Raw genomic sequence first — 54,009 nt, 5'->3', positions numbered from 1 at the left:
TGTGGTACCTCCTCGCCCACGACCAGGACCGCGACGACTGGCGCATCTACCGCCTCGACCGCATCACCGGCCCGACCCCCACCCGCCACCGCTACACACCCCGGCCCGTGCCCGGCGGAGACCCGGCCGCGTACGTGGCCGGGAAGATCGCCTCCGCCCCGGTTCGCTACCGGGCGATCGCCACCGTCGCGGAACCGGCCGCTGCGCTCCGGCGCCGCACCTTCGCCCTCGCCACCCGCATCCAAGACGCCGGCCCCGACGCCTGCACGGTGGACTGCTCGGGCGACTACCTCCCCGGCATCGCCCAGATCCTCGCCGGCCTCAACGCCGACTACACCCTGGACGCCGATGACGCCGTCCGCGAGCACCTGCGCGCCGCCGCCCGCCGCACCCTGGAAGCCGCTGGATGACATCTTGGGCCGGCCGCACCTTTAGGACGAGCGGTGACCTAAAAAGCCCATAATGTCGTGTTTGTGGCCATCGGGCCTCCTGCCGTCAGGCAGCATTCCCCCGCTCAGGAGCAGCACTGTGAAGATCGCCATTCTCGGTACCGGCGCCGGTGCCCGTCAGCACGCGGCCCGACTGTCCGCCCTCGGCCACCAGGTCATCATCGGCACCCGCAACCCCGAGGCCACCCTGGCCCGTACCGAGCCCGACATGATGGGCACCGAACCATTCGCCGCCTTCCACGCCGCCCACCCCGAACTGACCCTGGCCACCTTCGCCGAAGCCGCCGACGCGGGCGAACTCGTCATCAACGGCATCGACGGCGCCAACGCCGTCGCCGCCCTGACCGCCCTGCCCGCGGATGCGCTCGCGGGCAAGGTCCTGATCGACTACGCCGTCCCGTACGCCTACCAGCAGCCCGGCGACCCCGAGCACTCCTGGCCCACCCCGTGGGGCGAGATGCCGCGCCTGGACCCCGTCGACACCGACAGCCTCGCCGAACGGATCCAGCGCGCCCTGCCCGACACCAAGGTCGTCAAGACCTTCGTCACCCAGGAGCAGGAAACCGTCGTCAACCCGGCCGAGTTCGGCGGCGGCGACCACACCATGTTCCTCGCCGGCGACCACCAGGAAGCCAAGACCGCCGCCCGCGAACTCCTGAACTCCTACGGCTGGAACGACGTCATCGACGCCGGACCCCTCGCGGCAGCCCGAGGCCTGGAGATGTACGCCCACTTCCACACCGCACTCGGCCTCGCCCTGGGCGGCCGCTTCGGAGTCAAGATCGTCCGCTGAAGCGGGCCGCCATGTGAGCCCGGCACGGCTGCGACCTGCCCGAGCCCGGATCGGTCTGCGGCCGGCCGCACCGGTCGCGGATGCTTCGTGCTCCTGCGGGTCCGCCTCGCCGGCTGCTGCCCGATCCCGGCGGCGGACGGGGCGATCCCGCTGTCCTGGCTGATCGCGCATCGGCCCGGGAACGAGGCCGAACCGGTGAAGTCCTGGATGTCGAACCTGCCCGCCACCGCCACGTCACCTCGTCAAAGTTCGGGAGTGTGTCAGTGGTTGCTGAGAGCATCAGTTCATGACTGACCGCACTGCTTTGATCACTGCGTACTGGGATGCCGCTGCAGCGGCCTTCGATGATGAGCCCGACCACGGCCTGCGGGCTGGCCACACACGTGCTGCCTGGGCTCGACTCCTGCGTTCCTGGATGCCGACCGACCCCGTCGACGTGCTCGACATCGGTTGCGGCACCGGATCGATGTCCGTGTTGTTGGCCGAGGAAGGACACCGGGTCACAGGAGTCGATCTGGCCCCACGCATGGTCGAGCAGGCCTGTGCGAAGTTCAGCAGCGCTGGTCTCGAAGGCCGCTTCCTGGTCGGCGACGCGATGATGCCCCCGACGGGGGAACAGCGCTTCGGCGCCGTGCTGTCGCGGCATCTGGTGTGGACGCTGCCCGATCCGGAGGCCGCGATGGGTGAGTGGGTGTCCCGCCTGAGTCCCGGCGGCCGGCTGGTGCTGGTCGAGGGTCGGTGGAGGGAGGCAGGCGACAGTGGTGTGCCGTATGTGACCGGCGTGGAATCGCTGCCGTGGAACGGAGGAATCAGGGCAGACGACCTGGCAGCAGCAGTGCGGCCCCTTGTTTCCGACCTGCGCGTTGAGCCGCTCAGCGATGATCCGGATCTTTGGGGTGGCCCAGTGGACGATGAACGCTATGTCCTGATCGCTGACGTGTGACCTGCTGAGAACGGTCAGCCGCTGCGGCTTCGTGTTCACCGACGCCGGCTCGGGTGGTGGAGAGTCGGTAGGAGTCGGTGCGTGGTGCCCGGGGTGGGGGAGAGGGCAAGCTGGCGCAGTAGGAGTGAGACGCAGGCACGGCGGGTGTATGGCAGAGGTGATGACGAGCCGTGCGGCCCGGCCCCGGGGCACGAGTACTGGACCTGGTGGGCGGTCCGGTCCCTGGAGGGGACGCGGCACGACGCGATGGAGGCCGGGCACATGAGCTCCCGGGGCGGGCCCAGGGTGCTGACACCTGAGGCGAACCGCCCCCCTGCCTGCCTGTGGCGGGGGGCGGTGTTCACGGTGAGCGGCGGTGTCAGCGTCAGGTGTCAGGACCATTTCCGCCCGATCTGCGGGTCGGGCCAGGGCTGCGGTTGGGGTCGGTGCAGTCCGCGTCGGCATGGGTGCGGCTCCGCGACGGGGGTCCGCCGTGCCGTGCGGTACTACACGGCACATCGGCCGCGCGCCGACCAGGCTCCGCCAGGGTTTCCGTCGCGCCCGGTGCCGGGCTGGGGGCTCCGGATTGGCGGCGGGGGAGGACGGGCGGCCATTCGGCCTAACTTCCGTGACCGGGGGGAGGGCCGTGCTGTTGGGAGGGTGTCCGTGCCGCGCTACCCGCGGCGGGTTCAGTTTCCAAGGAGATCTCCATGTCGCGTTTCGTGAAGTCTGTAGCCGTGACCTTCGCCGCTGGTGCCGTGGTGGCCGGGGGCGCCGGGATGGCTGCCGCTGACGCCGTTGCCGAGGGCGCTGCCATTGGCTCTCCCGGCGTGCTGTCCGGCAATGTCGTCCAGGTGCCCATTCACATTCCGATCAACCTCTGCGGCAACACCGTCAACGTCGTCGGTGTTCTCAACCCGGCTTTCGGCAACACCTGCATCAACAACGGCGGCGGCTTCAAGGACAGCCACCACAAGGCCGACCACAACGGCGAGCACTGACGCACCACCGGTGTGACGCCCTGCTCAAAGCAGGGCGCCGGCCGTAGAACCGCTCGCTCACGGCGCGCTGCTGCGGGTCGATGGGCACGTCGGCCTGGCACAGCGAGCGGAGCGTGGTGCCCTCGGCGCGCAGCCTGCACAGCCTGATCACCGAGAACGGGCCGGCACCGATGAGGGTGGGCGAGGAGGCTCTCGTAGGCCGGCCGGTAGCAGCCGGGACTTCCGCGGGGTGGTCGGGCATGAACGCCTGGACGGTCTTGCCCCGGGCACCTCTTCCACGCCGAAGATGTGCGGCTGCCCGGCGGCAAGCGCCGCACTCAGATCGTTCAACCCCTGGCCGCCTGAGGCGCTTTTGAGCCTGGAGCAGGCGGACTATGTCCTGCACCGCCCTGAGCGGGTTCGGCGCCCTGGCCGCCCTCTACCAGGTCCTGGTCTACCGGCGGCCGGTTATCGGACCGTCTCCGGCCGGGCGGCTGGTGCGGCCCTCGGAGGAAGTCCAGCAGCACGGGGCCCGCGACGCGGGCGCCGGGCAGCCCGCAGCCTGACCGGCGCGAACGCGAGGAAGGGGGGAAGCGGCATGCGGCGGGACCCGAGAACGGGGCTCCGGGACCCGGCCTTCGGCCGGTCCAGAGGTGGTCTGACCAGCAAGATTCACCGGCCTGTGACGGCCGGAGCTGCGGCGGGCCCTCAGCGTGCCCGGGCGGGAGAACGGTCCCTCGGCTCGTGTGCGGTGCCGGGCGGCCGGTTCACGTTTCGGTTCGAGTGGTCCTGTGGTTCCGGTTCGGTCGCCCGGTGCTGGCGTACCGCAAGTGGTTCCGGTTCGGGTGCGGTGCACCTGTGGAGGACCGCGCCGCCGGCCGGTCCTGACGGGGTGTGCCACGCCTCGCACGTGGCGGTGCTCACGACGAGCACGGCGAGTGCGACCGTGATCAGCGGCCCGCCCGCGCCGGCCCCGGGGCTGGCGGACATCGAACGGCCGGCGGCCGAGACGGCGGGCGCGGGAGTACGCGTCGCCGCTCAGAGCACGGGCCGCCGGCTGTGGGGAGCGGCCCCGTCGGCTTCAGGCCGGCGGGGCCGCGTCTCAGACGGGTGCAGTGGCACGCCGCTTCAGGGTGCCGATGACCTCGTGCTACGGCGATCGGTGTCCGGGACTACTTGTTGTTGAGGCTGGTGTGGTTCCACCAGCCCTGGCGTCCGGCGGTGAAGGTGACCTCGCGGGTCCCGATCAGGCCCTCGTAGGGCTTGCCCGTGACCAGGGGGCTCGTCTTGACGACGCCCTTCGGGTCTTTGATGGCCGGGATGGTGACGGCGGTGGCGTGCTCGAGGTCGCTCTGCTCGAAGCCGACGGGCTGGGTGGTGGTGATGACCTCGTCCCAGTTCGGCGAGGCGGCGAGCTGGTGGGCGAGGTGGACCTCGGATCCCTCGCCGAAGGCGAGGTAGGTGAGGTGGTCGGGGTAGTCGGTGGCATCGAGGGGCTTGTAGTGGACGACGTCCTGCTTGCGGCAGGTGGCGGTCGTCTCTTCCAGGATCTTGGTGAAGGTGCGAGCGCCGGTGCTGTCGACGGTCACGCGCTCGAGTACCACGGGCAGCGAGTCGCGGCTGCCGTCGACGATCTCCTTGAGCGGCCAGTGGCCCTCGGAGAACAGGGAGTAGTACACGCGCCGGTCCTCGTGGTTCCCGAGGTCGTTGAGGTACTTCTTCCGCAGGCTCCCGTCCAGGCCGAACTTGGTGATCATCTGGAAGGCGTGGACGGCGACGTGGTAGAGCGGGAGGTGGTAGGCGAAGATCGTGTCGGTGCCGATGAGCAGGAACCGGTGGCCGTGGGCGGCGGCGTCGGACGAGGTGGTGGCGTCGGTGGTGGTCATGCGGGCACTCCTCCGGGTGGGATGGGGTGGGGTCGGGTGTTCTGTCGGCCGCCGGCGAAATCCGTCGGGCCGGCGGCGTGGCGGCGGCGCCAGAAGGCGTGCCGGGGCCATCGGTGTTCGAGGCCGTAGAAGGTGCGCCGGTTGCGCAGGTGGGTGGCGGTGATCGTGTCGAGTTCGGCGGCGTAGCGGCTGAGGGCGGTGCGGTCGCCGCCGAGGTGGCCATGGACCGCCTGGCCGGCCCGCATGCCGGTGTACAGGGCGGTGAGGATGCCCTGCGACGACAGCGGGTCGAAGGCGGCGGCGGCGTCGCCCGCGGCGACCCACCCGTCGCCGTGGACGGCGTCCAGGCGGACGGTGTGGGCGGGCGCGCGCCGTACGGCGGCGGCCGGCCACGGGTGCGCGGACACCCGGGCGCCGGTGTGGCGGGTGCGGGCCACGTCGGCGCGCAGGCTGGCGCTGCCCGTCCGGGGGGCCGGCAGGTCCGCGTCGGTGTACCGGGCGAGCAGCATGTGACCGGCGGGCAGCAGCGCCGTGTACCACCAGCCGTCCGGCACGGCCTCCACGAGGGTGGAGGCGTCCGGGGCCGGTGTGGCCGACGGGGGCAGGGTCAGGCAGAGCGCGACGAGCCGGTCGTGGACCACCCGGCGGGCTCCGGCCGCGGTGGCCAGGCCCGCTCGGCGGCCGGTGGCGTCGACCAGCCAGCGGCAGCGCACGGTGCCGCGCTCGCGGGGGCCGCGCAGCTCCACGGTCCAGGTGCCGTCGCCGGAGCGGCTTGCGGGACGGGCCGTGGTGCGTTCGGCCACGTCGGTGCCGAGGAGGCGGGCGCGCTCGCGCAGCTCCCGGTCGAAGCGGCCGCGGTCCAGGTGCCAGCCGTGGCCGTGCGGGTCGAGGATGCTGTCCTGGGCGACGAGGCCGTCCGAGCCCCAGGCCGACAGGTTCGCGTAGCAGGGCAGGTGGTGGCGCACGTCGAGGACGTCCTGCGTGCCGAGATCGCGGAGAAGGACCCGGGCGGCGGCCGGGAGCGCCTCGCCGAGGGGCGGAGGTCCCGTGGCGGCGTCGGCGAGCAGGACGGTGCGGCCGGCGCGGCGCAGTGCCAGGGCGGTGGCGGAGCCGGCCGGGCCGCCGCCGGCGACCACCACGTCGTACGCGGGCGCCGCCGCCCCGCGGTGACCGGTGGGGTCCACCGTCACGAGGAACCCTGATGGATGCCCGAGCCGTTGGCGACGTCCTCCCCGAAGGGGTCGAGCTTGTCGACGTAGCCGACGGTGATGTTCTCGGGGGCGATGCCGAGGTCCTCGGCGAGGTCGGTCCGCGCCGTGTCCTGGGCGGTGTCGTCGGCGGTCTGCGGTACGTGAAGGGTGACCAGGTTCCGCTCGTCCGGTACCCCCTCGAGGTTGAAGCCGGGCACGGACTCGACCTGGAATTGCGGCGGGTACCGGTTGTCGCCGACGGTGTAGCGGCGGGTCTCCACGACGCCGAAGCGGTGCCACTCCGCGGCGGCCTGCTTCAACTGCTCCTTGTAGGTGCCGCGCAGGCCCCGCAGCCAGGAGGCCCGGTTGGCGAACGCCGCCGCGCGCTCGTCCTCCGAGGGTGTGAGGCCGCCCTCCTTGTTGACGATCCGGAAGTCGCGCTCGGTCAGCACGTGGTTGGGCACCCGGGCGGGCCAGAAGGTCGGCAGGTGGGGGTCGTACCGGGCGCCCAGGCCGGCGGTGGACTCGTAGCCCGAGCGGCAGCTGGCGGTGTCCGTCTGCCAGGGGATGGCCATCCACCGGGTCAAGCCGCCCGGGCCCTGGGCGTGCAGGGGGCCGTCGGCGGCCAGAGCCTTCTCGGGAGTGAGCTCCTCGCCGTAGTCGGGCTCCGCCTGTTCCTCGGGGCGGTGCAGGATGCGGAACGGTTCGGCGAACATCGTCGCGTGCCGGATGGGCCAGGTCACCTCGCAGCCGGGGTGGAAGGCGTCGGCGAGGCAGAAGTCGAGGGCGGCACGGTCCAGGAGCCCGGGCTGCTCTGCGAGGGGCGCCTCCTCCAGGTGGCGCGGGAAGCCGGGCCCGGGGGTGTCGACGAAGTCGCCCTTGGACCACCTGAGCAGCATGTCCATCTGGAGGGCCGACAGGGTCATGTACTGCCGTGGTGACTTGGGGCGGCTCGCCATGCCGTCGCCGTAGAACCACGGCCAGGTCATCGGCGCCAGTCCGTCCCGCTCGTAGTCGCGCATGGCGGTGTACACCTGGCGGCGCAGCTCGCGGTAGGTGGTGCCGGGCTGGGAGAGGCGGCGCTGCAGTTCGGTGGTGGTGAAGTCCTGCGGGCCGTCGCAGCCGAAGTGGGTGGCGAAGCCCTTGTTGACTCACTGCAGATGGCTGAAGCGCTCCAGGAGGGGCGCGATGTCACGCTTGAAGGAAACCTGGGCGGGCCGGGGCAGTTGGCCCGTGCTGACGAAGACGTCGAGGAGCAGGTCATAGAGGGTGCGCACGGTCTTGATGTCCGGTGCGTAGTTGGGCGGGCCCACCACGACCCAGGCGGGTCTGACCTCGATGGGGCGGCCGCCCACGGTGACGGTGGCGGTGACCGGGCCGTCCGAGATGTCGTCGTACCAGCCGTCGTTGTTGCCGAACGAATGCAGTGGCTCGTTGTTCTTCGCAGCGGACCGGCCGGAGCCGCCGAGCACCACGAGCCTGCCGCTCTCGTCGGTCTGCATCCGGCCCAGCGGGACGGCGATGCCCTGGAACATGCCGCCGGTGAACTCCACGCTCTGGCCGGTGCCGGCGCGCAGAGTCTTGCGGCCGGGGTCGATGACGAGGCTGCTGCGGTCGATGCCCTTGTTGCGCCTCGGCGTGCTGCGGCCCTGCATGTCAGGGATGTCGAGGGCGAGGCTGAACTCGTACCAGGCGGCCTTCTGGTTCGCGACGTGGACGCCCCACTCGATCGAGGCGTTGTCATTCGTGAGTTCGCGTACGACCCTGCCGCGGCTGTCGTAGCCGTAGATGCGAAAGCGGGCGGCCTGACGCTTGAAGGCGCCGGTTTCGTCCTTGAGGGAACCGGCCGGCATCGGGTCCGGGTCCGGTGTCTCGGGGCCGTAGTACCAGCCGTCGTCGCGGGTGCTGTTGCCCACCCGGGCCACTCCGATCGCGGGGTGGATCTTCGCGTAGGCGATGTCGTCACTCATGGTGGTTGCGGGTTCCTTCCGAGAGAGTGCAGGCCGCAGGGGCGTGGTGCCGCTCCTGCGGGTGGGCGGGTGGTCAGGAAGACGGAGTCGGTCTCCCTGTTCGCGAGGAGCCCGGCAACGAGCTCGTCCGGGCGGTGCTGGGACGGTCGGCCGCGTAGCCGGTGGCTGCCGCCCGTGGCGTTGTCCTGATCGGTCCTGGGCGGCGCCCAGGCGGTCTCGATCGGTGACGGGGTCGGTGGGCATGCCCTTTCCGTGGCCTGCTCGTTGACCATGTAGTAGCGGTCCCCCGCCCGCCCCGGTACCGCCAAGGGCCCTCCTCTGGCCCAGTCGGGTGACCCGTTCACCGGGGAAACGATCAAGCCGCACGGCCATCTGGCCAAGCGCACGACCGGGGCGCACGAGAGCGCCGAACACCCGCCCCGCGGCGCATCTGGGAAGCGAACGGATGGATCACGCGGCGTCGTCACATGGCGGATTCGGCAGCCGGGCAGGGCTGCGGGTGCCGGGGCCTCCCGGCGCCGGTCCAGACCGTGTGCCGGTCGCGGCCACCCCGCAGATCCTGCGGGACTTCTTCGCGCCGTCCGTCACCGACCAGGCAGGAGTCACCGCATGAGCGAGGAAGCCGCCGGGGCCCACCCGGCACCAGGGGTGCCGGAGGAAGACGGCCTGCTCGCAGAGGCCCGGCGACTGCTGCCCGACGTCATCGGCCTGCGCAGGGACCTGCACCGCGATCCGGAACGGGGCCGGCACCTGCCCCGCACCCAGGAACGGGTCCTTGAGTGCCTCGCAGGTCTTCCCCTGCACGTCACCACGGGCACATGCCTCAGCTCGGTGACAGCCGTCCTCGAGGGCACACGTCCGGGCCGCACGGTGCTGCTGCGCGCCGACATGGACGCGCTGCCCCTGCACGAGGACACCGGCCTGGACTTCGCCTCCCGCATCCCCGGCGCCATGCATGCGTGCGGTCACGATCTGCACACCGCAATGCTCGTCGGCGCCGCCCGCCTCCTCACGGCGCGACGGGAGGAGCTCGCGGGACGGGTGGTGTTCATGTTCCAGCCCGCCGAGGAGAGCGGCGGCGGCGCCGCCGACATGATCGAGGAGGGCCTCCTGAACACCCCCGACGGACACAGCGTGGACTCGGCCTTCGCCCTGCACGTCACCACTCGCTTCAAATCCGGCACCCTTCACCTGCGGCCGGGCCCCATGTTCGCGGCCTCCGACCTGATCCACCTCACCGTGCGGGGCCGAGGCGGCCACGCCTCGGCGCCCCATCTGGCACTGGACCCCATCCCGGTGGCCTGCGAGATCGTCCAGGCCCTGCAGAGTTTCGTCACCCGGACGGTGAACGTCTTCGATCCCGCCGTGGTCACCATCGCCCGCATCGAGGCGGGCACCACCACCAACATCATCCCGGCGACGGCCGAACTCCACGGCACCTTCCGCACCCTGACCCCCGACACACGCCGCCGGGTACGCGCGGGCATCGAATGCGTAGCCCGCCACATCTGCGCCGCGTACGGAGCCGAGGCCGCCATCGAGCTGTACGAGGGCTATCCGCCGCTGCACAATGAGCCGGCGTTCACCGCTGCCGTGGGTCAGGCCGTTGCCGCACGGCTGGGACAGGGCATCGTCCACGACCTCGCCGAGCCGGTCATGGGTGCCGAGGACTTCGCCTACGTTCTCGAACGCGTCCCCGGCGCCATGGCCTTCCTCGGCGCCCGCCCGCCCTCGTCACCGAGCCGGGACATCCCGGACATGCACTCCGACCAGGTCGTCTTCGACGAGGATGCCATGATCACCGGCATCGCCACACACGCAGCTGTCGCCCTCCACCACACCAGCCCACCAGGAGGGTGAAGCCACCGGACGCCCGGCGGCACATGCCGTCGGAGAAGCTTCCCCCATCACTCGCATGACCACAGGAGGACGCCTTGATCACCGCGCACCACTGGATCGACGCCCTCGGCCTGGAAGCCCACGTGGAAGGCGGATACTTCCGTCGGACCTTCCAGGCAGACCACCGCCCGCGCATCAAGACTCCGGTTGGTGAGCGCTACACGCTGACCTCCATCCACTACCTGCTCACCCACTGGTCGCCCGTCGGGCACTGGCACCTGAACCGGTCCGACATCCTGCACTTCCACCACCACGGCGAGCCGATCACCTACCACCTGCTCCACCCCGACGGCCGCTACACCAGCGCCGTTCTCGGACAGGACACCGGCCAAGGACAGGTGCTCGCCTTGGCCGTGCCTGGAGGGGTCTGGAAGGCCTCCCACCTCACCTCCGGAGACCACGCCCTGATCAGCGAAGCCGTCGCGCCCGGATTCGACTACGCCGACATGACCCTCGGCCGGTCCGACGAGCTCGTGACGCGATTCCCCGCGCACGCCGACCTCATCCAGCGCTACTGCCGGCCGGCCCACGGCTAGCTTCAGTCTTTTCGAGGGCGGTGAAGTACTGCTTCATCGGGCGGTCGCGCATGCCGTCTGAAGCGGGGGCGAGCATGTCGGGCGATGTAGCCCAGGGTGTCGCCGTAGTGGAAGGCCGGCACAGCGGGCCGTGCGTGCACCGTACGGGTGACCGTCGGTGCGCCGGGGTGTCCGCCCGCGGGCCGACCGCGCTGCCCGCCCCCGCAGGTCGTCCCCCGCGCAGCGCCACGGCCCCTCGGGCCGGCTCAACGCCCGGGATCAGATGTCGGAGCTCCAGACTTCGGGACCTCCGCCTTCCCAGCGGATGGGCCCGTCCTCGGAGAGGTCCACGTCCTCCAAGCCGGCACGGCGCAGGAACTCCGACACATCACCGGGTGTGTACGCGCGACCGAGGTCGGCGTCCACGCCCAGCGCGTGCACGGTCACTTTGCGCCCGCCCTTCGGCGACACGGGGTGGATGACGATTTCCGTCTGGTCGGGCATGTGTCCAGCCTGCGCCTGGATCCTTCGCGGGGCACCTTGAGGCTCGGCCGCCTCCGGCGGCGGGGCATCGCCCGCGCCCTTTCCTAGCGGACCGGCCGGGCCCGGAACCGGGGCCACCGCCGATCCGGACGCCAGTGCCGACGAGGAGGTGCAGCATCCGCAGCGTGCGCATGGCGTTGGTGGTGCGCGCGGCCGTGATGGGAGGGCGCCGCGCCAGCCGGCGGAACAAAGTCCGTCTCGATCGCGTCCAGCCAGCCGACGGCCTCGTCCTCGGAGAGTTCCGGCCGCACGGGTGATGCCCTGGGCGAGCCGGCCGTCGTCCTGTTGGGCGAAGAGCTCGTCGGTCGGAGCCACGAGCCGCGCCGTCGCCGGCGCGAGCGCCTCCATCGCGTCGACCTCCGGGTGGAGCCGAGCCCGAAGGTTCCCAGCAGGTCGCCGCCGTGCGGGACGGCGTGGAGCCAGCCGGGCTCCGGGTCGTACCCGTGCAGGTCCGTCTCGACCGTGCCGTGTGTCCCTTCACCGCTTGCCGCCGCGCATGAAGGTCCTCAGGGGCAGGTGGCGTGGTGACCGGACGCATGACGTGCGCACCCTTGAGGGGTGAATGGTCAGCGTGTGGACCGGTTGCTTGCGGGCGGCCGGTCCACGGATGCTCCTGGCTTTGCCGGTCAGAGCTTGCTGCGGGTCCAGGTCGCTTTGTAGCACTTGCAGTCTTCGTAGTACTCCCACTGGGAGTCCTGGTTCTTGCTGCCTGTCAGGAATGCCTTGGACGGCTTGATCTTGCGCTCATCGTGCAGCTGAGCGCTTTCGTTGTAGACCTTGACGGTGTAGGGGGTTCCCTGGCCCTCGCTGGAGAACCAGAGTTCCTTCGGTGCTCGTGCCGGATTCGTGGGTGAGACGTCCTCCGTCATCTCCCCATCGATCTCGATCTTTTGGTTCTCGATACGCTCCCAGTCGCAGCCCTCGTGCTTCTGCATGACTTCGTCGATGGTCAGGGCCATCTTGTAGGTGCCGCCTACGTTCCATACGACGGCGTAGTCGTGGGTCTCGCGAGTTCGACGGCGTCGCCCTCCAACGTCCTGAGGGTGTAGCCGATGATCGAGTACCCGTCGTGATTGCCCATGCACAAAGGGTCCGCACGCGCCCAGCACTCTCGCGGGCCGGCACTCCCTCAGCTGGGCCATCCTGTTCACCGCGGAAACGATCACCCAGACGCTCATCTGGGCAGGCTCACGAGAGGGGCGCATTCTCTCGCGCCCGACGGAGCCGTACCGCTCAGCCGACCACGACCGGTGGATCAGCCCCGCCCAAACCAGGTGCTTGCGGCCATCTAGGTGACGGGGATTCGTTCCTGCGTTCGGGCCGGGCGATGTCTGCGCTGACCGCACCCTGTCTGTCGCTAACGTCACCCCGACCCCGCCCCTCTCGCCGGCAGGCATCATCTCCCGGTGGTGCGTGCGCTCCTTGCTGCTCGGAGCCCCGCTGGCCGGGCAGATCCGATCGCGATGGCCGTCCGACGTTCGCCCCGGACACCGGACGTCAGGGCGGTGCTGCGGGACGAGGGCGTAAACGTGAACCGCGAAGGAGTGCCATGGCCCCGACGACAATCGACCACACTGTCCGCAAGCACAGCCCGCAACTCGCTTACACGATGGTGCAGGCCGCCGCTCTCGCCTACAAGGACGAGCCAACGATCGAGAAGACGGCCAGGGAGTGGGGTTTCGATCGGCTCCGTCACCACCAGACCCGGTTCACGCCGCCGTTCCCGCTGCAGGACACCCAGGCGTACACGATCGCCAGCGACAAGATGATCATTACCGGGTTCAGGGGGACCGAACCGGCGCAGATCAAGGACTGGCTCTCCGACGCCACCACCCCGCCCCACCCGGGCCCCGGCAAGACCGGCTACGTCCACTACGGCTTCGGGCAGGCCCTGGACTCCATCTACCCCACGGTCAAGGAAGCCCTCGCCGACTTCCGGGACAATGACCAGAGCATCTGGTTCACCGGACACAGCCTTGGCGGCGCCCTGGCAATGCTGGCCGGCTGCCGCATGTATCTGGAAGCCCCGCACCTGCAGGCCGACGGCATCTACACCTACGGCCAGCCCCGAACCTGCGACCGCCTCCTGGCCGCAGCTTGCAACAAGGGCTTCAAGGACCGCCTGCACCGCTACGTCAACAACAACGACATCATCCCTCAGCTCCCTCCAGAGCCGGCGTACACCCATGTGGACACACTGCACTACATCGACTCCAGCGGCCGTGTCCGCTCCAGCATGCCGCTGATGAGCGCGCTCACCGACCGGGTCAAGGGCGCGACCGCCGACCTCCTCGCCCCGGCCAGCGACGCTTTGCGCGACCACCCGATCAAGCACTACGTGGCCGCCATGGAGAAGAACCTCACCTGATCCTCCCAACGCACGTGTACGCCGGCTTACGGCTCGGTCCGCGATTGATGCTGGGTGTCGCTCCGTCTCGGGAGCAGCTGATCTGGGGTGTTGCGACGAGCGTTGACCAGCCCGGGGTGTTGTGATGTGCGGTGCTCGGTCGGGATATTCGCTGGTCGCCGCTTGTTGATGGTGGTCATACTGCAGCGATGGATCCAGTGACTCTCGAGACCGACCGTCTGCTGTTGCGGGCATTCACACCTGTCGACGTGGATGCGGTGTACGAAGCCTGCCAGGACGAAGACATCCAGTTCTACACCCCGGTGCCGGTGCCGTACCGGCGTGCGGACGCGGAGGAGCTCGTCGGCGAGAAGCTGCCTGCTCAGTGGGCCGAGGACAGGGACTACACTCTCGGCGCGTTCCGCAAGGACACCGGCGCCCTGGTCGGCTCGTACTGCCTGACCCTGATCAGTCGCGGCGTCTGGGAGCTCGGTTACTGGGCGGTCAAGGAACAGCGCGGACGCGGGTACTCGGTGGAGGCCGCTCGGGCCCTGTGCGACTGGGGCTGGGCCACCCTCGACGTCCACCGCATCGAGTGGTGGGCCATGGCCGGGAACACCGGCTCGCGTGCCGTCGCCGAGAAACTCGGCTTCACCGTCGAAGGGACACTGCGCAATCGCAGCATCGCCAACGATGGCAAGCCGCACGACTGGTGGGTGGGCGGACTGTTGAGGCCCTGATGCTCGGGCTTGCCTGGACGCCTGGCCGACCAGCCTCTCCGGAGAGCCCGGTCACTGACGAAGACACAGGTCAGGGGCGTTGCCCCTGCCGGAGGAGCGACTGAAGCGACTCACCCTCCGGTATGCGAGGACGTTCCTGAGCCCAGGCGTGACACAGACGCCGAACAACAGCCGGCCCCGAGCTGACCTGGGCGCACGAGGCTGCGTGACCACCCTCAGTGCTCACGGATCCTTGACCACCACCGGCCGCCCACCGTGAAGGCGTTCACCGGCCCTGGATTCGGCAGAGTGCGACGCTCGCACTCATCGTCGATACGAGCAACCAGCCGGCCGAGATCGCGCCGGGCACCGCGAGGGAGGTGAAGCATGACCTCTTCCAGATCATCGCGGGCATACTCCACCTCCAGTCCGGGCTGCCAGACCTGGGGTGCCTTCAAGTAACGGCCGGGCTGCCTGAACGCCCAATCGAAACGAGCAAGCGCGTCAGCAACTGCACCAGGCCACATCTGCTCATCCTCAACACGGCGGACAGCTGCACGAGTCTTCGCGGAAACGCCCCGGATCCGCCGAACTGCAACGTGTCTGCCAGGCCGCCACAGCTCAGCACGGACGGCCTTCGGGCGCCTACACGGCATCGCCCCTTCTGGTCAACATGCCGGCATCCTGCCACGAACGAGGCTGACCCCGCATGCACGATCGAGCCCCCCGCCACTCGGGGTGCTCATGATTTTTTTACGGGACTCGACGTCGCTCCGAAGGGACTCGTCACCACTTTCGGTGCACGGTTGCCTTGCTGCCGGTCACCAAGCTTGCCGGCGGAACGTCATCGGCCACGACCGCGCCGGCGGCAACCACGGCGTCACGGCCGATGCTCACGCCGGGCAGGATGGTGGCACCGGCACCGATCCACACGTTCTCCGCCACGTCGATGGATGCGCCGGTGAGGTACAGACGCCGCTCCTCGGGATCAACCGGGTGACCGCTGGTGATGAATGTGACCCTCGGTCCGACCATCACGCGCTCGCCGAGACGGATCCCGGCGTAATCCAGGAACGTGCAGTTCTGGTTGATGAAGACGCGTTCGGCGAGGTCGAGGTTCAGGCCGTGGTCCGTGAAGAAGGGCGGATAGATCGTGACTTTCGGCGGCAGTGGCTTGCCGAGGATCTGTTCGAACAGTTCCGCTTTGCCTGCTTCGTCTTCGAAAGGCAGGACGTTCAGGCGGGAGGTGAGCTCGGTGACCCGCAGGACTCTTTCGGCCATGGCTTGGAACTCGGCGCTGTGGATGCGCATGAGACGGTCGCTGGACATGCCACGGTCCTTTCTGTGTACCAGTGACTGGACAAGAATTTTTTGTGACGCCAGCCTGGACACCCTCGCGACGGCACTTTATGGGAAGACCGACGACCTGCTGAAGGCGTCCCCGCATCTGGCGCCATGGCGGTCCGGCCGTGGGATCGCCCCGCAGCTCACCGACGCCGAACTCCTCACGCCTGCGATGATGCAGGCCATGCTCGGCTTCACTTCCGGGCCGCCCCTCCCGGTCAGGGCCGGACCCGGCAGGGGTCGACGTCGTGGGGTTCTTGACCGCCGCGCACGGCCGGGGCGTCGGCGTCGACCGGTCCGTCGCCGTCCTCCTGGCCCAGCAGGGCGCCGCCGCGCCGACGGCCGGATCGGCGGCCACGGCCGGGTTCCCAACGCCCGGCCCCCCCGCCCCCGCCCCCAACCCGCCCGCCAGCAGGGTGCTGGGTACACAACCAGGTCGACGGGGGCTGATGCGATATCCGATTATGCGTTCATGCCCCTGAGAGAGACCCTTGCTCGAGTCGATGCAGACCTGGCCGCCGGCCGGGTTCCCGTCGCGCGCCAGCGTTTGCGTGGCCTCGTCTCGTCCTTCCCGCACGACCTGACGCTCCGTCGGCGCCTGGCCGAGGTGTACCGGCTGTACGGCGATGCCGCCGAGGCCGGGCGCTGGATGTACCTCGAAGTGGACCGCGATGCCGACGAGACCGCCGCCTTCGAGGCGCGGTACCGGTGTTCCGCCTGGCGGATGAAGGCTCTCGCCTGGCGCGGCCCTGAGGCGATGGCTGCCACCCCCTTCGCGGAGAAGCAGCTGGTCGCAGTGCGGACGGCCTGCGCCGGACAGGTGGGGCACCCCGTCGACTGGGACGATCCCGACTCCTACCGGGACGGCCTGGAGGGCGAGGACGAGGAGGTACCGCCCACTCCGTGGACGGTCCGCGACGTGCTGTCCGGCCTCGGCTGCCTGGTGGGAGCCCTCGTGGTCCTCGCGATCTGGGTGAACGGCCTCGTTGTCCTCTTCGACTGACCCAGGTCACCCAGGGGTCAGGGGGAGCGCCGCTCAAGGAGGTCAACACCAGCGGGGCAACGCTTGACCTCAACCATGGTTGAGGGGCGAGCCTCGTGGCATGAGCACTCACGAGACGATGGCTCTTCTCTTCCGGAACACCATGCGCATCACCGACGGCCACATGGAGGGTTTCCGCAGCGCCATCGCCAGGGCCGTGGCGTTCGCGGAGCGGCACGGGCCACAGCTGATGGTGCAGACCTTCGTGGACGAGGAGCGGATGCTCGCGCACAGCTTCCAGCTCTACCGGGACTCCGACGCGGTCCGCACCCACTGGAAGCTGGCAGACCCGTACATCCAGGAGGTGATGGAACACTGCCAGGTGGAGTACTTCGAGGTGTTCGGCGAACCGGACGCCGATGTGGTGGCAGGCATGAAGTCGGCACTCGGCGACCAGTGTGCGCTTACGTTCAGCCCGCGCATCGCCGGGTTCGTCCGTTTTGCCACCGCACCCAGCACGTAGCCCCGGCCTCTTCTGACCTCGAAACAGGGCTCACCATGCTGCAGCTGCGGTCCAACGTGATGGAATCGTGGGCGAGCACGGCGAGGACCAGGAGCGCGGCGCCGAACCGGCACGGCCGCCGCTCACCGCGGCCCACGCCCGGGTGCACCCCGGCGTCAAAGGAGCGGGTCGACTTCAAGGCCGCCGCGCACGCCAGCGCGCTCGGCAAGAGCCCGCTCGTGCCAGTCCTGTCCGTAAGCCTCGTCGGGCGTGACCCACGTGGTGGGGCAGGCCGACTGGCTCCATTGCAGCGAGCCTGTGGTCGCGCCCGTTGCCGATCACGCCGCACCGGCAGGGCTCACCACGCTCGGCGAGCGACCTCACGGGAGAAGGGCGCCATTGTCCCCGGCCCCCGGCGGGGGACAGACCGGGGACGTGTCCGCCTGGTCTTCGCTCGGGCTTGAGATGCTGACGCTCGGACGTAGAGACGGTACTTGCCGCCGACTCACCTGAGTCGGTGGTAGCCGGCAGCCATTCACATGGCCCACCGCCCTCACATCCCAAGACGTCGAAAGGGAGGCGAGTTCCCGGACGGGAGATGAACACCGCCGGTTCACGGCTCCAGCCCTTCGCCTCCGTGGCTCGGATCGGCCGAAACACGCTCGCCGGCGAGATCGCCAACCTCCTGTGGTACCTCCTCGCCCTCGGAGGCTGGCTCGTCCCCACCTACCAGAACCACGTCTACGGCCGCACCCTGCGCCTGCACCTGCCCCCGGCCGCCACCCCGAGCGCGGAACACACCGAACTCTCCACCCGCCACCGCCGCCTCGAACTGCACTACACCTGGCCGACCGGCCCCGGCCGCCGCACAGCCCTTACCCGGCTCCTCGACCGTCACGACACCGACCTCGGGGACGCGGCCGCCCTGCCTCCGGGCCACCGTCTCGAAGCACTCCACCCGTTCCTGACCGCACGGATCCTCGGCGTCGTTCGGCCCGAGCCACTCACCACCGACGACCTGCTCCTGGTCCTGGCCAAACTCGCCGAAGCCCAGCACCTCCCCTACAGCGCCCCGTTCACCCGCACCGAGGCCCTGCGGGCCCTCACCTACCCGTTCACCACGTGGGAGCAGACCGATGAGACCGCCTGGGCGCCCACGCCCGCGACCCCAAGCTGACCATCCACTACCGCACCAGTCGCGTCGTCACCCCCTCGATGGTCCAGCGCCGGTGGGGCCGTATGATCAACGTCTCCAGCGTCAACGCCCGCACCGGGCGCCCCGGCCCGAGGACCAGATCGCCCGCCAGTGCGTCCCGCGCCGAGGCCAGTCCGAAGACGTGGCGGCCGCCATCGCCTTCCTCGCCGGCCCCAGCGCATCGTTCATCACCGGACAGTCGTTGCACATCGACGGCGGCTTGTGCCTCCACTGAACCCGCCGCCACCACTCACCGAGGAGAAGGACCTTATGAAGGAGCGCGTTCGTGCCGTCTTCGTCACTCCGAACGGCACCACGCTTGTGATCAAGCGCGTCCGCCCCGGCATCACCCCCTACTGGGTCATCGTCGGCGGCGGGGTGGAGGAGAGCGACGCCTCCCGCGAGGAAGCACTCCTGCGCGAGGTCCGCGAAGAGATCGCCGGCGACGCCGAGATCGTCCGCCTCCTCCACGAGATGGAGAACGCCCAGGGTGAGAAGGAGTTCTTCTACCTGGCCCGCATCAACACGTGGGACTTCGAGAACCGCACCGGACCGGAGTTCGCCCGCAGTGACCGAGGAGAGTACATCCTCGAGGAAGTCCCGCTTACCACCAAGGCCATCGCGGACCTGAATCTGCTGCCGGGGGAGATTTCCACGGTGCTGTGCCAGGCCCTCAACAGTGGAGACCTGCTCGCCATGTAGGACCTGCCAGGGGCAAGGTGGGCTGCGGCGGCAGTCATCCACAGCTCGAGGCTGCCTGCCGGATCGCCGCTACGCGGCCGAGTGCGTGAGACCTGCCGTACAGAGGTCTCTCGAACACCCGGTCTTGCCGAATTCGGCCAAGACGGCACATTGCCGCCAATCCCCGGTGAACTGGTCACAACGCCGCTGACCTCCAGCTACACAAGACCACGGGGGCAATCGTCCGCTCCCCCATGACGGGCCGGACGGGGGACGGGACACTGTGCTCACGATCAACGTGGCGGTACTCCTGGCGGTCGTCGTCATCCTGCGGCTACGCCGCCGCACCGAAGCCCGAAGTCGGTTCGACGAGAAGTTGACCGTGGTCATCGTCCTGGCGCTGGGCGTCATCCTCGCCCCCACCGACGTCGGCCAAGGCATTGCCGGCTTCACCGGCCAGCTGGTCAGCGGCGTCTCCCAGGCCGGCCAGTGACCGGCGAACCGCATTCCCCGAAGCAGGCGGCCCGCAGCCGTCCTACCGCTGCTTTCCCCGGGCGGGGCAGGTGAGCGGCCGCCGTCCGATCCGGCGCTCCCGCCGCCGGCCCAGCATGACGCGGCGGCGGAAGAACCAGCGCATGGAGCAGGTCGTCCTCGCCGCGCTCCGGCCGGGCTCAGCCTGGCGGTCACCGCGCTGCGGTGGCTGGCCGCACACCCCTGGATCGTGGCCGCCGCACTGTTCGTGGCCGCCGCGGGAGCCGGAGCCTGGGCGTGGCGGCGCAGGGAGGCCGCCCGGTGGGAGCACGTACGGGCGAGCGGCATGCGCTACCCCCTCGGACAGCTCGACTCTCTCCATCACCGGGCGTTCGAGTTCGCGGTGCGGGACCTGATGCGCCGCGACGGCTGCACGGACGCGCGGCAGGTCGGCGGCCGCGGCGACAGCGGCGCCGACGTCAAAGCCACCGACCCCTTCGGGCGTCGCTGGGTCATCCAGGGCAAGCACAGGAAGGACGGCTGGTCAGGGAAGCCGGTCGGCACCCCCGACCTCCAGGTCCTCAACGGCACCGGCCGCCAGGTCCACGACGGCGACGTCCTGGTCATGCTCACCAACGGGCGCATCACCGCCAACGCCGCCGACTTCGCGAAGTCCCAGAACCTCCACCTGGTCGACCGCCACCTCCTCGCCGAACGGGCCAGCGGATCCCGCCCCCTGTGGGACCTCCTACGCGCCCTGCCCCCGGCAGGCCGCCGAAAGACTTCCTGAAACACAGGATCACGAGCCGTCGCACGGAGTAGCTGGACACCGCTGCGAACGTCATGCGTCACGCCCGGCGAAATCCGGGTCTGCGCCCTGACACGCGTAAGGCCTTCAGGGCAGCGTCACCTTCTGCTTCGCCCGCGCCGCAGGCGCCAGCGAGTAGTCCGTGGGTGCCGGTTCGTCTGGCTGGCTTCTGCGGCTGGACCGCCGAGCGGGTCGGTGTCTGCCTTGGCGGCCCGGACCGGACCGGGTCCCGGCGGGCACCGGTGAGCACGAAGGCGGACGAGGACCCCTGACTGCCGGCCGTTGGTGTCGGCCGGTCGATGTCCGTGGGGGGTGGTGAGCGCGGACGCCCGCGCGTTGTGAGGCCCGCCGACCGAAGGCCTGACCGTTCCGAACGACCTGGGCCTGTCCGACCGGCTCGCGGCCCTGGAGCAGCTCGGCGTGGGGCGACACGGCAGCCGGCTGGTGACCATCACCAGGGACTGCAGGCCGGCCAGTCGGGGCGCGGCAAGAGCCTCGAGGAGCTGCGGCAGCGCCGCGAGGACGACATGATGCGCGACGAGGGCGTCCTGCGCGACGACGAACTCTGACCTCCGCCTCCCCCGACACAGAGCCCGGCCGGCCACCTGTCTCACCCCCGGCCGGGCCCTGTCACGCCTTGGTGGGGTTTGCCACCCTCGCAGAGAGACCTGCGGCAGACTCTGCCTGCGGGGCCCGCACTCCCGGGGAGGCGGGGGGGGGCAGCCGGGGACCGTCCGGGGGGCTGACGATCCGGGTCGCGGACACCGCGGCGGCCCGAAGGGTCAACAGTGTGACGGCGACCAGTCCGGGCGGTGTTCTCTGTCCGGGCCACGGGGCAGGTTCACAGGGTTCGTGTCATGACCGTGCCGACGAAACTGGCCGCCCTCGTCGATCGCGGAGACGTGATCGGCGACGAGGGCCAGTGGCGCCGGATCCGTGACCTCCCGAAGGAGACCACCGCCTGGGGGGAGGGGGGAGCCGATGGTCATCGTGGCGTGGGAGGAAGGCGGTTTCGCGTTTCCCCGCCCAGGACGAACTGCTGCTTGGACGGCCGGGGTCCGCCTGAGCTCCGCGTATCGAAGGCCGCGTCACCCGCCTGGGCGTGCCAGGGCCGGCCTGCGCGACCGCGACGGTCCTCGACACCCTGCCCGAGCACGCCGAAGACACTGTCTGGGACGTCATGGACGCCCCCGTCGGCGGACGTGCGCTAAGCCGCCGTCGGCTGGCTCCCACCGTCATCGGGACTTGCAGCTGATGCCCGCATACCCGGCTGGGGGAGTGGCTCTTGCGCAGCGACGGGACGCAGGACCATGAGTGAGTCTTCCAACGTCGCCACCATGGTGAAGGGGAACCGGTCGTTCTCAAGACAGAGTGCAACGTCGTCAGAGGGACTTCCTGACGTATGCCCTGCGCCAGCTCGGCGGCGGCGGGTGACTCGGCGGCTCGGCGGAGGAACTCGGCGGAATCCGTGTCGGGCTCGGTGACCCTGCGGGCGATGTATTGAGCACAGGCCAGGTCTTCATCGGCCTGCCCGTCGTCGCCGGTGACCACGAACGTGACACTGTCACTCGTGTGCGTCCGCAAGAGCCGAGCCGTTGCCTCCGCCACCACGAAACTGGCGCACAACACCAGCGACGCCTCCTTGACCGCGAGGGCGCCGACCGTCCCTGCCGTGGTCTTCTGCACAACGGTCCGTCCGCCGAGGTCAACAGCCCGCAGCAGGCCCGCCGCAGTCACCCCATCGGGACTCCCGTTCGATCTGCCGTCTTCGAGATCGGTACGGGTAGCTACCGCTTACGTGTCGGGATGCCGCGGCAGGGCGAGCCAGTCCGGCCAGGAGATCTCTCGGCCGAGGAAGCGCGGCCGCTCGAACGGCCAGTCGGCGGCGATCCACTGCGGCACCAGAGCGTCGAGGGCCTGCTCGACCTTGCTGCCCACCAGATCGTCCACCACCCACCAGGAGATCTCGCCGTCCGCGCCGGCCCTCTCCGGTGGGTCGATGTAGACACAGCCGAGCAGAACTGTCTCCGCCGCGTCGAACAGCGCGTAGTTGAAGGACTGGTGCGCGGCGATCTCCTTCTCGTGCCGCAGAAGGTCGGCCTGGTCGGCCTCGTAGGTCATGGTGGCCGCGGGCCAGCCCCAGGCCGGGCCGAAAATGGACCACAGCCGCTCGCGTGAACCCATCACAGCCGGATAGTCGAGCGGGGTGTCCGCCTCCCGGATCGGCCGCAGGTGATGACCACCGCCCGGCAGCGGTACCAGGACGGGGTGGACGAAGCCATCGGGAAGCCAGCTCATGGCGCCCGACCGTAGCAGCGCGCGGCCGTCCGCTCCCCTGGATTATCCCCGCATACCGCCAGGCCCTGTTCTCATGCCGGGCAAGGCCGCGATCACCCGATCGAGACACCCGTTCGACCGGCAGACTCATGATCGGTATGGCAACGGCTTCTCACGCCAGCCTGGTGCGCTGGTGGCGTGACCAGGTCACCGTCGCCAGCAGCGGGCCCCACAGCAAGATGCGGCGCAGGCGGCGGCAAAGAGGGCCTCACCGGCTGAGATGCCGGAGGCCGGGCCGGGGCCGGTCAGCAGCCCACCGAAGAAGAGGACCCCCCACAGGACGGTGACCGCTCGAGGCCGACGGCTACTGATGTCGCCGGCTACGGATGCGGGTGGGTTGAGGGCTGAAACCTGGGCAGGTGCTGACTGGGCGGGGAATCTCGAACCTTCGATTGACGAGGAGGAGCCTTGAGTGACTTCCAGGCATCGAGCCGCCGACAGGACAGCAGCGCGGCGGCGGTAGCGCAGACGGCTCAGGACAAGGCGAGCGAGGGCGCCGCACTGGTTGGCGGCAAGGCCGCCGAGGTAGGCGGGACGGCGAAGGAGCAGGCGGCCAATGTCGTCGGCGAGGTCACCTCCCAGGCCCGCAGTCTTACCGGCGACCTGCGCGATCAGCTCCAGGGGCAGGCACAGACGCAGACCAAGAGCCTCGCGGACAACATGCGCCGGCTCGCACAGGAGCTGCAGGAAATGAGCGAGAGCGGCACGTCCGACTCCACCATGGCCGGTGTGGCCCGCAAGCTGGCCGACGGCGGCAACGCGGCCGCCGACCGCATCGAGCGGCGCGGGCCCGGCGGGCTGGTCAGCGACCTGCAAGACTTCGCCCGCCGCCGCCCCGGCGCCTTCCTGGCAGGCGCCGCCATCGCCGGGTTCCTGGTCGGCAGGGCCGGCAAAGGAGTGGGCGCAGCCGCCTCCGCGGACTCCGGCACGGACCATGGCAGCGGGCCGGGGGCCGGGCCGGGGGCTCGGACTGACGGAGGCGCTCCACCGGTCGAACGCTCCGGCATACCGGCCGGCTACGACGACCTGACCGACACCTACGGCCAGTCACAGCCCCCGCATGTCGTGCCGACTCCGCCTTCTTACCCGCCGGCCAGCGGTGGGCAGCCCCACGGCGGCTCGCCACGCCCGGTGGAAGGGATGTGAACTGTGGCCACCGCATACCAGGAACGGCCGACGCGCCACGCCCCGCCTCACCGTCAGGCTGCCGAGCCGTCGATCGGGGATCTGGTCGAGGCGATCGGCCAAGACATGTCCGGGCTGGTCCGCACCGAGATCGAACTGGCGAAGGCCGAGCTCACGCAGGAGCTCACCAAGGCCGGGAAAGCGAGCGGGCTGCTGGGAGGCGCCGGCTACGCCGGCCACATGGCGATGCTGTTCGCCAGCCTCACGGTCGTCTTCGCGATGGCCAACGTGATCCACATCGCCTGGGCCGCGCTGATCGTCACCGCCCTGTGGGCCGCCGTCGGCGCGGCACTCTACGTGAGCGGACGTGCGGGCTGGCGCAATGTCCACCTCAAGCCCGAACAGACCGTGGAGTCGCTGAAGGAGGATGCGCGATGGGCCCGACACCCGACGAGCTGAGGACCGACGCGGAGTACCGGCGCGCGCACCTGGCGCGCAACGTGGACGCCCTCGCGGACAGGATGACCCCCCGCAGGATGGCGCAGCGCAAGGTCACATCGGTGCGCCACCGGGTCAGCGGAGTGAGGGAGCGTGTGATGGGCACGGCACAGAGCACGGCGCACGGGGCCTCCGAAGGGCTGAGCCAGGTCACCGACACCATCGCGGAAACCGCGAGCGATGTCGGCGGGACCGTGAGCGAGACCCTTCAGCAGGCGCCCGCGCAGGTGAAACGGCAGACCCAGGGGAGCCCTCTGGCCGCCGGGCTGATCGCCTTCGGCGCCGGCATGCTCACGGCCGCGCTCGTGCCGGCCTCCGAGGCCGAGGAACGTGCCGGACGGCAACTGAGGGAGCACTCCGACGAGCTGCTGGAACCCGTCAAGCAGACGGTCGCCGAAGCAGTCCAGGAGGTCAAGGAGGAGATGCAGGAGCCCGCGGCGCAGGCCGTGGAAGCGGTGAAGTCCACCGCCAAAACCGCCGCGGAGACGACCAAGGACCACGCGCAGAGCGCCGGCCAGGAGACAGCGCAGGAGCTGCGCCAGGTGGGTCAGGACGCAGCCGAAGAAGTGCGCCGCACCCCCGGTACCCCCGGTACCCCCGGTACCCCCGGTACCCCCGGTACCCCCGGTACCCCCGGTACCCCCGGTACCCCTTGAGACCACCTCGACAGGGGCTGCTGAGAACGATGCGGGCTCGCGGCATCCCGCGGGCCCGTCCTCACGGCCCGGTCTCCACGAAGGGCTTCTCCTCGTGGAGGGTTCATCTCGTGTTCGGCCTCGGTGATGTCGGGGCCGGACACGGCAGCATCGCAGTTCTCGTCGATGATCGGTTCGCGTCCGACGCGGACGTCTTCACGGCGACGGGGACGGTCTGCTGCACTTCCTCGGTCACGACGTACTCGCGCAGCCTGGTGCGGCCGGCCTCGCAGCGTCCGGTGCCGGCTCTCCTGGCGTGCGGGCACCCCGCTCAGCCGGCCCGGCCTCGCGGTCGGTGCATGGGTGGGGCGTGACTGGAAAGGCGTCCGACATGACACGTGAGCCGAAAAGAGAGCACGGTGACCACCACGAGCGCACCGGCGGAGAGCCCGGCAGCGTGGGTCCCGACGAGCGGATTGAGGAGCGGGCGCCGGATCAGCTTTCACAGATGCCGAAGCGGTCGTGGATGGCGGTACTGCGCGGCACGCTGAAGGAGTTCAAGGACGACGAGCTGGCCGACCGGGCCGCTGCTTTGACCTACTACGGAGTGCTGGCGCTCTTCCCGGCCTTGCTGGTGCTGGTGTCACTGCTGGGTCTCGCGGGTGAGTCGGCGACGAAGCAGGTCCTGGACAACCTGCAGAAGCTGACGCCTGGCTCGGCGCGCGACGTGATCAGCAACGCGGTGCAGCAGCTGCAGGGCAACAGCGGTGTCGGCTCCATCCTGGCCCTCGTCGGCCTGGCGGTGGCCATCTGGTCCGCCTCGGGCTACGTGGCCGCGTTCATCCGTACCTCGAACGCCGTCTACGACATGCCCGAGGGCCGCCCGATCTGGAAGGTGCTGCCGCTGCGCCTGGCGCTGACGATCACGCTGATGATCCTCGCGGTGGCCAGTGCGTTGATCGTGGTGTTCACCGGCGGCCTGGCCCGCCAGGCGGGGACTGCCCTCGGGATCGGGGAAAGTGCGCTGACCGTGTGGTCCATCGCGAAGTGGCCGGTTCTGGTCCTGCTCGTCACGATCATGATCGCGATCCTGTACTGGGCCGCTCCCAACGCCAAGGGACGCGGTTTCAAATGGGTCACCCCCGGGAGTTTCCTGGCGCTGGTGATCTGGGTGATCGCCTCGGCCGGATTCGCTTTCTACGTCGCGAACTTCGGCTCGTACAACAAGACCTACGGCACCCTCGCGGGCGTGATCATCTTCCTCATCTGGCTGTGGATCACGAATCTGGCGATCCTCCTCGGCCTGGAGTTCGACGCCGAGATGGTCCGCCAGCGCGCCATCGCCGGCGGCCATCCCGAGGACGAGGAGCCCTACGTCCAGCCCCGGGACACCCAGAAGTGGAGCGATGAAGACCGCCGCCGCCTGGAGTGAGCCTGGCGCGGCGCGGCGTCCCCGCGCAATGGTGATCACCGGCTGACGAGGCGGGTGGCCGCTCCGGCCCCTCCGGCCACACCGCGGCCGTGGCGCCCACCTGGCCGTGGGGGTGCAGCGTGCGCCGTACTGATGGCGCTGGTGGCGATCGAGCGGGTCCACAGTGGCGCGCACTACCCCTCCGACGTCGTTGCCGACGGTGCAATCGGCCTGGCCGCAGCCGCCCTGGTCCGGGCGACGTCGCGTCTCGTTGTCCGCCATCTCCGATGACAACGAGTCGTTGCGGGTGACCAGGAGTTTGCGGGGTAAGCGCGCTCGGACAGGAGCGTGCTCATTTCAAAGCGGGAGGGGGCTCTGCCATGGCAGCACCAGCCGGGCAACGCCGGCTGCCGGCTCCCATCCACGACACCACCGGCGGCAAGTAGAGCGCCTGACCGGCGCGGCGCCGCAGGAGCCAGACCGACGGCCGCCATCGTGCAGCCATCGCCGAGAGAAATCAGGACCTCACGAGTGGAAGAAGGATATGGATTCCATGAGCGCCGTTGGACGGCACCCAGGCCAGGGCAGTACCGAGGGATCGGTGGGTGACCTCATCTCGCGGGCGTCGCAGCAGATCTCGGAGCTGGTCCGTGAAGAGATGCAGCTGGCCCGGGCCGAGATCGCCCAGAAGGGCAAAGGCTTCGGCATGGGTGGCGGCCTGCTCGGCGGGGCCGGCCTGGTCGCCGTCCTTGCCGCGCAGGCCCTGGCCGGAGCCGTGATCGCAGCCCTCGCACTGCTCCTGCCGGTCTGGGCGTCAGCGCTGATCATCGCCGCCCTGCTGGCAGCGGCAGCCGCTGGGATGGCCGCCGCCGGGAAGAAGCAGATCGCCAAGGCCGGCACCCCCGTACCCGAGCAGACCATTGACAGCGTCAAGGCCGACATGGCCGAGATCAAGGAGGCAGCGCACCGATGAGCACCCCCTCCCACGGAGACAAAGAAGCCGCACCCACTCCCGAGGAGCTGCGCGGACAGGTCGAGCACACCCGCGAGGAACTCGGGCAGACCGTCGAGGCACTGGCGGCCAAAGCCGACGTCAAGGCCCAGGCGAGGGAGAAGACGGCCGAGATCAAGGACCAAGCCGCCCAGAAGGCGGCCCTCGTCACCGACCAGCTCCGGGACAAAGCAACGCAGGCAGCTCAGCTGGTCAAGGAGAAGACTCCCGACCCGGTCCTCGACAAGGCCGCCCACGCGGCGGCCCAGGTACGCGACACCGCGGCACGGGCCGGACAGCTCGCCAGGGACAAGACCCCGGACCCGGTCCGCGATAAGGCCGACCAAGCCGTGACGATGGCGCGGGCCAACCGCACCCCTCTGCTCGCCGCGGCCGCCGCCCTCGCCTTGTTGCTGCTGCTGCGCCGCAGCCGAAGGCGCCGGTGAAGGCATCCGAGATCGCCTACCGGCCGGTTGAGGACGGCGTCATCGGCGGGCACGGTCGCCGTGTGCTGCGGCGCGCCAATTCTGTTGAGGATGGCCCACTCCTTGTCCGCGGCGGCGCAGTGCCCGAGAAGCGGAAGGCGTCCGGCTTGCCCGCCCTCTTGACGTTGAAGCCCACCGTGCAGTCGTGCCGGTGGCGAAACCGACGATCCTCTCGCCACCCATGAGGTGGATCCTGAACTCGGAGTCGGTCCGTTCCAGCTGGACCGTCTCGCCCAACGGCTTGAGCATCGTGTGGAGCTGGTCTTGCTTCTTGCCCGTCACCGTGCGGTAGGCGGTGACCACGGCCTTGTTCGCCTTGACGTCGTGCACAGACGCGGTCCCCGGGATCGCCTTGCCGGCGTTGAGGGCCGCCATGGTGGCGACCGGCGTCTCGCCCCGCGTAACGGACCTTCCTCGGTACGGCCCCTGCCCGGCGGACCTGCGCGGCGCTTGCGGGTGGTGACGTTGACGACAAGCTTCTTCGCCGCACGGTCGTAGTACGAGCCGGCCTGCTCCCCGTCCAGCTGCGGGGTGAGCGACTGGACTAGGAGCTGGGCCCGCGCCTGGCCCCGTGGCCCTCAGTTCACCAGAAACGGAAGTATGGCGAGGACGTGGTGACGTGGGTTCAGCAGGTCCTTGGGTGTCGGCGTCGGCGGAGTACCGCGACTGCGCCCGCGAGGGCGAGGGTTGTGCCGGTGCCGCCGGCGAGGAGCAGGGTGGAGGATGAAGTGCCGTCTTCCTTGCGTGGGGGGCTGTAGCCGCTCGAGTAGCCCTTGATGTCGTACTCGGAGCCAGGGAGCTTGTCGGCGTAGCGGGCCTTGACCAGTTTCTGGTAGTCACTGAGCGACACCGACGCCCGGCCTTCCAAGCCTTGCCGGGCCTGGTCGTTCAAAGGCTCGACGGTGGTGAGCTTGAGCTGGTACCAGCCCCGGATCTGCGGCTCGGTGAAGACCAGCGTGCCCAGGGCGGCCTTGCCGGCGTACGCGGCGTCGCTGTCGCCGTCGCGCACGGCCGCCAGGTGCCAGCCGCCGCCCTGGGTGGGGGCGAGCATGACGGTGGCGTTGCGGCCGTTCACGGTGGTGCTCAGTGAGGAGACCAACTGCGTCAGCTTGACCGCTTCCGCGGGCAGTGGCGGGGCTGTGCCCGCGACGAACCCGGGGGTGATCTCGTTCAGGGCCACTGGGTCCTTGATCGTGAAGGCCGGGAGGCCCTGGCACGGCTCGGCCGTCTCGGGGAGCGTCTGCACTGGACCGCCCGCGCCCTCGCTGGGCACCGGAGTGCGCAGGAAGCGGCAGACCGTGTCGCGCACGTCGGCGGACTTCACCGCGTCGAGAGCCGCCTGGTAGTCGGGGATGTCGGCCGGGAGGGGGTCCTTCGCCGGGGCCGCGTGCGCCGGACCGACGACGGACAGCAGTGCGCACGCACTCAGTGCGAGGACGACGGACAGGCGGGGGAAGCGAGAGGCCGCCCGCGTGCTGGATGTTTCGGTGCCGCTGGTGTCGCGCATGTCGCCTGCCTTAGCGGGAGATACCGATGCGGGAGTGGGTCCACTTGGATGAGCCGTTGCTCACGTAGTCGTTGTAGTTCCACCACGTGTACGTGGTGGTGTCCGGCCACGGGTCGGCCACGGCGATCCTGCTGTTCGAGGTGTCGAAGCCGTAGACCACGTTCATGTGGCCGCCACCGGACGTCCACCCGATCCGGGCGCCGATCGGCCGGGCCGCCTTGACCTCGGTGTACACCTGGTTGAACGTGGCCGCGCTGGCGAGGCCCGAGCCGGGGTGCGCCATGCCGAGGCTGCTCCAGCCCCTGGCCATGTCGTCGAGCGTGGCGGGCTGGTTGTTGCAGCCGTAGTAGGGCTGGGCACGGCTGCAGAAGTCCGTCTGGGTGGAGCCCACGCCGTGGAACTTGGCGATGGTCAGCCCGGAGGCGACCCAGCACCACTGGGACTTCTCCTGTTTCAGCATGCTGATGGTGTCCTGGCCCGCTTCCGCGTGAGCCGTGCCTCCCGCGGAAGCGAGCGATCCCAAGGCGGCCAGCGCGATGGCCGACGCCGTGGTTCCGTACCTGAACCTGCCCATTTTCCTGCCTTCCCCTGATGGGTACAACGAGATGAACGGGGCGATCTGGCAGGAATATGACAGCGCAGCATGCCGGGGGCACAAAAGGGCCTTGCTGGAATTTGCCTCTAATTGATTATTCGTTGGGTAATCATGGAGGTCGGGCATTTGCAGCGCACGTCCGGGACTGCTGACGAGCGCAAGGCAGCGGAGAGAACGGTCAATGTCCGACCGTGGCCGCGTCCGGCCGCCAGCACGTGGTCGCGTAAGGAGACCGGTCGGGTGCGGTAGCGGGGCAACGGGCGGGGGCCCAGCCCTGAGTAGGCGGGCTAATGCGGCACCGCTTCCTCGCCGTTAGCGGTCATCTCGGCCCTGGGCCTGCAGGACGTGGGCCCGGCCGCGATCCTCCAGTCCGCGGCGGAAGCCGGCGTTGGCGCCGTAGCCGGCATCCGGGACCAGTGCGGCCGGCCGCAGACCGATCCCATCGAGTTCGTCGAGCATGTCCAGCGCGAGCTGCCATTTCGGGCGGTGGTGTTCGTCCTCGGGGATCCGGCAGGCCGTTCGGCGGGCGGCCTGGGGGCCGTCCCAGCTTGCGGGCAGGAACAACCGCCAGGACAGCGGGCACGAAGCCGTGTCCGAAGCGGCGTGGACGGTCACCCCGATCTGGCAGGTGCCGACCTTGCCCAGCGTGCCGGAGTACTGGCGGGCCAGCCCGGGCGAGGCCGTGCCGCCCTTGGGGAAACCGGTGTCGTCCACCACCCACACCTGCGGCCGCACCACCCGCACCGCCCGCCAGGCTCGCACATCGGACACGGGCCAGGTCGAGGACGTCATGAACTGCTGCGATCGCTGATGGTCCACCCCGGGACCTGTCCGGCCGATCACGTGACTGCCTCACCCGGTGCGTGACGTGGGTTTGGGGCGGGGGCAACTGAGTGACGCCGAGCGGGAAGGGCCGCAGCCGTTCCCGCTCGGCGGCGGTCCTGATGAACCGCAGGTCCTCACGGAGCTGCTGGGGGCTTGGACGGCGAGGGCGTCTGCGGGTCCGTCCACGATGGTCCAGCCGCCATGGTGAGGCGGCGAGCGGTCTGGTTCTGCAGCCGGGTGGAGGCGGGGCGGAAAGGTCGCCGCAATCGAGACGGACGCTACGCGCGGGCACGGTAGAGGGCGAAGAACTCGTCGGTGCATACGTACCAGCGGTGGTGTCGGGCTCCCTTCCGCTGCCCGCTTCCTGCCGACCACCGGTCGGCGGAGTCGGCCGCGCCGGGCTTCGGGCAGAATGCGTCGGTGCTCATCAGACGTGAAGTCCCTTCCGACCGTTCTGCCGTCCGCGCGCTGACCGCCGACTCCTCCTTCAAACCGTACGAGGAGGAGTCGGCAGAGCTTCGTCTGCGCGACGCGCTGCGCCTCGGCGCCGACTGGATACCGGCACTCTCGCTGGTGGCCGAGGACCGGGACGGGGCGATCGTCGGCCATGCCGTATGCACGTGGGGGCGCATCGGCACCGTCGCCGTCCCGAACATCAGCCTGCTCGGTGTCCTTCCGGACCGGCGGCGCCGCGGCACGGGAACGGCGCTCGTGCACGCCTCGCTCGCCGCCGCCGACGCCCTCGATGCCGCCGCGATGGTCGTCCTCGGCGACCCCGGGTTCTACGGCCGCTTCGGCTTCCGCCCGGGTACGGACGTCGGGATCGTCGGTGAGGAACTCGCCTGGGGCGACTTCTTCCAGGTCCGCACCCTGGCCGCCTACGACGTGTCGCTCCGCGGTGAGTTCGTCTACCCCGAGCCATTCGGCTCCGCCTGAGGGCGCCGGGGCTAAGACCAGGTCGCCACGAAGCAGCTGACGCTGTCCACGGTCTCGGCGTACAGGAGGCGGTGGGTAGTCAGGTCCCAGTCGGCCCCGCCCAGCAGCTGCCAGGGCGAGCGGCCCGACACCCCCAGCTCACGGGCGAGGCTCGCGTCCAGGTTCGGGAAGAATCCGTTCACGTCACCGCTGACCAGCGCGGCGGCAATGCCTGCCTCGATCTCCTCGGCCCGTGGGTCGGGGCGCCGGGCTCCGTCCTCATCGGCGCGCGTCGGACCGTTCCCCATCACCAGCAGCCCGACGCGGTCCGCCCACCCCGCCAGGTGCAAGCCGTCCTCCCCGTTCGTGGGCCAATCGCGGGCGTCGTCCACCTCATATGCACGCACCGGACCGGTCCAGCCCGCCCGCTGCAACAGCCACGCACCGATGCTGAGCGACATCGGCAGCGTTCTCGCCGGCGGCTCCGCGGCCCGGCCCTGTCCGAGCCGCACGTCCACGGGGATCCCGAGATCCCGGAAAGCCCACAGGGTGCCCCTCTCGTGGAGACGGGACCGCGCACCCGGACCGACCACGGCCACGATCTCGGGATCCTCGGCAAGTACGGCTGCCACCGCCTCCGCGCACGCCCTGCGCAGCCGCTCCGGCGCCGCAAGCGCGCCCACGTCTGCCTCGAGCGTGAGCGACGGCAGGCAGGGACAGACGGCAGCGGCCACAAGCATGCTCCGCAGCCTAGCCTCCACCTCCGGCACTAGTTTGGCCGATCAGTCGGAGCCAGATGGTGAGGGCTGCTGCGGTGGCAGTGCCGAGGCAGACGTAACGGCGCTTGTCGTAGCGGGTGGCCACCGCCCGGTGCTGCTTCAGCCGGTTAATGACCCGTTCGACGGTGTTGCGCGCACGAACGGTCGCAGCCGTTTCCACTCGGCATCACTCAGATCACCCCGGCCCATGTCAGCATCAACGATTTGCACCCGGAGTAGTAGTCACATGATCGGCCGGACAACTCCTGGATCGGCGGGGGCCATGCGGCGGCGACCAACCCTGCCCGCGAGCCGACCTGAAGATCATTTACAGGGCAACTCTTAGCTGGGCGAGCCCCGATGCCGAGCCGTACCACATGAGATGACGCGTATCTTGATCGTTAATGTCTGGGCCGTTGGTCAGCTGATGAGGGGGCGAGGTGGCCGTAGAGCGCGGTCGGGTCGAGCGGGCCGGGCAGCGGGTACACCTCGGCGCTGCGTGGGACCATTTCGGCATGTGCTGGGTAGCTGACGGAGCCACGCCGACCTCGCGGTTGGTATTGGTGAAAGACCTGGAGACTCACGCCGGTTACGCCTTCGAGCTGGCGAGGCCGCTCTCGCGTCGTCCAGGCGGACGTCGTCGGGGGCTCAGGCCGGCCCGCCGCCGGAACTCGAAGATGTCGCTCGGGCCAGCGCGCGGCCGATGTTCTCACCGTCGACGCATACGCGGCGGCCGCCCTGGGTGTCGGGCGGGTAGACGATGACGCGCAGGGCAGAGCTCATTCCTTCATCGTGCCGGGAGTGGCCCGTGGGACCTCACTCGCCGCCGCCCCCGCCGCCGCTGTGACCGCCGCCGGAGTGTGTATCCGTATCCAGGCCGGAGCCGGGGTCACCGTAGCGACGATTGCCGCCCGGCCGCCTTCGGGGCTGGCCCGCTGGGGGCGGCGCGGCTCCTTCCCAGTGCGGGCTGCGATGAGGGAAGACGTACTCCAGCATGCGCGGGTCACGCTGGGCCTGTTGGAGATGTCGCCGGCCCGCAGGGGTCATTTGACGCTCCGCGCCCGCCACCAGACCCCACGTGGCCAGCCCGCGGCCGATCCTCTCAACCTCCGGTGAGCGTTGCAGGACCGCTCGTACGATGTCGATGTCCGTCGGGCGCCGGCAGAAGACGATCATCGCGCGCTCGACCGGATGCAGGGGTTGCCTCCCCTCCACGGAATGCACCTGCGCGTTGCGCACCATGAGCAGCCCACGCTGGTGCAGCGTGGTGACCGCACTGTCCACCACATGCCGGGCCCCGCCCGCCAGGAACGCGACGTCATACACGTCCAGGGGTCTCGTCTCGCCCGAGCCCCTGACGATCCACCGGAACACCCACCGCATACCAGCCCCCCGTCACGGCCTGCATCTGTCACCTGGCAGTTGCAGCCTTCCCCATCCCTCGAAGTCTGATGGCAGACGGTCAACTCTGGGTGGTGGCACAGGACGACTGTCAGGCTGTGCGGCGTCGGCGGTGCCGGCCCTGAGGTCGTAGCCGAGCACGTTGCAAAGCATCTGCTCCTGGAGGCCCGAAGCGGTACAGGCTCGAACGAGTCCTCCCACCTGGACCAGGGTCCGGATCGCGGCGTCCGGGCGGCGCTGCTGCCGGCGGACGTCGACATCGTGAGCGTCGACCAGGCGCAGGCCGACGCCCGCGAGCACGAAGGAGACTTGATGGACGCCGAGGGCGTGGCGGCGGCCGTCGGCTGCTTCGTGTGGCGGGGCGACGCCCCTAAACTGCGGGCGGCTGCCCGGACCCGGGGCGGGCTGGCCGCGGGTAGCCCGTGCCGGTATGGCGTACGCGGGCAAGGCCCGGTGCCCGACCTGCCTGGAGCAGTACCACCGCGGTCGCCTGCACCCGCAAGGCGCGGCCCCGAGCGGCGCATACACGGTTAGGGCGCCGGCGTCGACCGGGCCGTTGCCGCCCTCCTGGCTCAGCAGGGACCGCACCGGCGGCGGCCGGACCCGTGGCCGCCCCGAACCCGTAGGAGGCCGCCTGCCGCACCCGAGCCCGGTTCGCCCGCGACCTCGTCGGAGGCCGCCGCTTGCCCGGCCCCGGCCCCGGCCCCGGCCCTGGAATCGGTGGTGGTGCGCGCGGACACCCGGGGGTTGGGCATCCCGGACGGCCCCGACCTGTCCGGCCGGCCCGCGGCTCTTCAGCGGCTCGGCGTGGGGGCAGCGGCGAACAGCCGGCTGGTGACCATCACCAGGGACTGCATCGGCTCTGAGCGGGATACGGCCCAGCGGTCACCACTGGGGCCTGGCCCCTGCTCGCGGCCCGCATGACCGACGTCACCCGCAGCCCGAAAGGCGAGGCGGGGGTGCGTGTGGTTGACGGCCGGGCTGACGGGCACCCACGCGGCAGCAGGCACGCCCGGTGAGATCGCGGGCCGCATGGTCGGCCAGGTCTAGGCCCCGGCCCCGGCGGGGGCGTAGCGAGCGGAGAGGACGGTCACCGGTCCGCCTCCGCGTTCTTCGCCGACCACCTGGGCCCGGTGAGGACCAGGTGGGCGACGTCGTCCGGTGCGCACAGGGTGCGCGGTCCGTCCATAAGGACGCCCCAGTACGCCGGTCAGGGTCGCGGCTGAGTCCGCCACGGGTACGGCAGTACCGCGCAACGGGCCACGGGCGACCGGCGCGTCCGCCACGACCACCGCGGCGGGGGCGCGCCCACGGCGCCCCTCGCTGCCCAGAGTCGATGTCACAGCGCGCTCGTGCGCCTCACGCCCGTGCGCACCGCGTCAGGAAAGCCCCGACCACACCGCGGTACGGCGCTTGGTGAAGTAGTCCGCGTCCTTGGGCCGGGCCGGGTCCTGGCCCAGGGGACGGGGAGCCGGTTCCAGGTGGGGTATGTACTTCGAGCAGTGGATGTACGCCTCCTGGACCGTGACGTGGACCCACAGCTGGGGCCCCCGCCCCGGCGCGACGTCGGTGGGCAGGCTGGGATGGACCCGGCGCAGCTCCGCGTCGTCGTAGAGCCGGGCGACGCCGTTGACGTGCAGTCCTACGTGGTGGTGGGTGAAGTCCACGAAGAGCATGCCCAGGTGCGGGTTCTCGGTCATGTTGCCGGCGCTGGCGAGCACACCGTTCCCGCGGAACTCGGGGTAGGCGAGCGTCCGGTAGTCGATGACGTGGACGAATCCCGGCGGCCCGGCGCGGAAACTGGCGTCGCACTCGCCGTGGGAGTCGGCGGTCGCCAGGAACACCATGCTCTGGCAGCCGATGAACTCCCGCATCTCGTCCGTCAGGTGGGAGCGTACCTGCTGGTCGTAGAAGCGGGCGGCGCGCTCGGCCGTACCCAGCTGCTGCTGCAACCGGCGCTCACCGGCCGAACCGGACGACGGTGGAGGGAAGATCACGGGGGCTGCTCCTGGGAGAGTGAACGGGGATCCGGCTCAGCGGGTGGACAGAACGGGGGTCTCGAACGGGTCGTGATGGATACGGTCGGGCAACGTACCGTGGCGGGTCAGCGTTTCGCTGGCGGATGTGACCATTGCCGCCGGTCCGCTGAGGAACACGTCGTGCTGGTACCACGGCCCGTACTCGGCCAGCACCTTCGGCAGTGATCCCCGGATGCCGGCGATGTGTTCGTGGGAGACCGCGCCCCGCAGGGTCAGCCAGTGGTGCCGCTGGACCATCCGCAGCATGTCGTCCACCCCGTACAGTTCGTCGCCGGTGCGGGCGCCGAGGAACAGGTCCACCTGGTGGCGTCCACCGCGACGGGCGACCTCCTCGATGAGGGCGCGCATCGGGGCGAGCCCCGTACCGCCGGCGACGCAGAGCAGGTCCTTGTGCACGGCCGCGTCCAGGACCATGTCGCCCATCGGCGGTCCCAGCCGCAGCACGTCGCCCACCGCTGCCCGGTGTACCAGCGCCTCGCTGACCGAGCCGCCGGGCACCGCGCGGACGTGGAAGGTCAGGGTGCCGTCGGCGCGGGGCGCGTTGGCGGGGGAGTAGTAGCGCCACAGCTTCGGCCACCACGGCGTCTCCATGCTCACGTACTGCCCGGCCTGGTACGCGTAGGGCAGGTGGGGACGCACGGTGATCTCGGCGATGCCGTGTCCGCGGGGGAGGTGGTGCACCACCGTGGCGGGCCAGACGGCGGGCCGCACCGCCTCGTCCTCCTCGGCGGCGCTGATCATGACCTGGGAGACCACGCCGTACGCCTTCGTCCACGCGTCGGCGATGTCCTGCGTCCAGGCCGGGCCCGCGTAGCGGGCGAGGGAGGCCAGGAGGCACTCGCCGACCGCCGGGAAGTGCGCGGCAAGGGTGCCGAACTTGCGGTGGTCGCGGCCGAGGTGCCCGCAGAAGCGGACCAGGTTCGCCGGGTCGTCGACCACGTCCACGATGTGCAGGAGCGCGCGCAGGAGGCGGCCGCGCTGGGCGTCCATTCCGGGCGGGAACAGTGGACGTACTTGCGGGTAGCGGGCGAACAGGATGGCGTAGAAGTAGACCGTCATCTCTTCGGCCACGGGGGCGACCACCGACACCGAAGCCTTGATCAGGTGTATCTCGTGCTCCGACAAGGGCGCTTCGGAGGCCGGGGGCGGCGCAGTGGCGGGGGCGCGATGGTGCGCCGGTTCTTCCGTGGGCTGGTGAGCGGGCGGATTGCTGGGGCGGCCGATCCGGAATCTCAAGGGACGAGCGCTCCTCCGCTCCTTGTCCGGACGGATCTCCGTCTCGGGGCGGAAGGGGCGATGTGGTGTCGGGAGAGCATGAGTCCTCATCGGGTAGGGGTGCCTGGCCGTAGAAGCGGATGAAATGCTTCCGGACCGCCCATGATCTTTGAACAGATTGTCGATCGGGGGAAGCGTCGTTTCCGCTAGAACTCGTCCCCAGATCTTGTCGCATTATGTGGGCCGGTCACGGGGTTCGGGCGAGGGATTCGGGGAAGACTCAGCGGCCGGCCGCCGAGGGTGCGGGGTGCTCGGCCGTGATCGCCGGCTCCAGACCCTGCGTGGGCGTCGCCCGGCCGCTGACCGACTGGGAGGGCGTGCTGCCGGTACGCGCGTACGAGCGGCTGTGCGGTTGACGAGGCCGCCCGTACCGGCCGCACCGCCTGCGTCGAGCGCACCCGCGAGGACATCGGCGCCGAGGGAACGAGCCCATAGACCCGCATAGACCTGAGGCTGGCCGCCCCAGCCGTCCTTCCCGTGGAGCAGGCACAGCTCCGCTTCGTCGAGCTGGCAAGGAGTGTCGCTCAGAGACTGCGGATGGCCTCGGCCAGGTCGGATCCGTAGGAGGCCCAGCAGATCACCGAGCCGTCATCGTGGAGCTGCCCCATGAGCCACTCACCGTCGTCCCTCACGAGGCACAACTCGTGGAACGCAAGAATCACATCAGGCCGGAGCGGCTCGTAGTCGCCCTGGCCAGCCACCTCGACGACTACGAGCCGATCGAAGGAGAGCGGGGCGGCGCTTGGGTCTCCGGAAAGCGCGCGCACGCGCTCGATCGTCCATCCGGCGGGGAGTTCTGAGTTCACCGGCGCATGGTCCCAGCAGGGCGCCCGTCACAACCACTCGTTGAGGACTGCGACCAGCACGGCCGGCCGCCTCATAGCGGACGGCGAGCTTGTCGTACCGGGTGGTGACGGCACGGTGGCTCTTGAGGTGGTTGATCCCACACTCGACCGCATGGCGCTCGCGGTATTCGGTCGGGTCGAAGTGCGGCGGCCGGCCGCCGCGGGAGCCGAGCTGGCCCTTCGGAGCGCCCGGGGCCGGCAGGACGGAATACTGCGAGCAGGGCTGAGGCTGACGTGATCATGAGTGAGATTCTTGTGACGGGCGCGACCGGCAATGTCGGCCGACAAGTTGTTGTTCAGCTCCTGGCCACCGGCATAGCTGTGCGCGCATTGACGCGTGATCCCGAAACGGCCGGGCTACCGGAGGGAGTCAAGGTCGCAGGCGGGGGCCTGTCCGAGCCAGGCACGCTGGAGGGGGCACTGAAGGGGACCAGCACAGTGTTCCTGATCTGGCCCTTCCTGACGACCGAGGGCGCGCCCGCCGTGCTGGAGGTGGTTGCACGACATGCACGCCGCATCGTCTATCTCTCGTCGTCGGGTGTGAACGAGGACGCCGAACGGCAGACCGATCCGATCAACCAGCTCCATGCCGACATGGAGCGCCTGATCGAAAAATCAGGCCTGGAGTGGACCGTCCTGCGGTCGAACACCATCGCCTCCAACGCGCGCGGGTGGGCCGATCAGATCCGCACCAAGCACGTCGTTCGCGGTCCCGACGTCGCCGCTACGGCTGTGATCCACGAGCATGATGTCGCGGCCGTGGCGGTACACGCGCTGACCGATGACCGGCACGTGGGCACGAAGCACGTCCTGAGCGGCCCGCAGGTACTGAGCAGAGCCGAGCAGGTACATACGATCGGGGAAGCCATCGGCCGCCCGGTGGCCTTCGAAGAGGTCCCCGTACAGGTCGCACGACAGCAGATGCTCGCCGACGGCAGGCCGCCTGCTCTCGTCGAGGCGCTGTTGGCCAGCGCTGAAACGCGGCCCGCGTCGAACTTGATCACCTCCACAGTGGAGGAGATCACCGGAGTACCCGCACGCACGTTCCGTTCATGGGCGGAAGAGCACGCGGACGAATTCCGCTAGGTTCGCCGTCAGAGCCCCAGCCCGAAATGCTCCTCGAACTGAGCCGCTCACCTGGGCATTCGCCGGACGCGCGGGCGGCCTCGGTCTGATCATGTGCTCCGACCAAGGACACGCCTGAGCGCGAAGACCCCGTCTCCAGCGCGTGCACCGCAACCTCCCCGGCCGGGCCCGGGACGCCCGCCCGGTTCGAAGAACCGCCGTTCGGCAACGCGTCACGACGTGGGGCGCGTCCTTGCGACGGGCGAGGCATACACGCGTCCCGCCCATCACAAGAAGGCGCCCGTTGCTGCTTGCCGCGCTGTCCCGCGGCCGGCTGCTGGCCGCCCTGCGCGAGGACCTGCCAGAGGCCCTCGCGCATGCGGCGCGCGCCCTGCTGGGCGGCCACCCCGCCACCGCCTGGGCCGAGTTCACCACCGGCTCCCGGGTGCACGGCGGCGGCCTCCTGCCTGCTGGCCGCCCTACTTGGTGCGAGGGGAGTGAGCGGTTCCGTTCTGGGGCCGGTGGCTGGCGCGGGTGTCGTCCGCGGCCCGGGAGGTGAGGTGGTGTCGAAGTACGAGTGAAAGTGGCTCTGGCAAAATTTTCGTAGCCGGAGATCATCTCTTATCGAGGCTTGAAAGCTGGCTCCGCTGGGTCACAGTGACCACCAGCAATACAGACCCATGCGGCTCGCCTGAGCACGCGAGGCCAGGCTCGCCAGGGCTTCCAGAACACCGGCCCCGGTCTCGGCATCGACCTGGCTCTGCCGCAGTTCGTCCGTCCTGGACCATGGCTCGGCGAACCGCACGAGGCCATCCGGTGCTGCAGTGACGAGTGCCCCGGTCAGCGAGTCCGACGGACTGAACACGAAGGGGCCCTCGACTTCCGGTGGGGACAGCACTGTTCGGAACTCGGACGCTGGCTGGCCTCCTCGTATCTGCAGCCCGTCGCGATCTCTTCCCGTTGGGCAATGGCAACCACTGGGTCGATGCCCTTCGGAGAGTCCGTATTGAGTGCGGCCCGGGCCGGGCCATCAGGCATTTGAGCCACGGCGGCGGCAGCCTGGTCGTGAGTGGCGGCGAAGTAGTCACACAAAGTCATGCTGCCGATTCCGGCATCCACGGCTCACAGCCCCGCCGAGGCGACGGAGCATTCGTGACGCCCACACCATGGCGTCAGGTTTCGAGAACGCATGGCCGGTGTGTCGGGGCATGGAGAGGGCTGTTGCGCTGGGTGGATATCGTCTTGGTATGCCACAACAGTTCGATCTTGCTGCCTCCCTTGTCGACGGCGTCGGGGGACGCAGCGGCGCATGGCAATTTATCCAGGGTTTCGCGGCGCATTGGGCCAACCCTCTGGAGAACGGCGACGGGTGGACAGATGCCGATCTGGCCACGGCCGAGGAGAGGCTGGGGGTTCGCCTGCCGGTTGCGTTGCGCGAGGCGTATCTGCTGTTCGGGCGCCGCCGGGATCTGACCAGTAATTACGACGTGTTGCTCGGCCCGACGGAGCTGTATGTGGATGCCGCCAAGGAGGCCCTGGTCTTCCGGCATGAAAATCAGGGCGCCGCCTCCTGGGGCCTCCTCCTCGACAGCCTCCAGGATGACGACCCTGCGGTGTTCAGCCGGACTGGCTTGGCCAACAAGAGCGCCGAGCGTTGGGAAGGCTGGCTGGAGCGTCTTTCCCTGTCCTTCGTTGAGATCGTTCTCTCTGAATCCCTGCAGGCCGAAGGAGAGCTTTGCGACTTCCTTGACCCAAGTGAGCACGACGTCGAGTCGCTGGTGAAGAACTTTGTCCGGCTGCCGTTCCCGGTGTATCCGATCGGTCAGGAGGAACACGGGAGCAGGTGGTTCCTGGGCCAGGACGCCCTGATCCGTGACGACGCTGGCGCAGCCGTCTTCGCCCGAGGCCGGACGGCAGAAGACCTCAACCGTGTTCGGGATCTGATTCCGGGAGACTGGCTCAACGACTACCGCTGACCACACGCAAGAACCCCTTGGCCAAGCTGCCGGGGTCGGATCAGCCCGGGGTCTGCTGTGAGGCCCGGGCCCGGGTGGTGGCGAGGCGGTAGGGTCGGTGGCGGTTTCGATTACGTTGCCGCCGAAGGTGAGCCGGTCGACGATGGCCGCGCAGAGGTGGGGGTCGGTGAAGGTCTTGGTCCAGCCGGAGAAGGACTCGTTGGAGGCGACGGCGACGCAGTTCTTCTCCTCGCGTTCGGTCAGGTCCCGGAAGAGGAGTTCGGCGCCACGGCGGTCGAGTTCCATGTAGCCGAGCTCATCAATGCAGAGCGGATCGACACGGCCGTAGCCGGCGATGGTCTTCGTCAGCTGCTTCTCATCGGCGGCTTCGACGAGCTCGTTGACCAGTTTGGTTGCCAGGACGTACTTGACCCGGCAGCCGACCATCGCGGCCTCGCTCACCCGAGCGGAGGACGCAATTCACCGCAGAAACGGCCCTGCGTGGCCCGGCTGGTGCCACGTCAGGCAACGTTTGCCCCGTGACGGTACGGTCGTCTGGTGGATGTGTGGAGACAGCCGGAGATCGGCGAGATCGAGGAGCGGTTCGTCGCGCTTGTCGAGGGCCGGCTGAGCCGGGATGAGGTTGAGCGGTGGGCTGCGTCGTGGATGGCCGACGACGATCTCGTCTGGGACGACCTGGCGTGGTGGGCGCTGGACCGCTTGCACGGCGTCGATCTCCTCGCCGGTCCGGATGGCGGCTACCTGCACGACGACGAGCAGGTACGCGACTGGCTCGATGAATTGCGACGACGCCGGGCTGCGTGACACGAACTCGGTTCTCGGCGCGGGCAGTCCCCGTTCTGTCACGCTGACTCGTGGCAGAACGGGTGCGGGTACGCGAAATCGACGATGACGAGGGCCGCCGGCTACTGCGGATCATCCGCAGGGGCACGGGATCGGTGGTGACCTGGCGGGGGGCCCAGATGGTGCTGTTGTCCGCACAGGGGATGCCGGTGGTGAAGATCGCCGAGGTGTCGTTCACCAGCGAAGACCGGGTCCGGTACGTGATCCACAACAGCAACGCCCATGGTTTCCTCGCTGTACCCGAAGTACAAGGGCGGCTGGCCCAGGACAATCACGCTGCCCCAGCGCCGGGAGATCAAGAGACCACACCCCGGTGCGGTGGGCGGTCCCATCAGGGAGATCCCCGACGTGGGAGCTGCCGAATTGCCGCCGCACTCCCGCTCCAGGTAGTGCGCCGGGCCATGGGAGCCCTGGAGCCTGTCTGACAAATGATCATCTGGCGGGTTCGCGGAGCCACAGCATCAGAGCTGCCAGGACGATTCCAGCCCGGCAGCGATCCGCGAGCTTGTCGAACCTGGTTGCGGCCGCACCGAACTGCTTGAGGCGGGCGAAGCATCGTTCGACCACGTTGTGGTCGCGGTAGATGTCCCTGTCGAAGTCAGGCGGGCGGCCGCGTGAGCTCCACGTCGCCGGCGGTTGGCCATCTGAACGCCGCGTTCGGGGATCGTGGCAACGATGCCCCCGGCGCCTCAGCAGGTGGCGAATCGCCCGGCTGGAGTACGCCTTGTCGCCCAGCACCCGCGCCGGTGTCGTGCGAGGCCGGCCCGCAACGGCGCGCGGGATACGGATGCCGTCGAGGACTTGGCCGAAGACGGTGGCATCGTTGACGTTGCCGGGCGTGAGCACGATGGACAGCGGGAGGCCGCGGCCGTCGACGGCGAGGTGGGCCTTGGTGGTCAGCCCGCCCCGGGACCGGCCGAGTGCCTGACGCTTCTGCGAGCAGCCCGGACCTTCCAGTTCGTTCCCGTCCGCGGCCCCTTTTCGCGGGCGCCAGCCGTGTGCTGGTGGGCCCGGTTGATCGTGGAGTCGACGGAGACGGTCCATTCCATCCGGCCCACCGCGTCGTCGCAGACCTGCACGTGTTCCGGCAGCCTCCCCCAGGTCCCGTCCGCTTCCCAGCGGGCGAACCGCTCGTAGACGGTCTGCCAGGGTCCGTACCGCTCGGGCAGATCGCGCCACGGACGACCACGTCCGTCCACCCGCGGCAACAGGGGCTCTATTCGCCGCCACGCCGCATCCGTCAGCTCACCTCGACCTGCCACAAGATCAATGATCAGAGTGCTCGTGCCCGGACTGCCGTGCGGGGTCCGTCACGAAACGGCTCAGCCGGTAGGTGGTCGGGAGCGCCAGGCGCCCGCACAGCGTGTCGATCCGGATCGTCGAACCATCGACTCCCGCCTCCCGAAGACGGCGCAACCGCGTACGTATCTCCGCCTGGTCCCGAGTCTCAACGACCACTTCCCACTGCCCCGCGTCCGGCGCGGTACGAGCAGCAAGCCGCTGCCGCACGTCCTCCTGCCGCCGTCTTCTCTTCCCCTGTCCTGGCACTTGCCCAGAATCACTGGCCCGTGCCAGGACGGCAAGGCAATTGGACCGAGCACGTACACCGCTCGGTGATCATTTGTCAGACAGGCTCTAGCCCGCGTGCCGGTCCCGGCTGGTGCGCCGGTCTGTGCCTGCCTCAGTCGGCGGCATCAGATCCGGCCAACTTCAGGCCGGGGCAGCCTTCGCACCCGAGCGGGGATTTTCCATGATCACGGCATCTCGCGGCCCCGTTCTCCCCACCGCCGCAGGACAGCTGTCGTCCGCGACGGGGGCAGTGGTTAGAACGGGATGCACGGATGGCCGGACGGCCGAGCAGGCGGCCCGTGCGGCGTTCAGGTCCCGGTTCGAGTCCGCCCACCGCCAGTGCGCGGCCGTCCGTCTCGGAAACCGGGACGCGACAGACCTCCGGCCAGGCTTCCCTCCCCGCTCGACGAGCTTCCGAGGCCGGCTGCCGACGCCTTCGTGCTGCGGCACTGCGTGGGCCTGGAGGCGGACCGGGCGGCTGAGGCGATGGGTATGGAACCGGCCGCGTTCGAATCGCTCTACCGCAGTGTCGTGCCCCGCCCCGGCAGTAGGAATCCCCGCGGCATATTCGACCGCTGACAAGACGGACGCCTTCCTGGTCGTAGCCCTGGACCCGGAAGCGGCGCGGAACCCGGCCAGGTAAGGGCGTCTCCGGGCCGCCCCGCCACGTCACCCGGCCCAGTGCACCCGCCCCAGATGGATCAGGCGGAGCTGGCGGCGGGCCGTGCCGAGGGCGGCCGCCCAGTCCTCGCCCCGCAGCGAGGCGGCGAGGAACGCCGACGCCGTCATGAACATGTGGTCCACCAGGAGCCGGGAGAGCATCGTCACGTCGTCGGCGTCCCAGTGCGCGCTCAGGGGATCGGCCCCGAGCGCGGCCCCTGTCTCCTCGGCGAAGGCGTCGAGTTGGCCGGCGATGGCCTCGCGTACCGCCGGTACCCCGCCGTGGCGCTCGCGCACCAGGAAACGGACGTGCGCGGGCCGGCTGCGCACCAGTTCGGCGATGAGCCCCACCGCGGCGTCACCGCGCTGCTCGGCGTCCCCGGTCGCGGCGAGGATGCCGCGCACCGTCTCGTGCAGGCTCGCCAGCGCCTCCTCGACCAGCGCGGCTCCCAGATCGCCCACGCCCCGGAAGTGGCGGTAGAAGGCGGTGGGAGTGACCCCGGCTGCCCGGGCGATCTCCCTGAGGCCGAGGCTGCCGAGGCTGCGCTCCTCCAGCTCCGACAAGGCCGCGTCGAGGAGGGCGCGCCGGGTACGGCGGCGCTGGGTCGCGCGGACCCCGGTGTGCGGACTCATGACGCGAAGTCAACCGCGTCCCATCGGGCGGCGCCAGCATGAGGCGAACTGAACTGGGTAGTCAGTGTACAACTGTTACCTCAATAGGAGGACGTCTCATGCTCTTCCTCGTAGGTGCGTTGCTGGTGTTCGGGGTCGTCCTCGGCACCGTGGCTCACGTTCCCGTTCCCGTCAGCGTGGTGGCCGGCCTGGCCATCGCCCTCTGGCTCGCCGTCTTCCTCGCGCGCGAGCGCCTATCGGACCGCCGCCTGCCAGGACGGCCGCACTCCGGACGAGGGGGCCGACGATGAGCTCTCGAACCGAGTCCCCCGCCCGCACCGCGACCCGGGGCCGCGCCCGGGACGGCGACGCGATGGCCGTCGCGGCCTTCATCCTGGGCCTCGTGGGCCTGCTCGTGATGAACCTGCTCCTCGGCCCGACCGCCCTCGTCCTCGGCGTACTCGCCCTTCGGCGGCACACGGCCCGGCCGGGCCGTGCCCGCCTGGGCATCGCGCTGGGCGTGGCGGACCTGGTAGTCCTCGCCTGTCTCGTCACCGCCGACGAGACCTGGTCGTGGAGCGTGACCTGACGCTCCCCTTTCACTCAAGAGGTTCGCGGCCTGCCGATGGAGATCGGGATGGGCCAACCGGCGGCGGTCCGGATGGAATGGACGCGTCAAGGTCGTCCCTGTCCAGGTGGTACGTGGCCACGAACCGAGCGCGTGGACGGACATCCACGCGGCGATCGTGGACCTGCTCGCGGGCCATCTGCCGGCAACGGATCGCCGGTAGCGCTCTCCCCGGGCGGCGCCCGTGCCGGAACTCTTCGTGGGGCGGCCACGAGGGCCGTTGTCAGAGGCGATTGGCAGGATTGCGGCCATGAATGTCACTCCTGTCACTCCGCCACGGCCGATCGACGTTGCCGCAGCCTTCCCCCAACTGGCTCCGCTGGCCCGCACGGCGACCCGCCTGCACCCGCGCCCTGGGGCGCCGACGTGGCACGACAGCTCGATCGGCGGGCCGCTGCTGTGGCCCGCTGAGGAGCCGTGGCCGCACTGCGAGGAACCGCATGTGGTGGATGGCATCAACCCAGCCCAGTCCCCGGCGGATCTGCGGCTGGAACGACGGATCTTCGCCGCCTCGCACGGCCGGGACCTGACTCAGGGGGAACGGGAGACTCTCGAGCGGATCCGGCCCCCTCGGACGTATCCGGTGAGGCCGGCGGTCCAGGCGTACGACGGCCCCATGGCGATGCTGCCCGTCGCGCAACTGTACGTACGGGATGTGCCCGATCTGAGCCCGCCCGAGGGCAAGGACCTGCTGCAGGTTTTGTGGTGCCCCTTCGACCATCCGATCATGCCCAGGACCCTGCTCTTCTGGCGTTCGGCAGCCGCCGTCACCGACATTCTCGACACGCCCCCCGAGCCGCCCGCAGTGCAGTTCGACGGCTATCTGCCGGAACCGTGCGTGCTCGAACCGGAGCAGATCACCGAGTACCCAGACCATCTGGAGCTGAGCGAAGAACTGCGGGAGCAGCTCAAGCAGTGGAGTGTGCCGCAGGCAGCAGAGGAAGACATGGACCCGGACACGTACTACGACTGTGTGCTGTCCAACGCACCCGGCTGGAAGGTCGGCGGCTGGCCCGCTTGGAACTCCACCGACCCCAGCTCGAGGCCCTGCTCCGAGTGCGGCACCGGCATGGAGGTCCTGATGACCATCGCCACTTTCGAGGAAGGGGACGACGCCGGGAACAGCTGGTCTCCGCACCCCCACCCAGGTGCTGGACCGTACCCCGGCCACCGCGGCTACAACGCGACCGGGGTGCAGATAGGCAGCGGCTACCGGCAGCACCTGTTCGTCTGCCCGGCGGAGCCCGCGCATCCGCACATCGAGTTGATGACGTAGCCCGTCCGCAGTGTGCAGCCGGGGCGTCACCGTGCGGGCATGCCGTGACGCCGGGCGGCCGCGCGGCTCGTGGTGCCTACCTGCGGCCCGACATCCGAGAAGGAGCCAGGCCATCCCTGACACGACCGCGACGCATCGCCGCAGGTTGAGCGCGCCCCGCTGAGCTCGCCGGTTGGTAAACCCGCATAGTCCGCCAGCGGTCCGGTCACCTCAAGCGCCACCGTGCGGTTGCTACGAGATACGACAAACTCGCCGTCCGCTACGAGGCGACGGTGCTGATCGCAGCTATCACGAATGGCTGTGACCAGCACTGTCGCAACAGGCCCCGGCCGGGGACCCGCTCGCAGCCGGCACCCTGGATGCGGGGAGGGATCGTGCAGTCGGTTCTTTGCGGCTCAGGCTTCGATCTGTATCCAGGTGTCGCCGCCGCGGATCCAGAGAACACCATCGCGGCCCTGGGCGCAGCGTCTGGTTACCGGCTCCGGGAGTCGCAGTTGTTCCTGAGAGGTGATCACCCAGGCATCGTCGACGAGTTCGGCGCGGTTCAGTTCGACGCCGGGCCGGTTGTGGAACTGGTGGCTGAGAAGCATCCGGGTGTCCCGGACGGCGATGCCATCGGTGTTCCTCAAGGGGTGGCAGTAGCTGGTGATGCTGCCGGTGGCGGGATCGACCCGAGACAGGAAGGAACCTTCGTGGCTGTACCAGCCGAGCCAGGCCACGTCCTCCTCGGTCGCGCCCGCGATCCCGCCGAGGGGCAGTACAGGGAGCCGTCCTCGTCCCAGAGGGCCCCAGGTCTGGCGGCCGTCGGTGTTCCAGCGGGCCAGGCCCTCACTGGACGCAGGGTGGCTTCCATAAATGCCCTCGTCACCGTGCGAGGTCCAGATGCCGCCGTCGCGGTCGGTGATGATGTAGTCGATGTCATCGCCGATGCAGATATGACTTATCGGGTATCCCCCCGGGGAGTACACGATCGCGTTGCTCTCCCAGGTCCCGGTCCAGTCCTGGCATGTACGGCATGACGCCAGCAAGAACCGGGACCACGAGAGTAGGGCCAGGTGACCAGTACTCGCGGTTATGCCGGTGACCGGAGTGCGGTGCTCCACTCCGTCCGAGATCACAACCAACATGCCGTCGCACGGAGCCACCACGCGCCACCCGACCCATCCTCTGATGTACGGGGAGCGGTGGAGGTTCCGTTTGTGGACCAGCATCACCGCGAGTTCGCTGCTCGGTCCGACGGTCCACCAGAGGGCCCGCCATCCGGCTCGGGCGTCCTCGGGGGGCAGGCTCCACACGACAGGCAGTTCGCCAGGCGTCATCGGCATACCTTTTGGACTCCAGGCCCCAACGGTGCCCGAAGAAACGTACGTTACCGGACGGTGGCCGCAGTGCTTCACCAGCCCTGTGCCGGATGCACTCAGCAGGCCGACGCGCTACTTGCGGATGGTCCGGCTTGATGTCTGCGGCTCATGCCGGCTACCGCGTCCTAGACGACGTGGACGCGGCCCAGGAGCGGGCTGCCCTGGGGGGCCGGGCCAACTAGTAGTGCTTTGTTAGCTGGTGTGGTGGGGCTGCGGTTGGATGGTTTGCCGGCAGGTGGGGCAGGTGCCGGTCCAGGTGGCGAGGAGATGTTGGAGGAGGTCCAGGGCCTAGTGGAGGGTCAGGCCCTGGGAGGGGCTTTGGGCAGGTCCGCTGCTCGGTCAGGAAGGCCGTTGACATCATCCATGCAGAGTCAACGACTACCGTCACCCTCGGCATCAGCGATCACGCCACCGAGTCGTTCGATTGACACACCCGGTCGAGGGGCGGGCGGCAGGGCTCTGGGGCGCTCCCCGGCGCCGCCGACCACGCCCACATGCGGCCCGCCCCGCCCAGTGGAATAGTGGAAAGCCGATGGAGGCCGCCCCTGGGGGCGTGGGTGATCACAGATCTCCACGTGTCGCGAGCAACTCCGTCTCCTCGTGCCGAGGCTGATGATGCCGACACCTCAACCGCCTTCGGCAAAAACCGGTGGCCGCATTGCCCGTCGGCTCTGAGGCCTGCCGAAGAGGAGAGCTCCCTGACGAGACACGTTCACCGCCGACACTCCTCCGCAAGGCGCGGGGGACCTACTCGAGCGAAGCGACTGCCTTCAGCCGAAGGAAGGGACATCTCATGCGAAGGAAGACCCTCTCCACCGCGGTCGTGACCGCTGTGGCGTTCAGCGGGTGGACCGCCGTCACCGTGACGACGGCCGGAGCAGCGGAACGGGCCGCGCCCGGCGCCACCTGCTTCCTCTCGGAAGGCCCGAACAACACGTTCGGCGTGTCGGGCGAAGGGTTCAGATCCGGCGAGCGCGTCACCGTAAAGAACTCACAGGGCACCACGGTACGCACGACCACAGTCATCACAGGAGGCTTCTTCGAGGTCACCGGGCTGCCGAACGACACCTACAGCGCCGCGGGGCGTCGGGCCAAGGCGATCTGCCCGAAGTGGGTGTCGGACGACGAGGCCGCGATCAAGTGCACCGTGACCAAGGGCCCTGGAACGACCTACGGCGTGTCCGGCAGGGGATTCCCGGTGGCGGAGACGGTCACGTTGAAGAACTCCTCCGGCGCCGTCGTGAACACCACCCAAACCATCCAGGACGGGTTCTTCGAGTTCACGGGCGTCCCCAACGACACGTACACCGTCACCTCGAAGTTCGCGAAGGTGACCTGCGCCAAGGCCGCCGAGTAGTGGCACCCGTCCCCGCCGACGGCCGGCCGACGAGCGATCCGATATGGCGTCGGCGAGGCGCGGCGCCCGGTGGCATGACGGGCCATTGACGTAGTGCCTGTGGTGGTGTGCTGGCCTGGTGTGTTCAGGTTGGGCGGTGGGAGTGTGGGCTGCTACGGCCCCTTTCGCATGCCTGGCGCCGGCCCCCGGCAGATCGCGCCCAGGGCATCGTCAGCGATCCCCCGCAGGAGTGAGAACGGCAAGGCGGAGGTCGCCGCTCCGTCCGAGCTCGGGCCCGGCCAGGACCAGGGCGGCCAACTGTCGATCAACCCCGCGCCGGCTGCGGCCGGACCGGTGACCGGTCCGAGCCCGCCGCCTTCCAGGCCACCCCGGCCGCGGCGCCGCCGCTCACACCGTCGGCACCTTCGGCCGCTCCCCGCAGCCGTCGGCCGACGGGGCCGCCCGGTTGTGGCCGGGCGCGAGAGCGGGGGCGAGCTCGCGCCATTCTCGTCGCGGCAGCCTGGTCGGGTCGGCGGTCAGGACTTGCAGGCAGACGTGGTTGGCTCCTGCCTGGAGGTGCTGTTGCACGCGCTGGCGGATCCCTTCGGTGTCTCCGTAGGCGACGATCGCGTCCACTAGTCTGCGACTCGGGCGGCCGATGACGTCCTCGTCTCCGAAGCCGAGCCGGCGTACGTTCGCCTCCTGGTGCGGCGCCATTGCCAGGTATCCGGCGACATGTGCCGTGGCCACCTCCCGGGCCCGGTCGAGGTCATGGTCGAGTACGACGGCCTGCTCCACCCCGAGAAACGCATCCGGGCCCATGATCTGGCGTGCCCGTGCGGTGTGCTCGACGGGCACGAAGTACGTGTGTGCGCCCCAGGTGCGTTCGGCTGCCAGCTGCAGCATCTTCGGGCCCAGGGCGGCCAGTAGGCGGCGCGGGGGCGGGTCCGGTGTCGGGCCATGGGCGGGTGCCGTGTCCATGGCGTCCAGATAGGAGCGCATCGTGGTCACCGCCCTGCCGCGGTTCGGTACGGGGTAACCGTCCACTTCGTGAACGGTGTCGTCGACGCGGTGCCCGCCCAGGCCAAGCAGGTAGCGTCCGGGGAACGCTTCGCCGAGCGTGCGCGCCGCGGCGGCAGTGGCAAGCGGTTCCCGGAAGGCGATGTTGGCGATGCCGGATGCCACGGTGATGCGACGGGTCGCCGACAGCAGCAGCCATGCCTGGCCCACCGCGTCGCGGCCGAACGCCTCTCCGTACCAGAGGGCTCCGTAGCCCAGCTCCTCGATTTCCGCAGCCGATTCCCGCACGCGCCCGGCGGGCTGCCCGTCAAGGGCAAAGGTCCAGATCCCGACCTGGCCGAGCCCTGCCGATGGGTCGTCCGTCATGCGCACTCCTCGGTCAGCCGTTCCGGAGAGGTTCTCCGGTTGAGGTTCGCTACAATACGGAGAACTTCTCCGTTTCGCTATCTCCGGAGGCAACAGAAGGGCAGGATGATGACGGCCGAACATCCCCATGCCGCCCGGTCCCCGAGGCGCACGGACGCGCGCCTCAACCGGGAACGCCTGGTAGCCGCCGCGCAGGAAGTGTTCACCGAAGCCGGCCCCGGGGCGTCCCTCAACGAGATCGCCCGCCGGGCCGGGGTAGGCCCCGGCACCCTGTACCGGCACTTCGCGAACCGCCAGATCCTGTTGACCGCAGTACTCACAGACCGGGTGCAGGCCCTGTGCGAGCAAGCGGAGAAGCTGCGCACCGCGGACTCCGCCGACGACGCCCTGTCGCAGTGGCTGGCTGCGTTCCTGGCCCATGCCCGCGCCAACCAGGGCATGGGCAGCGCGCTGATGGTCAACGAGCCCGACGCACCGGACCTCGACTGTCATCAGCTGATCCTGAACGCGGCAGACGGTCTGCTCACCCGAGCGCAACAGCACGGAACCGCTCGTGTCGACGTGACCGCCGGGGACCTGGTCCAGCTCATCACCGGGATCGGGTTGTCCACAGCCCGTGACGAGGACGCCGAACAGGCCCACCGGCTGCTGGCTCTCGTGCTTGACGCTGCGTACGGGGCCCCACGCCGAGGCAAGTGATCGAAGCACAGCGGTTTGTCACATAACCAGAGGATCCAACCATGTTGACGGAGACAATCGGCCGGACGCCGCAGCACCTCGCCGCCGAACTGGCGAACATGCGGGCCGTCGACGACTGGCCGTCGGTCTGGTCGGGCCCGCCACAGGGCGGGACCCGGGAGTTCCACGCATGGTGCGAGCGCTACGGCTGGGAGCCTCAGACGACCGAGCGGACCCTGGAGCTCCGTACGCGCAGCGGAGGGGAGTGGACCTTCTTCCCGGCGAAGGGTGCCTTCTGGAACCCGCTCGGCGCTCTCAACCACTACGCGTGGCAGGTGCTGGCGGAGTCCGGTGGGGAAAACGGCGCGGTGCACGCCGCGGCGGCCGAGGTGTGGCCGGCGTACCTGAAGGCGGCCGAGGACGTTCTGGGCACACCCACCTGGTCCGGGGACTGGGACGCCGCCGATTTCCCGGAACCGCCCCGTCCCGACTTCTGGGAGGGCCGGGAAGACCGGATGGAGACGCGCAGCCCGTACCGGTTCGCCTACTGGGCACCAGATGGGCGGGTCCCCGGACAGCCGTTCGTCGTCCTGCAGCAATCGGTGTCGTTCCACGCCTGGACCGCTGCCGAGCCCGGTGGTTCGGCCATCGCCCTGGACGTCTGGACGACGGGAACGTACGCCTCGTCGGCCTGCACGCGATCGAGCTGACGGCCGAGAGCGCGACGCTGCTGGACGTACCGAACCACCGCGCGAGCGTCCGTACCCGCCCGAAGACCGGTCACCCCGAAACGCTGGGCGTGGTGGGTCCGGACGTCCGCCACACCTCCGGCGCGCGCGGCCGCATCGCGCAGGGCCGCCAGGCCCTGGGGCTCACCTTCAAGTACGCGAGGAGTCCGAGAAGGCCGCCCAGCGCATGTTGGAGGCGGAGATGACCACCCCCATGCTCAGGTCGGTCGTGGAGCAGCTGTGGCCTGTCGCCAACGGCGACAGCACCCGGAAGAAGAACCACCAGCTCAACCGCTGGAACACCATCCGGAAACTGTTCGCCGATGAGTTCGCCGTCCGCGAAGCGGCACCCGCAAGCCTTCCAGCCCCCGCCCTCCCGCCGCCCGCTCTGCACCGTGCGATGATCACCACCATGAACTCTGTCCGAAAGGCCCATGCCGCGTAGGCGGCCCAGCGCGGTGCGCGCCCAACGCGCGCTACCGCAGCCCACGTACGCCGGAAACAACCGATGCCGGCGCGACGACCTGCTCTCCCCCAGACCGTGGCCCACCAGGATTGACCGGCTCTCCTCCCGGACGGTGGCCGCGATCCACCGGGAGGAGGGCAGGCGCCCGTACGACGAGGGGCTCTGGCCCGGGGCGACCCGGACCGCTCTGGCGACCTGCCGCTCCTTCCTCGCCCGCCCGGGCCGCTACCTGTACCTGCGGCGGGACTACTGCGGCTGCGAGCAGTGCGACCTGCACAACGACATCGCCGTGGCCCGGGATCTCCTCGAACTGGTCGTCCGCAGGCTTCCCCGGTGTCCGCGTCGTGAGCTGGAGGCCCTGCTGGCCGGTCTGGACGACGAACTGCGACGCAGGACCCTCCCCGACCCGTTCGCCCACCGGCAGCCCCACCGCAGGGGCAACTGGTGGCACCAGCGCCTGTACGACCTGACCCATCTCCTGTGACATGTCGCCAGGGGGCCGCAAACCGGCGGCCGCGGGCGCGCCCCGACCCGGACGCGGCAGCCCGTCCAACGGTGTGCGGTGTGCGGTGTGCGACGTGCGGCGCCCTGTGAGGCCTTGCGACGCCCCCTGAGCACCGCATGCCGGCCGCTCGCGTGGTTGCCTGCGGCTATGCCGCCCGGTCGGTCACGGCGCGTCGTCGTCCGCGCCCTTCAGGGCGGGGGGCTCCTGCCAGGTCAAGGTGTCCAGAGGCCGGGGCAGGTTCCGAACCGCACCAGGCACCGCCTTCGTCACGGCAGACGCCTCGTCGCTGAAGAGGGCGGCAGGGTGCCCCGGAGTCCGGAAGGGCCCAGCCGAGCTTGAGGTCTTCGTGGTGGTCATCTCATCCCCCTGATTCGTCCCGGGCCATGCCCGGCTGAAGGCCGGCGTCCAAGCCAGCTGCGAAAGCGTATCCAGTTTCCGAACCACAGCCCGCCGCACCCGCGCCGCCGACCGAGACCCACCATCAAGCGGCGCCCGCGCAGCGGGCGCAGCCCTCAACCCTGGAGTTGTACATGGCCCACGACGACCCGGCGGCCCTCTCAGAGCTCGTAACACGATCTTGGGGGAGCGGTGCAGGCCGGCCGTAACCGGTACGACGATTGAGTCGTTCGTGAAGTCGTAGCATCAGGCCGTGGGTGGTGGACGACGAGTTGTGGACAATGATCGAGCCGTTGCTGCCGCCCTGGTCCGAACGCTCGCCTGGACCCAAGCCAGTCCCCGCGCCGCAACGGGCCCGTCGCCGGTCGACCGCCGCAAGACCGGCAGCAAACATCACCTGATCACCGACGGTGGCGGCACCCCGCGCAACGTCATCACCACGGCCAACGTCAACGACGTCACCCAGACCCTCGCCCTGGTCGACGGCATCCCACCGGTCACTGGCCGAGTCGGCCACCCCCGCAACCCCCCCGACGCACTCCTGGGCGACAAGGGCTACGACAGCAACCCCAACCGCCACAAGCTACGCCGACGCGGGACCTTGCCAGTCATCTCCCGCAAGGGTCAAGACCTCGGTATGGTGCTGCGGCCGCCGGTGGAGCCGATGCCGGCGCAGCCCGCCCAGC

The 54,009-nt window shown here is 69.7% G+C and carries 58 protein-coding genes and 7 pseudogenes (2 of these 65 only partly in view); 39 read left to right on the top strand and 26 right to left on the bottom strand.

The window, feature by feature from the left end:
* From ACZ51S_RS27555 to ACZ51S_RS27535, 5 genes are all read left to right on the top strand, one after another.
* Positions 1–410, top strand: the end of a protein-coding gene (locus tag ACZ51S_RS27555; RefSeq protein WP_468886567.1) for a helix-turn-helix transcriptional regulator. It extends 550 nt beyond the left edge of the window; the window shows 410 of its 960 coding nt (coding positions 551–960); its start codon lies off the left edge, out of view; it ends in the stop codon at positions 408–410.
* Positions 411–528: 118 nt separating this feature from the next.
* The gene (locus tag ACZ51S_RS27550) at positions 529–1,242 is read left to right on the top strand and encodes an NADPH-dependent F420 reductase (protein ID WP_468962284.1); all 714 of its coding nucleotides are present in this window, start codon (positions 529–531) and stop codon (positions 1,240–1,242) included.
* 286 nt (positions 1,243–1,528) lie between these two features.
* On the top strand, positions 1,529–2,185 hold the full coding sequence (locus tag ACZ51S_RS27545; RefSeq protein WP_468962283.1) for a class I SAM-dependent methyltransferase: 657 nt from the start codon (positions 1,529–1,531) through the stop codon (positions 2,183–2,185).
* Positions 2,186–2,874: 689 nt separating this feature from the next.
* A complete protein-coding gene (locus tag ACZ51S_RS27540; RefSeq protein WP_468476037.1) occupies positions 2,875–3,165 on the top strand; it encodes a chaplin in 291 nt (96 codons plus the stop codon).
* Positions 3,166–3,539: 374 nt separating this feature from the next.
* Positions 3,540–3,710 (top strand): hypothetical protein, encoded by a 171-nt coding sequence (locus ACZ51S_RS27535; protein WP_468962281.1) that lies wholly within the window; start codon positions 3,540–3,542, stop codon positions 3,708–3,710.
* Between the two features lie 606 nt (positions 3,711–4,316).
* Here the strand turns inward: ACZ51S_RS27535 and ACZ51S_RS27530 are convergent.
* From ACZ51S_RS27530 to ACZ51S_RS27515, 4 genes are all read right to left on the bottom strand, one after another.
* On the bottom strand, positions 4,317–5,030 hold the full coding sequence (locus tag ACZ51S_RS27530) for a hypothetical protein (protein ID WP_468476040.1): 714 nt from the start codon (positions 5,028–5,030) through the stop codon (positions 4,317–4,319).
* Positions 5,027–6,220 (bottom strand): tryptophan 7-halogenase, encoded by a 1,194-nt coding sequence (locus ACZ51S_RS27525; protein ID WP_468962279.1) that lies wholly within the window; start codon positions 6,218–6,220, stop codon positions 5,027–5,029. Before ACZ51S_RS27525 ends, ACZ51S_RS27530 begins: the two co-directional genes overlap by 4 nt.
* The gene (locus tag ACZ51S_RS27520) at positions 6,217–7,242 is read right to left on the bottom strand and encodes a LodA/GoxA family CTQ-dependent oxidase (protein ID WP_468962277.1); all 1,026 of its coding nucleotides are present in this window, start codon (positions 7,240–7,242) and stop codon (positions 6,217–6,219) included. The genes ACZ51S_RS27525 and ACZ51S_RS27520 overlap by 4 nt, the downstream gene beginning before the upstream one ends.
* A gap of 129 nt (positions 7,243–7,371) precedes the next feature.
* Positions 7,372–8,190 carry a LodA/GoxA family CTQ-dependent oxidase gene (locus ACZ51S_RS27515; protein ID WP_468962275.1) on the bottom strand — a complete coding sequence of 273 codons (819 nt, stop codon included), beginning with the start codon at positions 8,188–8,190 and terminating at the stop codon, positions 7,372–7,374.
* 609 nt (positions 8,191–8,799) lie between these two features.
* Between ACZ51S_RS27515 and ACZ51S_RS27510 the strand changes: the two genes are divergently transcribed.
* Together ACZ51S_RS27510 and ACZ51S_RS27505 are read left to right on the top strand one after the other, a co-directional pair.
* Complete coding sequence (locus ACZ51S_RS27510) at positions 8,800–10,050, top strand: M20 metallopeptidase family protein (protein ID WP_468962273.1); 1,251 nt, start codon at positions 8,800–8,802, stop codon at positions 10,048–10,050.
* A 74-nt stretch (positions 10,051–10,124) separates the two neighbouring features.
* Complete coding sequence (locus tag ACZ51S_RS27505; RefSeq protein ID WP_468476044.1) at positions 10,125–10,625, top strand: cupin domain-containing protein; 501 nt, start codon at positions 10,125–10,127, stop codon at positions 10,623–10,625.
* 258 nt (positions 10,626–10,883) lie between these two features.
* Here the strand turns inward: ACZ51S_RS27505 and ACZ51S_RS27500 are convergent, their stop codons facing one another.
* Together ACZ51S_RS27500 and ACZ51S_RS27495 are read right to left on the bottom strand one after the other, a co-directional pair.
* A complete protein-coding gene (locus ACZ51S_RS27500; RefSeq protein WP_468476045.1) occupies positions 10,884–11,108 on the bottom strand; it encodes a hypothetical protein in 225 nt (74 codons plus the stop codon).
* A gap of 665 nt (positions 11,109–11,773) precedes the next feature.
* Positions 11,774–12,325 (bottom strand): hypothetical protein, encoded by a 552-nt coding sequence (locus tag ACZ51S_RS27495; protein WP_468962271.1) that lies wholly within the window; start codon positions 12,323–12,325, stop codon positions 11,774–11,776.
* Between the two features lie 371 nt (positions 12,326–12,696).
* On the opposite strand from ACZ51S_RS27495, the gene ACZ51S_RS27490 reads away from it, so the two are divergent.
* Positions 12,697–13,515, top strand: a complete 819-nt coding sequence (locus tag ACZ51S_RS27490; RefSeq protein WP_468803380.1) for a lipase family protein — start codon at positions 12,697–12,699, stop codon at positions 13,513–13,515.
* Between the two features lie 188 nt (positions 13,516–13,703).
* The gene (locus tag ACZ51S_RS27485) at positions 13,704–14,234 is read left to right on the top strand and encodes a GNAT family N-acetyltransferase (protein ID WP_468803381.1); all 531 of its coding nucleotides are present in this window, start codon (positions 13,704–13,706) and stop codon (positions 14,232–14,234) included.
* Positions 14,235–14,999: 765 nt separating this feature from the next.
* Here the strand turns inward: ACZ51S_RS27485 and ACZ51S_RS27480 are convergent.
* Positions 15,000–15,542: a DapH/DapD/GlmU-related protein gene (locus ACZ51S_RS27480; RefSeq protein WP_468476049.1), complete on the bottom strand. Its 543-nt coding sequence runs from the start codon at positions 15,540–15,542 to the stop codon at positions 15,000–15,002.
* Here ACZ51S_RS27480 and ACZ51S_RS27475 point away from each other — a divergent pair.
* The 8 genes and pseudogenes from ACZ51S_RS27475 to ACZ51S_RS27440 form a co-directional block, all read left to right on the top strand.
* Positions 15,541–15,759 (top strand): annotated as a pseudogene (locus ACZ51S_RS27475) (hypothetical protein); the annotation flags it as partial. The gene ACZ51S_RS27480 and the pseudogene ACZ51S_RS27475 sit on opposite strands and share 2 nt — an antisense overlap.
* Before the next feature lie 270 nt (positions 15,760–16,029).
* Positions 16,030–16,560 (top strand): DUF6584 family protein, encoded by a 531-nt coding sequence (locus ACZ51S_RS27470; protein WP_468962321.1) that lies wholly within the window; start codon positions 16,030–16,032, stop codon positions 16,558–16,560.
* Between the two features lie 100 nt (positions 16,561–16,660).
* Entirely contained in the window at positions 16,661–17,062 is a 402-nt protein-coding gene (locus tag ACZ51S_RS27465) for a hypothetical protein (protein WP_468962269.1), read from the top strand.
* Between the two features lie 577 nt (positions 17,063–17,639).
* Positions 17,640–18,218 (top strand): hypothetical protein, encoded by a 579-nt coding sequence (locus ACZ51S_RS27460; RefSeq protein ID WP_468962267.1) that lies wholly within the window; start codon positions 17,640–17,642, stop codon positions 18,216–18,218.
* Entirely contained in the window at positions 18,178–18,471 is a 294-nt protein-coding gene (locus tag ACZ51S_RS27455) for an SDR family oxidoreductase (RefSeq protein WP_468962265.1), read from the top strand. The genes ACZ51S_RS27460 and ACZ51S_RS27455 overlap by 41 nt, the downstream gene beginning before the upstream one ends.
* Before the next feature lie 35 nt (positions 18,472–18,506).
* Positions 18,507–18,938 (top strand): NUDIX hydrolase, encoded by a 432-nt coding sequence (locus ACZ51S_RS27450; protein ID WP_468886589.1) that lies wholly within the window; start codon positions 18,507–18,509, stop codon positions 18,936–18,938.
* Positions 18,939–19,200: 262 nt separating this feature from the next.
* Complete coding sequence (locus ACZ51S_RS27445) at positions 19,201–19,410, top strand: hypothetical protein (RefSeq protein WP_468476056.1); 210 nt, start codon at positions 19,201–19,203, stop codon at positions 19,408–19,410.
* A gap of 228 nt (positions 19,411–19,638) precedes the next feature.
* Complete coding sequence (locus ACZ51S_RS27440) at positions 19,639–20,178, top strand: restriction endonuclease (RefSeq protein ID WP_468962263.1); 540 nt, start codon at positions 19,639–19,641, stop codon at positions 20,176–20,178.
* A gap of 1,225 nt (positions 20,179–21,403) precedes the next feature.
* Here ACZ51S_RS27440 and ACZ51S_RS27435 read toward each other — a convergent pair.
* A pseudogene (locus ACZ51S_RS27435) lies at positions 21,404–21,969 on the bottom strand (2-phosphosulfolactate phosphatase); the annotation flags it as partial.
* 21 nt (positions 21,970–21,990) lie between these two features.
* On the bottom strand, positions 21,991–22,494 hold the full coding sequence (locus ACZ51S_RS27430) for a GNAT family N-acetyltransferase (RefSeq protein WP_468803389.1): 504 nt from the start codon (positions 22,492–22,494) through the stop codon (positions 21,991–21,993).
* Between the two features lie 447 nt (positions 22,495–22,941).
* Here ACZ51S_RS27430 and ACZ51S_RS27425 point away from each other — a divergent pair, with 447 nt between their 5' ends.
* From ACZ51S_RS27425 to ACZ51S_RS27415, 3 genes are read left to right on the top strand one after another with little or no spacing between them, the layout of a single operon-like run.
* On the top strand, positions 22,942–23,679 hold the full coding sequence (locus ACZ51S_RS27425) for a hypothetical protein (protein ID WP_468962262.1): 738 nt from the start codon (positions 22,942–22,944) through the stop codon (positions 23,677–23,679).
* 3 nt (positions 23,680–23,682) lie between these two features.
* The gene (locus ACZ51S_RS27420; RefSeq protein ID WP_468476060.1) at positions 23,683–24,117 is read left to right on the top strand and encodes a phage holin family protein; all 435 of its coding nucleotides are present in this window, start codon (positions 23,683–23,685) and stop codon (positions 24,115–24,117) included.
* Complete coding sequence (locus ACZ51S_RS27415; RefSeq protein ID WP_468962260.1) at positions 24,093–24,812, top strand: DUF3618 domain-containing protein; 720 nt, start codon at positions 24,093–24,095, stop codon at positions 24,810–24,812. Before ACZ51S_RS27420 ends, ACZ51S_RS27415 begins: the two co-directional genes overlap by 25 nt.
* A gap of 70 nt (positions 24,813–24,882) precedes the next feature.
* Here the strand turns inward: ACZ51S_RS27415 and ACZ51S_RS27410 are convergent.
* Positions 24,883–25,095, bottom strand: a pseudogene (locus ACZ51S_RS27410) (DUF2382 domain-containing protein); the annotation flags it as partial.
* An 87-nt stretch (positions 25,096–25,182) separates the two neighbouring features.
* Here ACZ51S_RS27410 and ACZ51S_RS27405 point away from each other — a divergent pair.
* The 4 genes from ACZ51S_RS27405 (at position 25,183) to ACZ51S_RS27390 (ending at position 27,639) form a co-directional block, all read left to right on the top strand.
* Positions 25,183–26,223: a YihY/virulence factor BrkB family protein gene (locus tag ACZ51S_RS27405; protein ID WP_468476063.1), complete on the top strand. Its 1,041-nt coding sequence runs from the start codon at positions 25,183–25,185 to the stop codon at positions 26,221–26,223.
* Positions 26,224–26,355: 132 nt separating this feature from the next.
* Complete coding sequence (locus ACZ51S_RS27400; protein ID WP_468476064.1) at positions 26,356–26,493, top strand: hypothetical protein; 138 nt, start codon at positions 26,356–26,358, stop codon at positions 26,491–26,493.
* Between the two features lie 262 nt (positions 26,494–26,755).
* Positions 26,756–27,175: a phage holin family protein gene (locus ACZ51S_RS27395; protein ID WP_468476065.1), complete on the top strand. Its 420-nt coding sequence runs from the start codon at positions 26,756–26,758 to the stop codon at positions 27,173–27,175.
* The gene (locus ACZ51S_RS27390) at positions 27,172–27,639 is read left to right on the top strand and encodes a DUF3618 domain-containing protein (RefSeq protein WP_468476066.1); all 468 of its coding nucleotides are present in this window, start codon (positions 27,172–27,174) and stop codon (positions 27,637–27,639) included. Before ACZ51S_RS27395 ends, ACZ51S_RS27390 begins: the two co-directional genes overlap by 4 nt.
* A 39-nt stretch (positions 27,640–27,678) precedes the next feature.
* On the opposite strand, the gene ACZ51S_RS27385 is transcribed toward ACZ51S_RS27390, so the two are convergent.
* From ACZ51S_RS27385 to ACZ51S_RS27375, 3 genes are all read right to left on the bottom strand, one after another.
* Entirely contained in the window at positions 27,679–28,053 is a 375-nt protein-coding gene (locus tag ACZ51S_RS27385) for a hypothetical protein (protein WP_468962258.1), read from the bottom strand.
* 250 nt (positions 28,054–28,303) lie between these two features.
* A complete protein-coding gene (locus tag ACZ51S_RS27380) occupies positions 28,304–29,185 on the bottom strand; it encodes a hypothetical protein (protein WP_468478595.1) in 882 nt (293 codons plus the stop codon).
* A 10-nt stretch (positions 29,186–29,195) separates the two neighbouring features.
* On the bottom strand, positions 29,196–29,645 hold the full coding sequence (locus tag ACZ51S_RS27375; RefSeq protein WP_468478594.1) for a papain-like cysteine protease family protein: 450 nt from the start codon (positions 29,643–29,645) through the stop codon (positions 29,196–29,198).
* Between the two features lie 76 nt (positions 29,646–29,721).
* On the opposite strand from ACZ51S_RS27375, the gene ACZ51S_RS27370 reads away from it, so the two are divergent.
* Complete coding sequence (locus ACZ51S_RS27370) at positions 29,722–29,874, top strand: hypothetical protein (RefSeq protein ID WP_468478593.1); 153 nt, start codon at positions 29,722–29,724, stop codon at positions 29,872–29,874.
* A gap of 85 nt (positions 29,875–29,959) precedes the next feature.
* Here the strand turns inward: ACZ51S_RS27370 and ACZ51S_RS27365 are convergent.
* Positions 29,960–30,602 (bottom strand): annotated as a pseudogene (locus tag ACZ51S_RS27365) (IS701 family transposase); the annotation flags it as partial.
* A 281-nt stretch (positions 30,603–30,883) separates the two neighbouring features.
* Entirely contained in the window at positions 30,884–31,033 is a 150-nt protein-coding gene (locus ACZ51S_RS27360; protein ID WP_468478592.1) for a hypothetical protein, read from the bottom strand.
* Between ACZ51S_RS27360 and ACZ51S_RS27355 the strand changes: the two genes are divergently transcribed.
* Complete coding sequence (locus ACZ51S_RS27355; RefSeq protein WP_468478591.1) at positions 31,026–31,541, top strand: GNAT family N-acetyltransferase; 516 nt, start codon at positions 31,026–31,028, stop codon at positions 31,539–31,541. The two genes, ACZ51S_RS27360 and ACZ51S_RS27355, sit on opposite strands and share 8 nt — an antisense overlap.
* 11 nt (positions 31,542–31,552) lie before the next feature.
* On the opposite strand, the gene ACZ51S_RS27350 is transcribed toward ACZ51S_RS27355, so the two are convergent.
* The 6 genes from ACZ51S_RS27350 to ACZ51S_RS27325 form a co-directional block, all read right to left on the bottom strand.
* On the bottom strand, positions 31,553–32,260 hold the full coding sequence (locus ACZ51S_RS27350) for a class III extradiol ring-cleavage dioxygenase family protein (protein WP_468962255.1): 708 nt from the start codon (positions 32,258–32,260) through the stop codon (positions 31,553–31,555).
* A gap of 666 nt (positions 32,261–32,926) precedes the next feature.
* Positions 32,927–33,061 carry a hypothetical protein gene (locus tag ACZ51S_RS27345; protein WP_468478589.1) on the bottom strand — a complete coding sequence of 45 codons (135 nt, stop codon included), beginning with the start codon at positions 33,059–33,061 and terminating at the stop codon, positions 32,927–32,929.
* A gap of 33 nt (positions 33,062–33,094) precedes the next feature.
* Positions 33,095–33,661 carry a TIGR04222 domain-containing membrane protein gene (locus tag ACZ51S_RS27340; protein WP_468803398.1) on the bottom strand — a complete coding sequence of 189 codons (567 nt, stop codon included), beginning with the start codon at positions 33,659–33,661 and terminating at the stop codon, positions 33,095–33,097.
* Between the two features lie 1,397 nt (positions 33,662–35,058).
* Positions 35,059–35,676, bottom strand: a complete 618-nt coding sequence (locus tag ACZ51S_RS27335; protein ID WP_468478586.1) for a pyridoxamine 5'-phosphate oxidase family protein — start codon at positions 35,674–35,676, stop codon at positions 35,059–35,061.
* 36 nt (positions 35,677–35,712) lie between these two features.
* The gene (locus ACZ51S_RS27330; RefSeq protein ID WP_468889540.1) at positions 35,713–36,843 is read right to left on the bottom strand and encodes a globin domain-containing protein; all 1,131 of its coding nucleotides are present in this window, start codon (positions 36,841–36,843) and stop codon (positions 35,713–35,715) included.
* A 674-nt stretch (positions 36,844–37,517) separates the two neighbouring features.
* Positions 37,518–37,799, bottom strand: a complete 282-nt coding sequence (locus ACZ51S_RS27325) for a hypothetical protein (RefSeq protein ID WP_468478584.1) — start codon at positions 37,797–37,799, stop codon at positions 37,518–37,520.
* 279 nt (positions 37,800–38,078) lie between these two features.
* Here ACZ51S_RS27325 and ACZ51S_RS27320 point away from each other — a divergent pair, with 279 nt between their 5' ends.
* A complete protein-coding gene (locus ACZ51S_RS27320; protein ID WP_468962253.1) occupies positions 38,079–38,924 on the top strand; it encodes an NAD(P)H-binding protein in 846 nt (281 codons plus the stop codon).
* A gap of 1,226 nt (positions 38,925–40,150) precedes the next feature.
* Entirely contained in the window at positions 40,151–40,879 is a 729-nt protein-coding gene (locus ACZ51S_RS27315) for an SMI1/KNR4 family protein (RefSeq protein ID WP_468478582.1), read from the top strand.
* 40 nt (positions 40,880–40,919) lie between these two features.
* Here ACZ51S_RS27315 and ACZ51S_RS27310 read toward each other — a convergent pair.
* A pseudogene (locus tag ACZ51S_RS27310) lies at positions 40,920–41,317 on the bottom strand (ATP-binding protein); the annotation flags it as partial.
* 99 nt (positions 41,318–41,416) lie between these two features.
* On the opposite strand from ACZ51S_RS27310, the gene ACZ51S_RS27305 reads away from it, so the two are divergent.
* Both ACZ51S_RS27305 and ACZ51S_RS27300 read left to right on the top strand, forming a co-directional pair.
* On the top strand, positions 41,417–41,683 hold the full coding sequence (locus ACZ51S_RS27305) for a hypothetical protein (RefSeq protein ID WP_468962251.1): 267 nt from the start codon (positions 41,417–41,419) through the stop codon (positions 41,681–41,683).
* 50 nt (positions 41,684–41,733) lie between these two features.
* A pseudogene (locus tag ACZ51S_RS27300) lies at positions 41,734–42,025 on the top strand (IS630 family transposase); the annotation flags it as partial.
* Between the two features lie 129 nt (positions 42,026–42,154).
* On the opposite strand, the gene ACZ51S_RS27295 reads toward ACZ51S_RS27300, so the two are convergent.
* Both ACZ51S_RS27295 and ACZ51S_RS27290 read right to left on the bottom strand, forming a co-directional pair.
* Positions 42,155–42,984, bottom strand: a protein-coding gene (locus tag ACZ51S_RS27295) for an IS5 family transposase (protein ID WP_468962249.1) whose coding sequence is annotated in 2 segments (ribosomal slippage) — positions 42,155–42,706 and positions 42,709–42,984 — 828 coding nt in all. Because the reading frame shifts where the segments join, the coding sequence is not laid out codon by codon here.
* 976 nt (positions 42,985–43,960) lie between these two features.
* Positions 43,961–44,584 (bottom strand): TetR family transcriptional regulator, encoded by a 624-nt coding sequence (locus tag ACZ51S_RS27290; protein WP_468478579.1) that lies wholly within the window; start codon positions 44,582–44,584, stop codon positions 43,961–43,963.
* 286 nt (positions 44,585–44,870) lie between these two features.
* Here ACZ51S_RS27290 and ACZ51S_RS27285 point away from each other — a divergent pair, with 286 nt between their 5' ends.
* The 3 genes and pseudogenes from ACZ51S_RS27285 to ACZ51S_RS27275 form a co-directional block, all read left to right on the top strand.
* Positions 44,871–45,152, top strand: a complete 282-nt coding sequence (locus ACZ51S_RS27285) for a DUF4190 domain-containing protein (protein ID WP_468478577.1) — start codon at positions 44,871–44,873, stop codon at positions 45,150–45,152.
* A 655-nt stretch (positions 45,153–45,807) separates the two neighbouring features.
* Positions 45,808–46,467: a hypothetical protein gene (locus ACZ51S_RS27280; protein ID WP_468962247.1), complete on the top strand. Its 660-nt coding sequence runs from the start codon at positions 45,808–45,810 to the stop codon at positions 46,465–46,467.
* A gap of 209 nt (positions 46,468–46,676) precedes the next feature.
* Positions 46,677–46,771: pseudogene (locus ACZ51S_RS27275) on the top strand (IS5 family transposase); the annotation flags it as partial.
* A 91-nt stretch (positions 46,772–46,862) separates the two neighbouring features.
* Here the strand turns inward: ACZ51S_RS27275 and ACZ51S_RS27270 are convergent.
* Entirely contained in the window at positions 46,863–47,435 is a 573-nt protein-coding gene (locus tag ACZ51S_RS27270) for a hypothetical protein (protein ID WP_468962245.1), read from the bottom strand.
* A 1,186-nt stretch (positions 47,436–48,621) separates the two neighbouring features.
* Here ACZ51S_RS27270 and ACZ51S_RS27265 point away from each other — a divergent pair.
* Positions 48,622–49,185, top strand: a complete 564-nt coding sequence (locus ACZ51S_RS27265; RefSeq protein WP_468962243.1) for a hypothetical protein — start codon at positions 48,622–48,624, stop codon at positions 49,183–49,185.
* Between the two features lie 387 nt (positions 49,186–49,572).
* On the opposite strand, the gene ACZ51S_RS27260 is transcribed toward ACZ51S_RS27265, so the two are convergent.
* Entirely contained in the window at positions 49,573–50,550 is a 978-nt protein-coding gene (locus tag ACZ51S_RS27260) for a TIGR03620 family F420-dependent LLM class oxidoreductase (RefSeq protein ID WP_468962241.1), read from the bottom strand.
* Positions 50,551–50,658: 108 nt separating this feature from the next.
* Here ACZ51S_RS27260 and ACZ51S_RS27255 point away from each other — a divergent pair, with 108 nt between their 5' ends.
* From ACZ51S_RS27255 to ACZ51S_RS27235, 5 genes are all read left to right on the top strand, one after another.
* A complete protein-coding gene (locus tag ACZ51S_RS27255) occupies positions 50,659–51,249 on the top strand; it encodes a TetR/AcrR family transcriptional regulator (protein ID WP_468478598.1) in 591 nt (196 codons plus the stop codon).
* Between the two features lie 41 nt (positions 51,250–51,290).
* The gene (locus ACZ51S_RS27250; RefSeq protein ID WP_468962239.1) at positions 51,291–51,938 is read left to right on the top strand and encodes a hypothetical protein; all 648 of its coding nucleotides are present in this window, start codon (positions 51,291–51,293) and stop codon (positions 51,936–51,938) included.
* 220 nt (positions 51,939–52,158) lie between these two features.
* Complete coding sequence (locus ACZ51S_RS27245) at positions 52,159–52,401, top strand: hypothetical protein (protein ID WP_468962237.1); 243 nt, start codon at positions 52,159–52,161, stop codon at positions 52,399–52,401.
* Positions 52,402–52,534: 133 nt separating this feature from the next.
* On the top strand, positions 52,535–52,906 hold the full coding sequence (locus ACZ51S_RS27240) for a hypothetical protein (RefSeq protein WP_468962235.1): 372 nt from the start codon (positions 52,535–52,537) through the stop codon (positions 52,904–52,906).
* Between the two features lie 670 nt (positions 52,907–53,576).
* On the top strand, positions 53,577–54,009 hold the 5' portion of the coding sequence (locus ACZ51S_RS27235) for a transposase (RefSeq protein WP_468962233.1). Its footprint extends 221 nt past the window's final position; the window shows 433 of its 654 coding nt (coding positions 1–433); it begins with the start codon at positions 53,577–53,579; its stop codon lies off the right edge, out of view.

This window comes from Streptomyces sp. NPDC034043, from assembly GCF_055575675.1.
Note: the sequence above shows the minus strand (reverse complement) of the source record. Positions and strands in the feature narration are given on the sequence as shown.

Coding starts and splice junctions, on each gene's coding strand:
- ACZ51S_RS27450 (WP_468886589.1), top strand. CDS start 18,507: ATGAAGGAGCGCGTTCGTGCCGTCTTCGTCACTCCGAACGGCACCACG.
- ACZ51S_RS27315 (WP_468478582.1), top strand. CDS start 40,151: ATGCCACAACAGTTCGATCTTGCTGCCTCCCTTGTCGACGGCGTCGGG.
- ACZ51S_RS27245 (WP_468962237.1), top strand. CDS start 52,159: ATGACCACCCCCATGCTCAGGTCGGTCGTGGAGCAGCTGTGGCCTGTC.
- ACZ51S_RS27350 (WP_468962255.1), bottom strand. CDS start 32,260: ATGCTTGTGGCCGCTGCCGTCTGTCCCTGCCTGCCGTCGCTCACGCTC.
- ACZ51S_RS27320 (WP_468962253.1), top strand. CDS start 38,079: ATGAGTGAGATTCTTGTGACGGGCGCGACCGGCAATGTCGGCCGACAA.
- ACZ51S_RS27340 (WP_468803398.1), bottom strand. CDS start 33,661: ATGCGGTGGGTGTTCCGGTGGATCGTCAGGGGCTCGGGCGAGACGAGA.
- ACZ51S_RS27400 (WP_468476064.1), top strand. CDS start 26,356: ATGGCGCTGGTGGCGATCGAGCGGGTCCACAGTGGCGCGCACTACCCC.
- ACZ51S_RS27540 (WP_468476037.1), top strand. CDS start 2,875: ATGTCGCGTTTCGTGAAGTCTGTAGCCGTGACCTTCGCCGCTGGTGCC.
- ACZ51S_RS27405 (WP_468476063.1), top strand. CDS start 25,183: ATGACACGTGAGCCGAAAAGAGAGCACGGTGACCACCACGAGCGCACC.
- ACZ51S_RS27545 (WP_468962283.1), top strand. CDS start 1,529: ATGACTGACCGCACTGCTTTGATCACTGCGTACTGGGATGCCGCTGCA.
- ACZ51S_RS27500 (WP_468476045.1), bottom strand. CDS start 11,108: ATGCCCGACCAGACGGAAATCGTCATCCACCCCGTGTCGCCGAAGGGC.
- ACZ51S_RS27380 (WP_468478595.1), bottom strand. CDS start 29,185: ATGCGCGACACCAGCGGCACCGAAACATCCAGCACGCGGGCGGCCTCT.
- ACZ51S_RS27465 (WP_468962269.1), top strand. CDS start 16,661: ATGAGCACTCACGAGACGATGGCTCTTCTCTTCCGGAACACCATGCGC.
- ACZ51S_RS27290 (WP_468478579.1), bottom strand. CDS start 44,584: ATGAGTCCGCACACCGGGGTCCGCGCGACCCAGCGCCGCCGTACCCGG.
- ACZ51S_RS27250 (WP_468962239.1), top strand. CDS start 51,291: ATGTTGACGGAGACAATCGGCCGGACGCCGCAGCACCTCGCCGCCGAA.
- ACZ51S_RS27430 (WP_468803389.1), bottom strand. CDS start 22,494: ATGAGCTGGCTTCCCGATGGCTTCGTCCACCCCGTCCTGGTACCGCTG.
- ACZ51S_RS27455 (WP_468962265.1), top strand. CDS start 18,178: ATGAGACCGCCTGGGCGCCCACGCCCGCGACCCCAAGCTGACCATCCA.
- ACZ51S_RS27530 (WP_468476040.1), bottom strand. CDS start 5,030: ATGACCACCACCGACGCCACCACCTCGTCCGACGCCGCCGCCCACGGC.
- ACZ51S_RS27535 (WP_468962281.1), top strand. CDS start 3,540: ATGTCCTGCACCGCCCTGAGCGGGTTCGGCGCCCTGGCCGCCCTCTAC.
- ACZ51S_RS27415 (WP_468962260.1), top strand. CDS start 24,093: ATGGGCCCGACACCCGACGAGCTGAGGACCGACGCGGAGTACCGGCGC.
- ACZ51S_RS27515 (WP_468962275.1), bottom strand. CDS start 8,190: ATGAGTGACGACATCGCCTACGCGAAGATCCACCCCGCGATCGGAGTG.
- ACZ51S_RS27260 (WP_468962241.1), bottom strand. CDS start 50,550: ATGACGGACGACCCATCGGCAGGGCTCGGCCAGGTCGGGATCTGGACC.
- ACZ51S_RS27480 (WP_468476049.1), bottom strand. CDS start 15,542: ATGTCCAGCGACCGTCTCATGCGCATCCACAGCGCCGAGTTCCAAGCC.
- ACZ51S_RS27265 (WP_468962243.1), top strand. CDS start 48,622: ATGCGAAGGAAGACCCTCTCCACCGCGGTCGTGACCGCTGTGGCGTTC.
- ACZ51S_RS27485 (WP_468803381.1), top strand. CDS start 13,704: ATGGATCCAGTGACTCTCGAGACCGACCGTCTGCTGTTGCGGGCATTC.
- ACZ51S_RS27510 (WP_468962273.1), top strand. CDS start 8,800: ATGAGCGAGGAAGCCGCCGGGGCCCACCCGGCACCAGGGGTGCCGGAG.
- ACZ51S_RS27255 (WP_468478598.1), top strand. CDS start 50,659: ATGACGGCCGAACATCCCCATGCCGCCCGGTCCCCGAGGCGCACGGAC.
- ACZ51S_RS27460 (WP_468962267.1), top strand. CDS start 17,640: ATGAACACCGCCGGTTCACGGCTCCAGCCCTTCGCCTCCGTGGCTCGG.
- ACZ51S_RS27360 (WP_468478592.1), bottom strand. CDS start 31,033: ATGAGCACCGACGCATTCTGCCCGAAGCCCGGCGCGGCCGACTCCGCC.
- ACZ51S_RS27375 (WP_468478594.1), bottom strand. CDS start 29,645: ATGCTGAAACAGGAGAAGTCCCAGTGGTGCTGGGTCGCCTCCGGGCTG.
- ACZ51S_RS27370 (WP_468478593.1), top strand. CDS start 29,722: ATGGCCGACGCCGTGGTTCCGTACCTGAACCTGCCCATTTTCCTGCCT.
- ACZ51S_RS27285 (WP_468478577.1), top strand. CDS start 44,871: ATGAGCTCTCGAACCGAGTCCCCCGCCCGCACCGCGACCCGGGGCCGC.
- ACZ51S_RS27490 (WP_468803380.1), top strand. CDS start 12,697: ATGGCCCCGACGACAATCGACCACACTGTCCGCAAGCACAGCCCGCAA.
- ACZ51S_RS27390 (WP_468476066.1), top strand. CDS start 27,172: ATGAGCACCCCCTCCCACGGAGACAAAGAAGCCGCACCCACTCCCGAG.
- ACZ51S_RS27395 (WP_468476065.1), top strand. CDS start 26,756: ATGAGCGCCGTTGGACGGCACCCAGGCCAGGGCAGTACCGAGGGATCG.
- ACZ51S_RS27345 (WP_468478589.1), bottom strand. CDS start 33,061: ATGAGCTCTGCCCTGCGCGTCATCGTCTACCCGCCCGACACCCAGGGC.
- ACZ51S_RS27495 (WP_468962271.1), bottom strand. CDS start 12,325: ATGAGCGTCTGGGTGATCGTTTCCGCGGTGAACAGGATGGCCCAGCTG.
- ACZ51S_RS27520 (WP_468962277.1), bottom strand. CDS start 7,242: ATGCGCGACTACGAGCGGGACGGACTGGCGCCGATGACCTGGCCGTGG.
- ACZ51S_RS27385 (WP_468962258.1), bottom strand. CDS start 28,053: ATGGCGGCCCTCAACGCCGGCAAGGCGATCCCGGGGACCGCGTCTGTG.
- ACZ51S_RS27280 (WP_468962247.1), top strand. CDS start 45,808: ATGGCGATGCTGCCCGTCGCGCAACTGTACGTACGGGATGTGCCCGAT.
- ACZ51S_RS27470 (WP_468962321.1), top strand. CDS start 16,030: ATGCCCCTGAGAGAGACCCTTGCTCGAGTCGATGCAGACCTGGCCGCC.